Source organism: Ruegeria sp. BHSA163 (genome assembly GCF_059613365.1).
Window position 1 is genome coordinate 1 of the sequence record NZ_JBXWSJ010000007.1, and the last position, 56871, is coordinate 56871.

At 52.5% G+C, this 56871-nt stretch carries 58 protein-coding genes; 33 read left to right on the forward strand and 25 right to left on the reverse strand.

Annotation, left to right across the window (positions count from 1 at the left end; genetic code table 11):
- The 3 genes from der to AC2FNV_RS05155 form a co-directional block, all read left to right on the forward strand.
- Positions 1–1251, forward strand: a 1251-nt coding sequence (gene der / locus AC2FNV_RS05145) for a ribosome biogenesis GTPase Der (protein WP_496772612.1), incomplete at its 5' end; no start/stop codon positions are given.
- Positions 1252–1408: 157 nt separating this feature from the next.
- Complete coding sequence (locus AC2FNV_RS05150) at positions 1409–2395, forward strand: fatty acid desaturase (RefSeq protein WP_170605145.1); 987 nt, start codon at positions 1409–1411, stop codon at positions 2393–2395.
- Positions 2396–2491: 96 nt separating this feature from the next.
- Positions 2492–3046 carry a helix-hairpin-helix domain-containing protein gene (locus AC2FNV_RS05155; protein ID WP_496772617.1) on the forward strand — a complete coding sequence of 185 codons (555 nt, stop codon included), beginning with the start codon at positions 2492–2494 and terminating at the stop codon, positions 3044–3046.
- A gap of 53 nt (positions 3047–3099) precedes the next feature.
- On the opposite strand, the gene serS is transcribed toward AC2FNV_RS05155, so the two are convergent.
- The gene (gene serS, locus AC2FNV_RS05160; protein WP_170605149.1) at positions 3100–4392 is read right to left on the reverse strand and encodes a serine--tRNA ligase; all 1293 of its coding nucleotides are present in this window, start codon (positions 4390–4392) and stop codon (positions 3100–3102) included.
- Positions 4393–4478: 86 nt separating this feature from the next.
- Complete coding sequence (locus AC2FNV_RS05165; protein ID WP_496772619.1) at positions 4479–6140, reverse strand: mechanosensitive ion channel family protein; 1662 nt, start codon at positions 6138–6140, stop codon at positions 4479–4481.
- A 202-nt stretch (positions 6141–6342) separates the two neighbouring features.
- Here AC2FNV_RS05165 and yajC point away from each other — a divergent pair, with 202 nt between their 5' ends.
- The 11 genes from yajC to AC2FNV_RS05220 all read left to right on the forward strand — a co-directional run bounded on the left by yajC (position 6343) and on the right by AC2FNV_RS05220 (position 14514).
- Positions 6343–6627, forward strand: coding sequence for a preprotein translocase subunit YajC (gene yajC, locus AC2FNV_RS05170; protein WP_170472830.1), 285 nt, complete (start codon positions 6343–6345; stop codon positions 6625–6627).
- 33 nt (positions 6628–6660) lie between these two features.
- Positions 6661–8322 (forward strand): protein translocase subunit SecD, encoded by a 1662-nt coding sequence (gene secD / locus AC2FNV_RS05175; RefSeq protein WP_170472827.1) that lies wholly within the window; start codon positions 6661–6663, stop codon positions 8320–8322.
- A gap of 1 nt (position 8323) precedes the next feature.
- The gene (gene secF, locus AC2FNV_RS05180) at positions 8324–9292 is read left to right on the forward strand and encodes a protein translocase subunit SecF (RefSeq protein WP_170472824.1); all 969 of its coding nucleotides are present in this window, start codon (positions 8324–8326) and stop codon (positions 9290–9292) included.
- The gene (locus AC2FNV_RS05185) at positions 9279–10031 is read left to right on the forward strand and encodes a sulfite exporter TauE/SafE family protein (protein WP_170472821.1); all 753 of its coding nucleotides are present in this window, start codon (positions 9279–9281) and stop codon (positions 10029–10031) included. The genes secF and AC2FNV_RS05185 overlap by 14 nt, the downstream gene beginning before the upstream one ends.
- 9 nt (positions 10032–10040) lie before the next feature.
- Positions 10041–10394 (forward strand): Mth938-like domain-containing protein, encoded by a 354-nt coding sequence (locus AC2FNV_RS05190; RefSeq protein ID WP_170605153.1) that lies wholly within the window; start codon positions 10041–10043, stop codon positions 10392–10394.
- Positions 10395–10525: 131 nt separating this feature from the next.
- A complete protein-coding gene (gene ccmA, locus AC2FNV_RS05195) occupies positions 10526–11140 on the forward strand; it encodes a heme ABC exporter ATP-binding protein CcmA (protein ID WP_170605155.1) in 615 nt (204 codons plus the stop codon).
- On the forward strand, positions 11137–11793 hold the full coding sequence (gene ccmB, locus AC2FNV_RS05200; protein ID WP_170605157.1) for a heme exporter protein CcmB: 657 nt from the start codon (positions 11137–11139) through the stop codon (positions 11791–11793). Before ccmA ends, ccmB begins: the two co-directional genes overlap by 4 nt.
- Before the next feature lie 61 nt (positions 11794–11854).
- Positions 11855–12628 carry a heme ABC transporter permease gene (locus AC2FNV_RS05205; protein WP_170605158.1) on the forward strand — a complete coding sequence of 258 codons (774 nt, stop codon included), beginning with the start codon at positions 11855–11857 and terminating at the stop codon, positions 12626–12628.
- Entirely contained in the window at positions 12625–12783 is a 159-nt protein-coding gene (gene ccmD / locus AC2FNV_RS05210; RefSeq protein WP_170472810.1) for a heme exporter protein CcmD, read from the forward strand. Before AC2FNV_RS05205 ends, ccmD begins: the two co-directional genes overlap by 4 nt.
- Positions 12776–13309 carry a DsbE family thiol:disulfide interchange protein gene (locus tag AC2FNV_RS05215; protein ID WP_170605160.1) on the forward strand — a complete coding sequence of 178 codons (534 nt, stop codon included), beginning with the start codon at positions 12776–12778 and terminating at the stop codon, positions 13307–13309. The genes ccmD and AC2FNV_RS05215 overlap by 8 nt, the downstream gene beginning before the upstream one ends.
- A gap of 290 nt (positions 13310–13599) precedes the next feature.
- On the forward strand, positions 13600–14514 hold the full coding sequence (locus tag AC2FNV_RS05220) for a glycosyltransferase family 32 protein (RefSeq protein ID WP_170605162.1): 915 nt from the start codon (positions 13600–13602) through the stop codon (positions 14512–14514).
- Between the two features lie 427 nt (positions 14515–14941).
- Here AC2FNV_RS05220 and AC2FNV_RS05225 read toward each other — a convergent pair whose 3' ends face one another.
- The 4 genes from AC2FNV_RS05225 to acnA all read right to left on the reverse strand — a co-directional run bounded on the left by AC2FNV_RS05225 (position 14942) and on the right by acnA (position 20984).
- Positions 14942–15742 carry a methyltransferase domain-containing protein gene (locus AC2FNV_RS05225; protein WP_170605164.1) on the reverse strand — a complete coding sequence of 267 codons (801 nt, stop codon included), beginning with the start codon at positions 15740–15742 and terminating at the stop codon, positions 14942–14944.
- Between the two features lie 67 nt (positions 15743–15809).
- Positions 15810–16511: an SDR family NAD(P)-dependent oxidoreductase gene (locus tag AC2FNV_RS05230; protein ID WP_170605166.1), complete on the reverse strand. Its 702-nt coding sequence runs from the start codon at positions 16509–16511 to the stop codon at positions 15810–15812.
- Positions 16512–16669: 158 nt separating this feature from the next.
- Entirely contained in the window at positions 16670–18172 is a 1503-nt protein-coding gene (locus tag AC2FNV_RS05235; RefSeq protein WP_170605168.1) for a BCCT family transporter, read from the reverse strand.
- A gap of 121 nt (positions 18173–18293) precedes the next feature.
- A complete protein-coding gene (gene acnA / locus AC2FNV_RS05240) occupies positions 18294–20984 on the reverse strand; it encodes an aconitate hydratase AcnA (RefSeq protein ID WP_170605170.1) in 2691 nt (896 codons plus the stop codon).
- Between the two features lie 226 nt (positions 20985–21210).
- Between acnA and AC2FNV_RS05245 the strand changes: the two genes are divergently transcribed.
- Complete coding sequence (locus AC2FNV_RS05245) at positions 21211–21912, forward strand: DUF1223 domain-containing protein (protein ID WP_170605172.1); 702 nt, start codon at positions 21211–21213, stop codon at positions 21910–21912.
- 24 nt (positions 21913–21936) lie between these two features.
- Here the strand turns inward: AC2FNV_RS05245 and AC2FNV_RS05250 are convergent, their stop codons facing one another.
- From AC2FNV_RS05250 to purB, 4 genes are all read right to left on the reverse strand, one after another.
- The gene (locus AC2FNV_RS05250) at positions 21937–22860 is read right to left on the reverse strand and encodes a lysophospholipid acyltransferase family protein (RefSeq protein ID WP_170605174.1); all 924 of its coding nucleotides are present in this window, start codon (positions 22858–22860) and stop codon (positions 21937–21939) included.
- A gap of 111 nt (positions 22861–22971) precedes the next feature.
- Positions 22972–24069, reverse strand: a complete 1098-nt coding sequence (locus tag AC2FNV_RS05255; protein WP_254442493.1) for a flagellar motor switch protein FliG — start codon at positions 24067–24069, stop codon at positions 22972–22974.
- Between the two features lie 68 nt (positions 24070–24137).
- Entirely contained in the window at positions 24138–24677 is a 540-nt protein-coding gene (locus tag AC2FNV_RS05260; RefSeq protein WP_170472793.1) for a tetratricopeptide repeat protein, read from the reverse strand.
- 377 nt (positions 24678–25054) lie between these two features.
- The gene (purB, locus tag AC2FNV_RS05265) at positions 25055–26359 is read right to left on the reverse strand and encodes an adenylosuccinate lyase (protein WP_170605323.1); all 1305 of its coding nucleotides are present in this window, start codon (positions 26357–26359) and stop codon (positions 25055–25057) included.
- 89 nt (positions 26360–26448) lie between these two features.
- Here purB and AC2FNV_RS05270 point away from each other — a divergent pair, with 89 nt between their 5' ends.
- The 5 genes from AC2FNV_RS05270 to AC2FNV_RS05290 all read left to right on the forward strand — a co-directional run bounded on the left by AC2FNV_RS05270 (position 26449) and on the right by AC2FNV_RS05290 (position 28915).
- Positions 26449–26778, forward strand: coding sequence for a hypothetical protein (locus AC2FNV_RS05270; protein ID WP_170605175.1), 330 nt, complete (start codon positions 26449–26451; stop codon positions 26776–26778).
- Entirely contained in the window at positions 26778–27200 is a 423-nt protein-coding gene (locus AC2FNV_RS05275) for a DUF6314 family protein (protein ID WP_170605177.1), read from the forward strand. Before AC2FNV_RS05270 ends, AC2FNV_RS05275 begins: the two co-directional genes overlap by 1 nt.
- A gap of 77 nt (positions 27201–27277) precedes the next feature.
- Positions 27278–27865 (forward strand): biotin transporter BioY, encoded by a 588-nt coding sequence (locus AC2FNV_RS05280; protein ID WP_170605179.1) that lies wholly within the window; start codon positions 27278–27280, stop codon positions 27863–27865.
- 11 nt (positions 27866–27876) lie between these two features.
- Positions 27877–28566, forward strand: a complete 690-nt coding sequence (locus AC2FNV_RS05285; RefSeq protein ID WP_254442494.1) for a hypothetical protein — start codon at positions 27877–27879, stop codon at positions 28564–28566.
- Positions 28567–28576: 10 nt separating this feature from the next.
- Positions 28577–28915: a hypothetical protein gene (locus AC2FNV_RS05290; protein ID WP_170472782.1), complete on the forward strand. Its 339-nt coding sequence runs from the start codon at positions 28577–28579 to the stop codon at positions 28913–28915.
- A 12-nt stretch (positions 28916–28927) separates the two neighbouring features.
- Here the strand turns inward: AC2FNV_RS05290 and AC2FNV_RS05295 are convergent, their stop codons facing one another.
- Positions 28928–30148, reverse strand: coding sequence for a bifunctional alpha/beta hydrolase/OsmC family protein (locus AC2FNV_RS05295; RefSeq protein WP_170605181.1), 1221 nt, complete (start codon positions 30146–30148; stop codon positions 28928–28930).
- A 309-nt stretch (positions 30149–30457) separates the two neighbouring features.
- Positions 30458–31801 (reverse strand): dimethylsulfonioproprionate lyase DddP, encoded by a 1344-nt coding sequence (dddP, locus tag AC2FNV_RS05300; RefSeq protein WP_170605185.1) that lies wholly within the window; start codon positions 31799–31801, stop codon positions 30458–30460.
- 123 nt (positions 31802–31924) lie between these two features.
- Here dddP and AC2FNV_RS05305 point away from each other — a divergent pair, with 123 nt between their 5' ends.
- A complete protein-coding gene (locus tag AC2FNV_RS05305) occupies positions 31925–32671 on the forward strand; it encodes a heme-dependent oxidative N-demethylase family protein (protein ID WP_170605326.1) in 747 nt (248 codons plus the stop codon).
- A 33-nt stretch (positions 32672–32704) separates the two neighbouring features.
- On the opposite strand, the gene AC2FNV_RS05310 is transcribed toward AC2FNV_RS05305, so the two are convergent.
- The 5 genes from AC2FNV_RS05310 to AC2FNV_RS05330 form a co-directional block, all read right to left on the reverse strand.
- Positions 32705–33604, reverse strand: coding sequence for a hypothetical protein (locus AC2FNV_RS05310; protein ID WP_170605187.1), 900 nt, complete (start codon positions 33602–33604; stop codon positions 32705–32707).
- A gap of 198 nt (positions 33605–33802) precedes the next feature.
- Positions 33803–34597 carry a lytic murein transglycosylase gene (locus AC2FNV_RS05315; RefSeq protein ID WP_170605328.1) on the reverse strand — a complete coding sequence of 265 codons (795 nt, stop codon included), beginning with the start codon at positions 34595–34597 and terminating at the stop codon, positions 33803–33805.
- Between the two features lie 75 nt (positions 34598–34672).
- Positions 34673–35320: an MSMEG_1061 family FMN-dependent PPOX-type flavoprotein gene (locus AC2FNV_RS05320; protein WP_170605189.1), complete on the reverse strand. Its 648-nt coding sequence runs from the start codon at positions 35318–35320 to the stop codon at positions 34673–34675.
- Positions 35321–35449: 129 nt separating this feature from the next.
- Complete coding sequence (glnA, locus tag AC2FNV_RS05325) at positions 35450–36856, reverse strand: type I glutamate--ammonia ligase (RefSeq protein ID WP_170472762.1); 1407 nt, start codon at positions 36854–36856, stop codon at positions 35450–35452.
- Positions 36857–36888: 32 nt separating this feature from the next.
- Positions 36889–37227 carry a P-II family nitrogen regulator gene (locus tag AC2FNV_RS05330; protein WP_170472761.1) on the reverse strand — a complete coding sequence of 113 codons (339 nt, stop codon included), beginning with the start codon at positions 37225–37227 and terminating at the stop codon, positions 36889–36891.
- 167 nt (positions 37228–37394) lie between these two features.
- Between AC2FNV_RS05330 and AC2FNV_RS05335 the strand changes: the two genes are divergently transcribed.
- The 3 genes from AC2FNV_RS05335 (at position 37395) to tig (ending at position 41936) form a co-directional block, all read left to right on the forward strand.
- Positions 37395–38984 carry an NAD(P)H-hydrate dehydratase gene (locus AC2FNV_RS05335; RefSeq protein ID WP_170605191.1) on the forward strand — a complete coding sequence of 530 codons (1590 nt, stop codon included), beginning with the start codon at positions 37395–37397 and terminating at the stop codon, positions 38982–38984.
- 312 nt (positions 38985–39296) lie between these two features.
- Positions 39297–40421 (forward strand): porin, encoded by a 1125-nt coding sequence (locus tag AC2FNV_RS05340; protein ID WP_496772623.1) that lies wholly within the window; start codon positions 39297–39299, stop codon positions 40419–40421.
- Between the two features lie 183 nt (positions 40422–40604).
- Positions 40605–41936 (forward strand): trigger factor, encoded by a 1332-nt coding sequence (gene tig, locus AC2FNV_RS05345; RefSeq protein ID WP_170475298.1) that lies wholly within the window; start codon positions 40605–40607, stop codon positions 41934–41936.
- Positions 41937–42031: 95 nt separating this feature from the next.
- Here tig and AC2FNV_RS05350 read toward each other — a convergent pair whose 3' ends face one another.
- The 6 genes from AC2FNV_RS05350 to rpsF form a co-directional block, all read right to left on the reverse strand.
- A complete protein-coding gene (locus tag AC2FNV_RS05350) occupies positions 42032–42886 on the reverse strand; it encodes an acyl-homoserine-lactone synthase (RefSeq protein ID WP_170605194.1) in 855 nt (284 codons plus the stop codon).
- A 98-nt stretch (positions 42887–42984) separates the two neighbouring features.
- Complete coding sequence (locus AC2FNV_RS05355; RefSeq protein ID WP_170605196.1) at positions 42985–43686, reverse strand: autoinducer binding domain-containing protein; 702 nt, start codon at positions 43684–43686, stop codon at positions 42985–42987.
- 265 nt (positions 43687–43951) lie between these two features.
- On the reverse strand, positions 43952–44440 hold the full coding sequence (locus AC2FNV_RS05360; RefSeq protein ID WP_170605198.1) for a lytic transglycosylase domain-containing protein: 489 nt from the start codon (positions 44438–44440) through the stop codon (positions 43952–43954).
- Between the two features lie 153 nt (positions 44441–44593).
- Positions 44594–45214, reverse strand: coding sequence for a 50S ribosomal protein L9 (gene rplI / locus AC2FNV_RS05365; RefSeq protein ID WP_170605200.1), 621 nt, complete (start codon positions 45212–45214; stop codon positions 44594–44596).
- 12 nt (positions 45215–45226) lie between these two features.
- Positions 45227–45454, reverse strand: coding sequence for a 30S ribosomal protein S18 (rpsR, locus tag AC2FNV_RS05370; protein WP_005608650.1), 228 nt, complete (start codon positions 45452–45454; stop codon positions 45227–45229).
- A gap of 28 nt (positions 45455–45482) precedes the next feature.
- Positions 45483–45836 (reverse strand): 30S ribosomal protein S6, encoded by a 354-nt coding sequence (gene rpsF / locus AC2FNV_RS05375; RefSeq protein WP_170382745.1) that lies wholly within the window; start codon positions 45834–45836, stop codon positions 45483–45485.
- 268 nt (positions 45837–46104) lie between these two features.
- On the opposite strand from rpsF, the gene AC2FNV_RS05380 reads away from it, so the two are divergent.
- On the forward strand, positions 46105–46623 hold the full coding sequence (locus AC2FNV_RS05380; RefSeq protein ID WP_170472754.1) for a hypothetical protein: 519 nt from the start codon (positions 46105–46107) through the stop codon (positions 46621–46623).
- A 127-nt stretch (positions 46624–46750) separates the two neighbouring features.
- Positions 46751–47323, forward strand: coding sequence for a YceI family protein (locus AC2FNV_RS05385; protein WP_170605202.1), 573 nt, complete (start codon positions 46751–46753; stop codon positions 47321–47323).
- 60 nt (positions 47324–47383) lie between these two features.
- Here AC2FNV_RS05385 and AC2FNV_RS05390 read toward each other — a convergent pair whose 3' ends face one another.
- Positions 47384–48613: a cytochrome b/b6 domain-containing protein gene (locus AC2FNV_RS05390; protein WP_170605204.1), complete on the reverse strand. Its 1230-nt coding sequence runs from the start codon at positions 48611–48613 to the stop codon at positions 47384–47386.
- Between the two features lie 174 nt (positions 48614–48787).
- On the opposite strand from AC2FNV_RS05390, the gene fabD reads away from it, so the two are divergent.
- The 7 genes from fabD to mltG all read left to right on the forward strand — a co-directional run bounded on the left by fabD (position 48788) and on the right by mltG (position 55125).
- Positions 48788–49726: an ACP S-malonyltransferase gene (fabD, locus tag AC2FNV_RS05395; RefSeq protein WP_170605205.1), complete on the forward strand. Its 939-nt coding sequence runs from the start codon at positions 48788–48790 to the stop codon at positions 49724–49726.
- Positions 49727–49771: 45 nt separating this feature from the next.
- Positions 49772–50509, forward strand: a complete 738-nt coding sequence (gene fabG / locus AC2FNV_RS05400; RefSeq protein WP_496772625.1) for a 3-oxoacyl-[acyl-carrier-protein] reductase — start codon at positions 49772–49774, stop codon at positions 50507–50509.
- Positions 50510–50720: 211 nt separating this feature from the next.
- On the forward strand, positions 50721–50954 hold the full coding sequence (locus AC2FNV_RS05405) for an acyl carrier protein (RefSeq protein ID WP_039529899.1): 234 nt from the start codon (positions 50721–50723) through the stop codon (positions 50952–50954).
- Positions 50955–51091: 137 nt separating this feature from the next.
- On the forward strand, positions 51092–51631 hold the full coding sequence (locus tag AC2FNV_RS05410; protein WP_170472742.1) for a GNAT family N-acetyltransferase: 540 nt from the start codon (positions 51092–51094) through the stop codon (positions 51629–51631).
- Between the two features lie 123 nt (positions 51632–51754).
- Positions 51755–52498, forward strand: a complete 744-nt coding sequence (locus AC2FNV_RS05415) for a 1-(5-phosphoribosyl)-5-[(5-phosphoribosylamino)methylideneamino]imidazole-4-carboxamide isomerase (RefSeq protein WP_170605207.1) — start codon at positions 51755–51757, stop codon at positions 52496–52498.
- Positions 52499–52698: 200 nt separating this feature from the next.
- On the forward strand, positions 52699–53964 hold the full coding sequence (gene fabF / locus AC2FNV_RS05420; RefSeq protein WP_170472736.1) for a beta-ketoacyl-ACP synthase II: 1266 nt from the start codon (positions 52699–52701) through the stop codon (positions 53962–53964).
- A complete protein-coding gene (gene mltG / locus AC2FNV_RS05425; protein ID WP_496772630.1) occupies positions 53965–55125 on the forward strand; it encodes an endolytic transglycosylase MltG in 1161 nt (386 codons plus the stop codon).
- A 91-nt stretch (positions 55126–55216) separates the two neighbouring features.
- Here mltG and AC2FNV_RS05430 read toward each other — a convergent pair whose 3' ends face one another.
- A complete protein-coding gene (locus AC2FNV_RS05430; protein WP_170605330.1) occupies positions 55217–56479 on the reverse strand; it encodes a DEAD/DEAH box helicase in 1263 nt (420 codons plus the stop codon).
- Positions 56480–56871: the final 392 nt, after the last annotated feature.

Below are 56871 nucleotides of genomic sequence, written 5' to 3' on the forward strand. Positions count from 1 at the left end.
ATGCGTCGCCTGACTGAACGCGCAGTTGATATGGCAGACGTTTGCCTGTTCATGATCGATGCGCGAACCGGCCTTACTCCAACTGATGAGATGTTTGCTGAAATCCTGCGAAAACGGGCAAAACATGTGATCTTAGCAGCCAATAAGGCTGAGGGTTCCGCGGCGGACGCTGGTGTGCTTGAAGCTTATAATTTGGGCCTCGGCGAGCCTGTACGGATGTCGGGCGAACATGGCGAAGGGATGACGGACCTGTATGCGCAGCTAATGCCATTGGCCGACGCAGCAGAAGCGCAACAAACAAACGATGCGCCAGCGACCGACATAGAATTGAATGAAGAGGGCGAGGGCGAAAAGCCCATAATATCTGATGCGAAACCGCTTCAGGTGGCGGTTGTAGGGCGTCCCAATGCTGGAAAATCCACTCTGATCAACAAGATAATTGGCGAAGATCGTCTGTTGACCGGTCCCGAGGCCGGCATTACCCGAGATGCAATTAGCCTGAGGGTGGATTGGGCCGGGCCTGACGGTGACAGCACTCCAATGCGGATATTTGATACCGCTGGCATGCGCAAAAAGGCCAAGGTTCAGGAAAAACTTGAAAAGTTATCAGTCTCTGACGGCCTGAGAGCAGTGAAATTTGCCGAAGTCGTCGTAGTGTTGTTGGATGCAGCCATTCCATTTGAACAGCAGGATCTGCGGATCGCTGATCTTGCCGAGCGGGAAGGCCGCGCCGTGGTTGTCGCTGTCAACAAATGGGATATTGAAGACGAAAAGCAGCAAAAACTGCGCGACTTGAAAGAATCGTTTGAACGACTGCTTCCCCAGTTGCGAGGCGCACCGCTGATTACGGTTTCAGCCAAAACAGGACGGGGGTTAGAGCGTCTTCGCGAAGCTATCTTAAAGGCACACGAAGTTTGGAACCGCCGAGTGCCAACCGCCGCCTTGAACCGTTGGTTGACGGCTATGTTGGAACAACACCCGCCTCCTGCGCCTCAAGGTCGCAGAATCAAACTGCGCTATATGACCCAGGCCAAGACGCGCCCGCCTGGATTTGTCGTTATGTGCTCGCACCCAGACAAAATGCCGGACAGCTATTCGCGTTATCTGATTAACGGCCTGCGCGAGGACTTTGACATGCCGGGGACCCCAATTCGCCTGACGTTACGCGGGCAAGGTGACAAGAACCCCTACAAAGGGCGCCGAAAAAAGAACGCTGGTGCATTGGCTAAACATCTTAAGGGCAGGGCATAACCCTGCCCAATTCTTACATTTTCAAGTTGAAGGCGTGACAGCCCAGCTGCGGCGCATTAGCATTTGATTGCGAGAATTTGTTCTCGTACCATGATTTGCGGGAATTCCGCCTTAGCTTTGAATTAGATTTCGGCCGGGCATCGTGGGAGCGGTCTTGATGGATTTGAGGGAATACACGCGGCAATACGCGGTGCAGGACAACCGGTTGGCCGCGCTAAGCTATTTCGGGACTTTTGCGGTTTATTTCGCGTCGCTGGCTTTGGCGATTGTTTATGTCGAAAAATGGTATGTCATGGTCCCGGCCGGAGTCGTTTTTGGGTTTTCTGCCGTTCGACTTTATGTACTGCAGCACGACTGCGGCCACCATTCTTTGTTTGAAACGAGACAGCAGAATGAATGGGCGGGCCATGGCCTTTCACCTTTCACCTTCGCACCGTTTGAGGTGATGAAACAGAACCATAACCTGCATCATGCTGGCATTGGCAATCTCGATCACCGGGAGACTGGTGAAATCCACACAATGACCCTGCGGGAATGGAACGCGGCCGACTGGAAAACACGTTTGTTTTATCGTCTGTATAGAAACCCGTTCATTCTGGTTCCTGCTGGCGCGTTGTTTACTTATTTTATCCGCTATCGTTGGCCCAAGAATACAATGCGTTTTGGAGCTAAAGGCGTGCTTTTGCACAACGTTTCTATCGTTGTCTTCCTTGGGCTTTTATACCTTGTTTCAGGTACCACGGGGATCTTAGTCTGGCTGGTATTTTCGTTTCTGGGCGGTATGTTGGGCGTCTTTCTTGTTTATCTTCAGCATAATTTTGAAGACACTTATTGGGATCGGCGACCGGATTTGGATCCGCAATTGGCTGCCTTGCAAGGGTCATCAGCGTTGGATTTTGGCTGGTGGTTCGACAATGCCGTCGCGTGTATCACCCTACACGACATTCACCATTTCAATGCGCGCATTCCATCTTATCGGTTACGAGCTTGCCACTACAACCTACCGCCAGAATTTACGCCCCGCCGGATCAAGTTCCCCGAGGCCGTTGCTGCCTTGAACCTAAAACTATGGGATGAAGAAACGAACAGGTTGGTCCCATTCCCGGGGAAAATATCGGGTTCGCAAGTTATACAAAATGGTTGAGAATACGTTGGGCTTTGCTCAGGTAGTGCGCTCTTGTTAAAATGTATATTTAAAGTATATACATAAATCTGCAGGGAGAGAAAGAAAGGACCTCAAATGACCGCTGTTACCGAAGTGCGAGGCGTAGGACCCGCTCTGGCGCAAGCTCTGAGCGCGAATGGCTTCAAAACTGCCGAAGACTTGGCAAAGGCCAAGCCTGAAGACTTGCTGAAAGTCTCACGCATCGGTGCTTCGCGCGCTCCGATACTGATAGCTGCCGCAAAACAGGCCGCTGCGTCAAAACCCGCAGCTAAGGCTCCTGCCCGCCGTGCGCCGGCTCGCAAAACGACGACCCGGAAACCGTCGACGCGACCAACAGCTGCACGCTCTACTGCCGCCGCTAAAAAGGCGGAAGCTGAGCGCAAAGCGGCCGAGGAACGCGCGGCTGCAGAGTTGGCGGCAGCAGAGGCTAAGGCCAAGAAAAAGGCCAAAGCAAAAGCCAAGGCAGAAAAAGCCGCAAAAAAGAAGTCTGAGATGGAAGCCGCCTTTAAAAAGGCCAAGGAAAAGGTCAAGAAAAAGTCCAAAAAGGACAAGAAATCAAAGAAGGATGAAAAGAAAAAGTCTGACAAAAAATCAGACAAAAAGTCCGGCAAGAAAAAAGCGAAGAAGTAGTTCTTCTCCGCGTTTTTACTCCAAAACCAGTGCGTCGCAAATGCGCTGGTTTTCTATGACAGCGAACCGTTATTCAAAAGCGTCAGCTTACCGCCGAGATAGGGCGCAAGGACGTCGGGAAGGGTGACGGTGCCGTCTGAGTTTTGACCGTTTTCCAAAACGGCAATCAAGCAACGACCGACCGCGAGGCCCGATCCATTTAGTGTATGGACGTATTCTGGCTTACCGCCTCCCTCGGGACGGAAGCGAGCATTCATGCGACGTGCTTGAAAATCTCCGGTGGTCGAAACCGAACTGATCTCGCGATAGGTACCCTGGCCGGGCAGCCAAGCTTCGATATCAAAGGTGCGGCGTGCACCAAATCCCATATCCCCAGTGCACAAAACGACCGTACGGTACGGAATACCCAATTGTTCCAGAATGCCTTCGGCACAGCGCAACATGCGCTTTTGTTCGTCATCCGATTTCTCGGGATGTGTGATAGAGACCATTTCGACCTTTTCGAACTGGTGCTGTCGCAACATTCCCGCGGTGTCCTTTCCAGCGCTGCCCGCCTCGGAACGAAAACAGACCGTATGAGCCGTCATGCGAATGGGCAAGTCGCGTTCCTCAAGAATGTCGCCTGAAACAGAGTATGTCAGGGTGACCTCTGACGTAGGGATCAACCACCAGCCGTTGATCGTCTGATAGCTGTCTTCACCAAATTTCGGTAATTTGTCAGTGCCGTACATGGCCTCATCGCGAACCAGCACCGGCGTTTGCATTTCGGTAAGGCCGTTTTTGTCAATGTGCGTGTCCAGCATGAATTGGGCCAACGCGCGATGGACGCGTGCCACGCCTTTGGACAGGTTTACAAACCGGCTGCCGCTGGTTTTGGCAGCTGTTTCAAAGTCCATTGCCGCTGCAACTGAAGGGATTTCATAGTGCTCTTTGGGTGTGAAATCGAATGTACGCGGGGTGCCCCAGCGGTTGACCTCGACATTGTCATCTTCGTCCGCACCTTCCGGAACGTCATCAGCAGGCAGGTTGGCGATGCGCGCCAGTTGATCGACCAGCAATGCGTCGAGATCCTTGGCCTCGGTTTGCATCCGGGCAACTTCGGCCTTTTTCTCTGCGACCAACGTGCGCAGACGTTCGAATTCGGCTTCATCACCTCGGCCTTTGGCAGCGCCAACCTCTTTACTGGCTTTGTTCTGATCGGCCTGAGCAGTTTCTGCTGCCAGTATCTTAGCCCGCCGACTTTCATCGAGCCGCAGTAGGTCTGACGACATAGGCGCATCCCCGCGGCGCGCTAAAGCGGCGTCGAATGCGGCTGGGTTTTCGCGAATTGCCCGGATGTCGTGCATTGGTTAGATCCTTGATGCGTGAATCACTGCTGCTGCTTATGCACCAAATGGTGGGCAGGGTGTAGCACCGTCACGGCAATTCTTGCTTACTTCTCAGCTTCCTCGTGGCTCTCGTGGGACAGGTGACCGTCCCACTCGTCTGTTGGAATCTTCGGTTCTTGCGGATCCGCCATATAGGACGGTGTCATGATCTGAACATTATTTTCATTGAAAACGGCTACGATATTGCGATGCAGGTCCGATTTGATTTTCGGAATAATACTGCCACGAGTGGTGTACCCGTTTATCTGATAGTTGATCGCGTAGTCGGCCAAAGCTGTCCATAACACAAACGGTTCCGGTTTGGCCTTGATCCCCTTGGTACGGTTTGCGGCTTCGACCAACATGGCTTCGACTTTTTCAGGCTGCTCTTCATAACCTATCCCGACAGTTGTGTGGAGCAAAAGGCCGTTACCGTCCGTCTTTTTCGAGAAATTGACGACATCTGAATTCATTAGCTGCGCATTGGGAATCGAAATCAGTTCATTCTTGATCGATTTCAGATGGGTTTCCATCAACTTGATCTGCACAACGTCGCCAATGTGATCTCCTATTTGAATTCGGTCTCCTATCGATGTTGAGCGGCGATAAATAACGAATAACCCGGCAAGCATATTTGAAACGACCGAGTTTGCGCCCAACGAAAGCATCGCGCCAACCAAGATCGTCAATCCCTGAAAAGCGGCAGAGTCCGAGCCGGGAATATAGGGAACAGCAAAAACTAACGCGATTAAAATCACCACAACTCGGGTGATGTTAAAAGTCGGATTTATCCAATGTTTTTCAAAGTCACCTAGGTCAAAAGTCCCGGCTTCGACTGTGTCAAAGAACACGCGCAAGCCTCTGATAATATAAAATGTTACCCAAGTGATAAGTGCCAACATGATCAGGTTGGGAACATAGCTGATGATACCTTTTACGATTTGCAGAACCGGTTCTGTCAGATAGGTCAGCAAAAGCTGTGCAAAGTACCTGGTTTCAGCGAAGGCCAGCAGAATGAACGACAGGTAGTAATAGAATCCGAAAAAGAAAATCGCCAGTAAAACGAAGTTCAGACCATATCGGATCAGTGCGGCCATTGCTTCGGCCTGTACCGTTTCGGCTGTCGCTGTTTCGACGTCTTTTAAATAGCGTCGAACAAAACGTAGGGTGCGTCGTTTAATCCGACGGTGGAGCCATAGGATTGCCACTACGAATAAGGCAAAACCGATCGTCCATCCAATAGCTTCGATAGCGCCAGATACGCGCGCCTTTTCAGTTCTGTTGGCGCGATACGCCTCAATAGATTCTTTGATAGCATTGCCGTGTAATATGCTGAGAACACTGAGTTCCATCTGGTCCAGGTCTGAGTCGGCGTCGGTCACGATCGAAACATTGACGCCATCCACTAGGATCCAGATGCCGAGCTCGGTTTCGTCGTAAGTAATATTTACCGTTGCTGCATCAGAGGCTTCGGCTACTTCTATGATTTTTTGCTGAACGCCCTCTGCGCGTTCGGACGCTGGTAGGGCGCTTGATCCGCGTAGTTGAAAAAGGATTTCCCCATCAATAATGACCGGAGCCATAAAATCGTTCAGCTCGGTCGCTTCGGCTTCGTCGGTTTCCACGGGTGTTTCTTGCGCCGAAACCGGTGCGCACAGCCATAAAACCAAAGCGATCAAAGTCAGGAAATTTGATAGTAAAACGAAAGGTTTGATCGAATTTGGCATTGGTCCCCCCATGCAAAGACTATACCTAAGTTCGCGGACGTGCCTAGGACATCTCTGCAACGGTTTGCGGTATCCTGTGGTATTGTGGGGTGGTCTTGTTAAACCGCTATGCCGCCTTTGCTTGCAAACAGCCCATTCAAAGCATAGGTTCCCGCCAAATTTGCGGAGAGGGTTCCGCATCGTCTGAACAAAGGAATATCCCATGGAAGGTGGCGCAATCGCCCAGTTTCTCCCGCTGATCCTGATTTTCGGCATAATGTACTTTCTGCTGATCCGACCGCAGCAGAAGAAAATCAAGGAGCACAAGGCGATGGTTGATGCCTTGCGTCGTGGAGATCAGATCGTGACCCAAGGCGGTTTGATCGGCAAGGTCGCCAAGGTCAAAGATGATGGTGAGCTTGAGGTCGAGATTGCCGAGGGTGTAAAGGTGCGCGTGGTTCAATCAACCGTAGCGCAGGTGCTGAACAAGACAGAACCGGCAAAGTAACTTCGCGCGATAAATCCTTAAAAAGGCAGGGTAATGCTGCAAATTGATACCTGGAAGCGGGTTCTGATCTGGCTGGTTTGTGTAATCGGCTTGATATTGGCCTTGCCAAATGCGTTTTACACCCGCGTCGAACAATCAAACGACGCAAAGACAGCGATCGACCTTGGCGTCGATACGCCTGAGATGCAGGCCGAAGCTGCGCTATGGCCGAATTGGATGCCTTCATCGCTGGTCAATCTGGGCTTGGATTTGCGCGGCGGTGCGCATTTGCTTGCCGAAGTCCAGGTGGGTGATGTTTACGAATCCCGAATGGATTCAATGTGGCCCGACATTAGGGACGCTCTGCGCGAGGAGCGCGCAACCGTGGGAACGATCCGCAAACAACCATCTGCCCCGGACGAGATTCGCGTACGTATCAGCCAGCCCGATGGAATGCCACGCGCTCTGGAAGTCGTGCGCGGACTTGCTCGGCAAGTTCAGACGCTTACGGGGGTTGGCGCGACCGATATTGAAGCCCGCGCCGAGGGCGACATTGTCGTCGTGCAGCTGTCCGAAGCTGAACGACTTGCTTCGGATGATCGAACCGTGCGTCAATCGCTTGAGATTGTGCGCCGCCGGATCGATGAGGTCGGAACACGTGAACCGACCATCCAACGCCAAGGGGCTGATCGAATTCTTATCCAAGTGCCGGGCATTGGCAGCGCGGGTGAGCTAAAAGAGATCATCGGAACCACCGCGCAGTTGACGTTCAACCCGGTGGTGGGACCCGCAAACAGTCTGGAAGATACTGTAAGTCCCGGGGAAAAGGTCGTTCCATCGTTGGACGAGGAGGGACGTTTTTACGTAATCGATGCTGCACCTGTCGTTACCGGCGAAGAACTTGTGGACGCGCAACCGTCATTCGACCAAAACGGCCGACCCGCGGTAAGCTTCCGCTTCAATACGTCGGGAGCACGCAAGTTCGGCGATTATACTCTAGAAAACATCGGTGCCCCCTTTGCAATCGTACTGGATGAAGAGGTGATTTCAGCCCCGGTGATCCAAAGCCATATTCCGGGCGGCTCGGGTATCATCACCGGAAACTTTACGGTCGAGGAAAGCACAAACTTGGCAGTTCTGTTACGGGCAGGCGCTTTGCCAGCCGGATTAGAGTTTCTTGAAGAGCGCACAATTGGCCCCGAACTGGGGCAGGACAGCATAGATGCGGGCAAGGTGGCCACCGTTGTGGCATTTGTTGCCGTTCTGGTTTTCATGGCGCTTAGCTATGGCTTATTCGGTATCTTTGCCAACATAGCGCTGATCATCAACGTCGGCTTGCTCTTTGGTTTATTGTCTCTGATAGGGGCGACACTGACCCTTCCCGGTATTGCAGGTATCGTTTTGACGGTTGGTATGGCGGTGGATGCAAATGTCCTCATCTTTGAACGCATCCGAGAAGAGTTGAAGTCCGCCAAAGGTCCGGCACGTGCCATCGAGTTGGGTTATGAAAAGGCTTTGTCTGCAATTCTGGACGCGAACGTAACGACTTTTATCACGGCTGTGATCCTGTTTGCGATGGGCAGTGGTCCGGTGCGTGGGTTCTCAATAACTCTTGGATTGGGCATTCTGACTTCGGTCTTTACGGCGATTTTTGTAACCCGCCTGATGATCGTAATGTGGTTCGAACGGCGCCGTCCGAAAATGATCGAGGTTTGACATGAGACTGAAACTCGTACCCCAAAATACCTCGTTCGATTTCTTTAGCCGCTGGAAAATCTGGCTGGGCATATCGGGCCTGATGATGGTCATTGCGTTTACATCTTTCCTTCTGCAGGGGCTGAATTTTGGTATCGATTTCCGGGGCGGCACAACCATCCGGACGCAAAGCGCCGAGGAAGTTAATGTCGGCGTATACCGCGAGGCAATTGCTCCGTTGGAACTTGGCGACGTAACGATTACTGAAATTTTCGACCCGACTTTTGGTCCAGATGAAAATGTGGCCATGATCCGGATTCAGGCGCAAGCGGATGCGGAGGCGGTTTCAGCAGCCATTGTAACTGCGGTTGAAGAGGCGCTGAGGGGGGCAGTGCCGGACGTACAATTCGTATCTGTTGAATCCGTCGGCCCCAAGGTATCAGGCGAATTGATCCAAACAGCCGTCATTGCCGTGGCATTGGCCATCGCGGCGGTGCTTGTTTACATCTGGCTACGCTTTGAATGGCAATTTGCGCTGGGCGCGGTTGCAGCCTTGGTGCATGACGTGATCTTGACCATCGGTATCTTTTCCGAACTGCAGATACGTTTCGACCTCGCAATTATCGCCGCGCTGCTGACCATTGTTGGATACTCGCTCAACGATACCGTGGTCGTGTTCGACCGTGTTCGTGAAAACCTGCGAAAATACAAAAAGAAGGACCTCAAAGAGGTTCTGAACATCTCGATAAACGAAACGCTGAGTCGGACGGTTATGACGTCGGTAACTACGCTGCTGGCTTTGATTTCGCTGTACGTATTGGGCGGTGATGTGATCCGTGGGTTTGTTTTTGCGATGATCTGGGGCGTGATTGTGGGCACCTATTCGTCGGTATTCGTCGCTTCGACCATCTTGTTGTGGCTGGGCGTTAAGCGCGACTGGTCCAAACCGTCGAACACGGCAGGCAACCAGTTCGCGAATGTCGACGCCTGACTTTCTCGGCCAGTCCCCCGGTGGGCTGGCTATTCTACTAATTGCAGCATTTATGGCCGGCATTGTGCGGGGGTTTTCTGGCTTTGGCACGGCGCTTGTCTTTTTACCCCTCGCGGCCCCGCTTCTCGGTCCGTTTGGCGCGTTGCTTGCCTTAACGATTATGGACGTCTTTGGCCCTTTACCCAATCTTCGCCGCGCGTGGAAAGTTGTCGATAAGGGTGATTTGGCGCGGCTGCTGCTCGGCTGCGCAGCGGTGCTGCCGTTAGGGCTTTGGCTGCTGACTAGGGTCGAACCCGAAGTATTTCGCTATGCCGTATGTTTTCTGTCGCTATCTATGTTGGTGATCCTGACGCTTGGTCTGCGGTTCACAGGTCGGGTTGGGCGTACAATGGTGGCGGCTATTGGTGGCGCTGCAGGTTTGTTGGGCGGTGTGGCTGGATTGCCGGGTCCGGCCGTGATTTTGTTCTATATGTCCCGTCCTTTACCAGTTGAAGTAATACGCGCGACCATCCTGCTATTTCTATTCGGGTTCGATTTCCTTCTTTTCGGATATTTGTCCGGTATGGGCCGCGTCTCCTCGCATGTCTTTTTGTTGGGGTTGGTTTTGGCAGTCCCGAACCTGTTGGGGAATTGGTTAGGCGGCAGGATGTTCAATCCGGAAAAAGAAAAGCTTTATAGAATGGCAGCGTACGTAGTCATTGCGTTTACCGCCTTGTTCGGTCTGCCGCTTTGGGGCTAGAAGACTTGCATGCGTCTCAATGAAATCACCTATAACAACGCAACCCCGGTTGACGGTTACGGACATGGCTTCTTCCGAATAGGCGGCCAAGTCCACGAGGGATCAATTTTGACCAGCGCTGAGGGCACTATAGGTTGGGGTGGTTATTCTGACATGGACCCGCTGCTGGCCCTTTCCGAAATTGTAGACGTTTTACTGATAGGAACAGGGGCAGAGTTGACGCATATTCCTGCTGACTTGCGCCATGCGTTGGAAACCGCTGGCATAGGAGTCGAGATCATGAACTCGCCAGCTGCCTGTCGAACATACAACGTGCTGCTATCCGAAGGACGTCGCATCGCGCTGGCCCTGATCCCGACATGACTGAACGTATTTGATCGCCGTTAGAAATTGCAGATTTTGTTTGGGTCAAAAATCATTCATGATGGCTCGTCTAAATTCCCTGCGGCAAATCCCTCCTTTTGCCACTGACCGCAATGGGATAATCGGACGTCATGACTCTGACCGTGACCGACCTTGCCATTGCCCGAGGGGGGCTTGCCCTGTTGGAAGGGCTGAACTTTGTTTTGGAACCCGGTAAAGCGCTGATTCTGCGTGGCCCCAACGGGATTGGCAAGACAACTCTGTTGCGTACGCTTGCGGGTCTTCAAGCGCCGTTGGCTGGCCAAATTCAAGGCGCCGAGGACCGGATTGCTTATGCTGCGCATGCCGATGGGTTAAAGCCGACCCTGACTGTGGCGGAGAACCTTTCGTTCTGGATGTCTGTATTCGGAACGCACAGCATCCAACCTGCGTTGGATGGATATGACCTAAATGAGCTGGCAGATCGCCAAGCTGGCAACTTGTCGGCTGGGCAAAAACGCCGTGCGGGACTTGCACGGCTGTTGGTTACAGGGCGTCCTATCTGGATGCTCGATGAACCCACAGTCTCATTAGACCGCAATGCCGTGACTATGTTCGCTGAAGCTGTTGAAGACCACCTAAAGCATGGAGGTTCGGCGCTAATTGCCACACACATCGACCTGGGCTTGGAAGCCGAAGTTTTGGACATAAGCTCGAACAAAGTCAAACCGAGACCAATCGAAGACTTTGACGGGGCCTTTCTATGATTGCCTTGTTGCTCCGAGATTTGAAACTGGCGTTTCGCGCTGGCGGTGGATTTGGCCTTGGGTTAGCTTTCTTTCTTATAGTCACGGTACTTGTTCCATTTTCGGTCGGTCCGCAGTCGTCCTTGTTGTCCATTATCGCTCCCGGCGTATTGTGGCTAGGGGCGTTACTTGCGTGCCTGTTGTCGCTTGATCGACTGCTGGCGCTAGACTGGGAAGATGGCTCGTTAGATCTATTGGCTACTGCGCCTCTTCCCTTGGAGGCAGTTGTGGCAGTCAAATCATTGGCGCATTGGATGACGACCGGTTTACCCTTAGTCTTGGTGGCGCCATTGCTTGGTGTAATGCTCAATTTGCCGGAAACTGGTTTTACTTGGTTAGTTGTATCATTGCTGATTGGTACTCCGGCCTTGAGTGTGATCGGGACATTTGGTGCAGCCATCACAGTTGGACTGAAACGAGGCGGACTGCTTTTGTCTCTTTTGGTTTTGCCACTATACGTCCCAACGCTTATTTTCGGTGCCGAGGTTGCCCGACGAGGAGCGACTGGGACGGAATTAGAGACGCCGCTATTAATGCTGGCAGGAATTACGACGGCCACAATTGCGTTACTGCCCTTTGCCAGCGCAGCAGTATTAAGGATCAACCTGCGATGAAGCGCCACAACTTTGACTGAGGTCAATTGAGAACGACTCTGATACGGACTAAATAAGCCCCATGACGATCACAGCCAAAGCCAATTCACTGTGGGAATACGCTAACCCGCGCAAGTTTCTTGCAACAAGCGAGCGATTGCTGCCTTTTTTTTGGTTGGCTTCAACAACGTGTTTGGTCGTGGGGTTGGTCTGGGGGTTCTTTTTCACACCGGATGACTACAAACAAGGCTCAACCGTAAAGATCATCTATTTGCATGTGCCTTCGGCGTTGATGGCAATCAACTGCTGGCTAATGATGTTGGCGGCCTCGCTCATTTGGCTTGTACGGCGCCATCACGTAAGTGCTTTGGCGGCTCGTGCTGCGGCTCCGGTAGGAATAGTTTTTACGCTTATGGCCTTGGTAACCGGCGCAATCTGGGGGCAACCCATGTGGGGTAGCTGGTGGGCTTGGGATCCGCGTCTGACGTCGTTTCTAATCCTGTTTTTATTTTACCTTGGATATGTGGCCTTATGGGAGGCGATAGAAGATCCGGACACAGCAGCCGACCTGACTTCGGTTTTGTGTCTGGTGGGATCTGTTTTCGCTATCCTAAGCCGTTATGCGGTGAATTTTTGGAACCAAGGCCTGCATCAGGGCGCGTCAGTTATGCGGGTCGCTGCCGTTACAGGATCGGACACTGAAGAGAAAGTCAGCAACATCTACTTTTTCCCTTTGATGGTGTGTATTGTCGGGTTCGTTTTGCTATTCATCGCGTTGGTCTTATATCGCACGTGTACTGAAATTCGCGCGCGCCGGATCAAGGCGTTGTTGGCGCGGGAAAGGGCAAATGCATGATCCCTGATTTAGGCAAGTACACTGAAACCGTTCTTTCGGCTTATGGGATTTCTATCGTCCTTTTGGTCGCGTTGGTTGTGTTGAGTGTGATGCGCGGTCGAAGGGTGCGGACTGAATTGAAGAGTGTCGAGCAAAGGATGTCGCGCGATGGCTAAAATCTCTCCTTTGATGATTGCGCCGCCTCTAATTTTTGCTGCCTTTGCTGTATTAGCTGGAATTGGAATGTTCCGCGATGACCCTGATGCTTTGCCATCTGCGCGCGAAGGCCAGCCTGCTCCGCCCGTTGCTCTGGTCGAATTTCCCGGAAAGCCGCTGTTCGACGATGCGACTTTGCGTGACGGAGAGGTAAAGCTGGTCAACTATTGGGCCAGCTGGTGCGCGCCATGTCGCGCTGAGCACCCAAACCTCGAAGCACTGTCTGAGGAAGGCGTTCCAGTCTATGGGATCAACTACAAGGATAATTTAACCAATGCCGAGGCTTTCCTGACCGAGCTGGGCGACCCATACGAAGCCATAGGACGGGACGAGCAGGGTCGCATGGCGTTGGACTGGGGCCTTTATGGCGTCCCGGAAACCTATGTAGTTGACGGTGAAGGCACAATTGTTTTGCGCTTTGCAGGGCCAATCACTCAGCGTGTGATCGAAAGCACTATCCGGCCTGCGTTGGAACAGGCCAACTGACTTGGTTGCGTGGGCTTCTTGGACGAGAAGGCGCGACTGATCATTATCCCTGACCAACGCAAGTGCGCTAGGCCGATTGCACGCTATCAGAACGATTGATAACGAGACCTTTGTTAGATTGCGGATGGCTTGAAACACGACAAGTTGCACCAACCCCGAATAATTTGTTCTGAAACATCTCCCTCAAGGCGGGTTACAATCGTGTCGCGGGCAAAAAAACCTTGCATGAGAAAAAATCTTGAATGCTAAACTAATCAAGCATCGTTCGTTTTTTGTTCAAAGGGTAAAGTATGAAGTTTCTTATCGATGCTGCAATTGAGTTACGAAACTCACTAAACAACCAGACGGATCAAGTCTTTGTGAGGGATCGAAAACTAGGCGAGACCATCCCAAAGATAATTCATCAGACATACTTTAAGCGGCCGGATGCTCCTGATTTCCCGGAGGAGCTGAAAGCCAACGTACAAAATTTAGAAGAACAAAACCCGGACTGGGAATACCGATTCTACGATGACACTGAAATTGAAAAGTACATTCAAAAGTATTTTCCCGAGCTTCTCGAGTATTATCAAAAAATTGACCACCGATATGGAGCCGCACGCGCCGACTTTTTTCGATACTTGGTGATGTACAGGGAAGGAGGGGCATATTTAGATATAAAATCAAGCGCTTCAGAACCTTTGAGTGATCTGGTTCAACCATCTGATCGCTTCATCTTATCACACTGGCCGCGCTCATGGCCGAAAATTATGCTTGGGCAGCACCCGGGTATCTCAAATCCAATCGGTGAACTTCAACAGTGGTATATTATTTGTGCTCCGGGTCACCCTTTCCTGAAGGCAGTCATCAACAACGTTTGCAACAACATTGAGTGCTATAATCCAGTTGTTCACGACTATGGTTCTTGGGGTGTCTTCAATTTGACTGGTCCGATTGCTTACACTGAAGCGATCTATCCCATTCTGGAGGATCATCCCCACAGATTAGAAGCGGATCACTTGGCTGTCGGGTTGATCTATTGCGCAATCGGCCCGGAAAACAGCACGGGTGGACATCAACAATTATTTACTCGACGCCACTATTCAAAATTAAATTCGCCAATTGTTTCGGTTCCTTTGCATACGCGAGCTATGTTTTTTCTAAGTCAACCGATAGTCAAACTGCTGAAGACACTCCACAGATATAGACAGAGAATAGAGGGTTGACTGAGGCTCGTCGCGGCGGCGTTTCGCGGCTGCTCCTCTATACGAAAAAACTTCAATACCGAAATGAATGGTTCACCACCAAAGTCAGAAATGTGATTTTTATGTCCAATATCTTTGTTTGTCACTTTAGATTAATCATGTGACCTTCTGAAAAGAATTTAATTTCTTTTGTCGTGAATTGCGCTTGAACCAATTTGCGTTACACAGCAAGGAGCCACCGGTTCTACCTTCCGGTTTCTAGTATAGTCGAAGAGTAGTCCTCCTGCTTTCATTGACAGGGCTTTTGCGATTCACTCTTTTAGCTGCGGATGAGGGAACTTGGCTGGTCAGCAGTCTTCCGAAGGTATTCGGACAAAAGTGAAGTTGTTGCTGTTATCGTAAATTTCGGAACTTCCCTACGGCGTATTTTGAAACAGCTTGGGCACACTTAGGCGCGCGCGGTGAATAAGAAATAACCAACAGTTCCAAAAACACATTGCTCGCGGGCGAGGGCTTCTAATCCTTCTGACCAGCGGGTCAATTCGGAGCCTGTCACGGCTCCTGCGGCGAGAGCCTTTTTTCCGGCACTGTCGAAATACCCGTACGCCAATTCTTGCGGCATGATCACAACGCGGGTTGCAATGGAATAATTCGGCAGGTCCCGTAGTGAAGCATCAATTGTTCCGGGTAAGGCATTGTGTTCAACGGCGGTCTCGACCTCATATGTTAAAATCTTTCGGGCCAATTTGCGGTCGGGATGGTTGATGTTTGTAGAGGAAAAATCGGGCTCGATTACCGCGAGACAGGCACCGTCGGAGGCGACTCGTTGAATTTCATGCAACGCCAATTCGGGATCTTTAAGGTAAATCAGGACGCGCTCCGCTCGCACATAATCAAAGGAGTTGTCAGCAAACGGCAACCGCTGCGCATCACCCTTTTCAAAAGCGATTTTTAAGCCGGCCTCATTGGATCGCCGCTTAGCTTCCGCCAAGAAATTGGCGCTGACATCAAGCCCGCAAACTTTAGCTGAGGATGCAAGGCGTCGTGCAATTCTGAGTGTTTCCAACCCAAATCCACAGCCGACATCCAGAACTTTTGGGGCCTGCGGCAGCGCGAGGCTTTTTTGTTCGAGTTGTTTTAGTTCCTGAATTTGGACAGCACTATCAAAGGCCTCAAGCGCCGCTATATATGCGCGGGTGTCAGCGTCGACCGAGTGGCCCTTGAATTTGCTTAACGAAAAACGGTCCACAACGCCTTCCTGTTCGACCCTTTTTGATATTTAGGGCCCCAATGCGCTCTCGTCCAAAAAAAGACTTTCATAGTCTATAACCACCTGTCACGCTCAAAACTTCCCCAGTAATAAATCCCGCGTCATCAGAGACCAAGAATCGCACCACTTTGGCTATTTCTTCGGGAGTGCCTATGCGGCCCAGGGCAGTGTCTTTGACGAAAATCTCCGTCAGGTCGTCGGAACGCGGTGCTTCCGGGATGTTTATCGCGCCGGGTGCGACAGCGTTGACCCTTATGCCCGCAGGGCCCAATTCTTTGGCCATTGCGCGGGTCCACAGATTGAGCGCGGCTTTGCTGGCGCCGTACGTAGCAGCGTCCCGAGGGGGCAACGTTGCATTCATGGAAGAGATGCTGACAATTGATGCCCCAGTGTTCAGATGGGGCAGGGCCGCCGCCAGCAGTGCTGCTGGTGCCAAAAGGTTGAGATTCAATATTGCTGTGTGATCCTCCGCAACGAATGTGTCTTTGGGTGTCGAGCGTACAAGGCCAGCATTATTCACAATCGCGTCCAGACGCCCAAAACGGGAAATGACTTTTTGAATGACGCGTGCCGGTTCGCCGTTTTCTCTTAGGTCAGATTGAACCGATAGGGTGCTGCATTGCTTCAACTCTGCTGACGGTTCGGTTGCCAGCCAAGTAAACGCAATTTGGTGATCTCGACTCAGGTTCTCTACAATCGCGCGCCCGATCCCACGCGCGCCGCCAGTTATCAATGCTACTTTATCCATGGCGCTCACAAGATCGGCAATTTCAGCGTTGTTCAATGCTGATTTTGTTGAAAGGCAGCACTGTGTAGGCGCTTGCTGTTCGTTATCTGCGCACCAAAATCCAAATCATTGCTGCGATGAAAGCAAAAGTGACCAGATTCATCAAAGTGTCGGTAAGATCACCGATTAGCATTGCTTTTTCCTTCCTCCCTTAATGCTCGGAAAAGGCAAACCATCAGCAGTACCGAGATGAACACAAAGGGCAAAGCCCCAAGCGAGATTAAAATTTTTACCGAGTCGACTGAGCCTGAAAGGATCATTGCAACACTCAATAGTCCTAGCAGTGCCCCCCATATCAGGCGAACCCTTGGAGGCGGGTTTTCGTCCCCTCCCGAAGAGAAAGTCCCCAGAACGAAGGCTGCGCTTACAACGCTTGTCACTATGAAAAGAAACGCGGCAAGTACCGTCGCCAACGTGGTGATCAGGGAAAGTGGCAACCGTTCGAGAAGCGCGAACGTGACACGTTCGATATTTGATTGGGTCAGTAACAAAAGCTCACCCGCGCCGTTAAGGGCCTCGAACAGTCCAATGCCGCCGAATGCTCCAAACCATAGAATAGAAAATAAAGTAGGGGCGAACAGCACCCCAATAACGAACTCACGGATGGTCCTGCCCCGAGAGATGCGGGCGACGAATACGCCAACAAATGGACCCCACGCTATCCACCAGACCATATACGTTAGGGTCCAATCGCTGAACCACTTGGCAACATCGTCGCCAAAGAAGGTGAAGGTTTGAAAGCCCCTTGGAATGACATTTGTAACGTAATCACCAAACCCCTGGACCACCGTGTTCAATAAATATTCTGTCGGGCCAAGGACCACCGTGTATGCCACAAGGCTGATGGCAATTAACATTGCAGCGTTTGAAAGGCGTGCCATACCCTGACCCAGATCGATGAGAAGCGCCGGTATGTAGGCTGCGACCATGGCTGCGAAAACCAAGCCAATCAGTACGGCCCCGACCGTGTCGCTTCCACCTAGTACAGCGATACCGTCTGCTACCTGGAAAACGCCCATGGCCATCGAACCACCGACACCGATCGCAATTGCCACGATGGCCATGAAGTCGGACAGCCATCCGACACGCTCGGCCCATCGCTCACCGGGAAACAAGCTTTTAATGGGTGCGCTGACCATCATTCCGGTGCCGCGACGAAAGCTGAAGTAAGCGATCGTCAATGCGGTAGAGCCGTATATAGCCCAAGCATGCAACCCCCAGTGAAAATTCGTTGCAAGCATTGCCTGCTGAGCGGCCAGAAAGTCCGGCGCCATGCCCGAAATGAAATTGAAGTGGGTCAAAGGCTCTGCCACGGCCCAAAACAACAATCCGACACCCATGCCAGCAGAAAACAGCATCGAAATCCAAGTGACGGTTGAGAACTCTGGTTCTTCATCATCCCGACCAAGGCGAATGTTGCCATAGGGAGAAAAGGCCAGAACAAGGCAGCCAATCAGCATACCCGAGGCTGCGAGCATCACAAACCAACCTCTGCTGTGGAAGGTTTGCTGAACTATGCCACTTGCCCAGATCACCAAACTCTGAATATCAACAACGCCCCAAATCCCGATTACCGCGATCACACTCAACGAACAAACAAGCAGGGCGTTGGGTTGTTTCATGACTTTGTTCTTTCGCACTGAGCCTGAACCAAACAGTTTCAGAATTTCGAATGAATGGCCAGAAAACAAAAAACCCCCGGCCGTTTGGCCGGGGGTTCTATCAGCTTGTTTTGCGTTCGATTTACGATGCTTTTGCCAAGTTCCGCAGAACGTATTGAAGAACGCCGCCATTCTCGATGTACTCGATCTCGGGCGCTGTATCGATGCGGCATTTCAATGTGATGGTCTTTTCAGTTCCGTCACCGTAGACGATTGTGCAGGGTACTTCCTGAAGCGGTTCAACCGAGTCCAGACCGTCGATCGATACGGTTTCGTCCCCTTTCAAACCCAATGTCTTACGGGTATCGCCTCCGGTGAACTCGAAGGGGATAACGCCCATGCCAACCAGATTCGAACGGTGGATACGTTCAAAACTTTCGGCGATAACGGCTTTTACACCTAGCAAAGCGGTACCTTTGGCGGCCCAGTCACGCGAGGAGCCTGCGCCGTACTGCTCACCACCAAACACGACCAGCGGGGTGCCTTGTTCCTGATAGGCCATCGACGCTTCGTACACCGATGTTTGTTGTCCATCTGGGCCTTTTGTATAGCCACCTTCAACGCCGTCCAGCATCTCGTTCTTTACGCGGATATTTGCGAAGGTGCCGCGCATCATGATCTCGTGATTACCTCTGCGAGAGCCATACGAGTTGAACTCACGCTGCTGAACTTGTCGATCAGTCAGATACTTACCCGCGGGGGTTGTTGTCGCAAACGACCCAGCAGGCGAGATGTGGTCGGTTGTGATCATATCACCAAGGATAAGCAGAACCTTCGCGCCTTCGATGTTTGAGATTGTACCGGGTTCCGCACCCATACCTTGGAAGTAAGGCGGGTTCTGAATGTAAGTCGATGTTGGAGGCCAATCATAGGTCTCCTGCTGAGGGACCTCGACGTCTTGCCACTTTTCGTCGCCTTTAAATACGTCGGCATATTTCGATTGGAACGCTTCGCGTGTCACAGTCTGTTCGACCAGCTCGGCGACTTCCTGGCTCGAGGGCCAAATGTCTTTCATGTAAACATCGTTGCCGTCTTTGTCCTGACCGATCGGTTCTGAAGTCAAGTCAATATCGAGGGTTCCGGCCAGAGCGTAAACCACGACCAGAGGCGGCGAGGCGAGATAGTTTGCCCGAACATCCGGTGAAATACGGCCTTCGAAGTTTCGGTTGCCCGACAGAACCGAGGTGGCGACCAAATCGCCTTCGGCAATTGCCTCCGAGATTTCCTGCTGTATCGGGCCCGAGTTACCAATGCATGTTGTGCATCCATAGCCCACCAGGTTGAAGCCAATTTTGTCCAGATCTTCTTGCAGGCCGGCGGCCTCAAGATAAGCTGACACAACCTGCGAACCCGGCGCCAGCGAGGTCTTAACCCAAGGCTTGCGGTTCAGACCCAGTTCGGCGGCCTTACGCGCCACTAGGCCCGCGCCGATCATTACGTAAGGGTTCGATGTGTTTGTGCATGATGTGATCGAGGCGATCACGACCTTGCCCGATTCCATGGTGTAATCTTCGCCTTTGACGGCGACTTCTTTGCCCATCGGACGTTTGAAGGTCTGCTCCATCTCACGCGTAAATGCAGCTTTGGCATCTGTCAGGGCAACATAGTCCTGAGGACGTTTCGGACCAGAGATCGCGGGAACAATTGAACCCATGTCCAGCGACAGTGTGTCGGTGTAGACAGGTGCATAGTCAGCGCCGCGCCAGAAACCGTTTTCTTTCGCATACGCCTCGACCAGCGCAATGCGGTCTTCGTCACGACCAGTATTGCGCAGATAGCGCAGCGTTTCATTATCGATCGGGAAAAAGCCGCAGGTTGCGCCGTATTCAGGTGCCATGTTGGCGATGGTTGCGCGATCTGCCAATGGGAGGCGATCGAGGCCTTCGCCATAGAATTCGACGAATTTGCCCACGACGCCTTTTTCTCGCAACATCTCGACAACTTTGAGAACCAAGTCGGTGCCTGTTGTGCCTTCGACCAGTTCGCCAGTCAGTTCAAAGCCGATAACTTCCGGGATCAGCATCGAGATCGGTTGACCCAACATCGCGGCTTCGGCCTCGATGCCGCCGACACCCCAACCCAGAACGGCCATACCGTTGACCATAGTGGTATGGCTGTCGGTGCCGACAAGCGTATCAGGGTAGGCGACTTCTTCTCCATCCTGGTCAGTATCAGTCCAGACAGTCTGCGCCAAATATTCCAGGTTCACCTGGTGGCAAATTCCGGTTCCGGGGGGCACAACGCGGAAATTATTGAATGCGTTTTGGCCCCATTTGAGGAACTGATAGCGCTCCATATTACGTTCGTACTCACGGTCGACGTTCATCTGAAAAGCGCGCGGGTTACCAAACTCATCGATCATGACTGAATGGTCGATGACAAGATCAACCGGGTTCAGCGGGTTGATCTTTTGCGCATCGCCGCCTAGCCCCTTGATGCCGTCACGCATGGCTGCCAAATCGACCACAGCAGGCACACCTGTAAAATCCTGCATAAGAACACGGGCAGGGCGATACGCAATCTCGCGTGGGTTCTTGCCACCGTTCGCTCCCCATTCACCAAAGGCTTTTATGTCATCAACCGAGACTGAAAAGCCGTTGTCTTCGAACCGAAGCATGTTTTCCAGCACCACTTTAAGCGCTGCTGGCAACTTCGAGAAATCGCCCAGACCGGCCTCTTGCGCGGCGGGGATCGAGTAATAGGAAATGGACTTACCATTCACGCTCAGGCTGCGGCGTGTCTTGGCGGTATCCTGTCCGACTTTGATGGGCATCTGTGGCCTCCCTCTCAAATGACGTGGATTTTGGGATTCGCTGAGGGCTATCTGCATTACCAGCGGCTTTGGTTCAAGGTCCAAGAGGCAGGGTGCGGCAATTTTTGTATACCATTGCACACATTTTTGCCGATTTGAACGAATAAGGTCTCAAGAAACCTTGATTGGTGATTTGAATATTTCCGGACTAAACACTCAGGACACTCTGTCAGTTAGAGATGATTCAATGTTCAAATCTTCCTTATTAGGAACTGCTCTTTCTGTGTCCATCGCCGCTTTGGCCATTGCTGACGATGATCCGGTCGTGGTCGAATTGTTTACGTCGCAGGGATGTTCGTCCTGTCCTCCGGCTGATCGCATCATGCACGAATTAGCCAAGCGTGAAGATGTAATTGGTCTGGCCTTGCACGTGGACTACTGGGACTACATTGGGTGGAAGGACGAATACGCTAATCCAGACCACGCACTGCGCCAGAGAGCCTACGCGCGCCAAGGCGGGCGATCAATGATCTACACTCCTCAGATGGTGATTAATGGGCAGCATGATGTTGTCGGCGCTAAATCGAGGGATTTGGATCGGATCATTGACTTGCATTTGACCTCTGATCCCGAAGCCCAGGTCAAAGCCAATCGTTCTGGCAACGAAATAGATGTGGAAGTAAACCCGATCGAATTGCCCGAAGGCGAAGCGTACGACATACTTGTTGTTCAATATTCCCCTCTACGACACGCGTCTATCCGCCGCGGAGAATTGGCGGGTCACGAACTGGATTACGCAAATGTAGTCGAAAACTGGCAATTTGCCGGTCAATGGAACGGCAGTACACCTGAAAATTTCCGAGTATCATTGCCACTTGACCTACCGGCCGTTGTGCTGGTGCAGAAGGCTGGTCATGGCCCGATAGTCGCGGCAACTCGTGTCAAATAAACTATTGCGATCGCAAGCCTTCGATCAGGGCATATCCTCTGGTTGAACGCCAAGACCTTTCCAGGCTTTCCAGCGACGGTGTATCCAAAACCATTGTCCCATATGTTTGCGAACCATGACCTCAAGATCGTCGTTGGTATATTGTGTCATTGTCTTGGGATCAGAATGTGGGACCGGCTCGTGTAGTACGATTTCGAAATCGATTCCGTTGGGTTGACGCACTGCATAGCAAGGGATCATTACGGCTTTGTACTTTAAAGCCAGTTCCGCGTTCAGAACGGATGTCACCGCCGGTTTGCCGAAAAAAGTCAGCTCTTCACCGCCTATTGCGTGCAGATCGGACACAATGGCGATAATTCCGCCGCTCTTCAAGGTGCGGACCATTTCGACCATACCTCTGCGTCCCTGTTCAAACATGGGCGAACCGGTTTCATAGAAAGCTTCGACGTACATGTCGTTGAAATACGGATTGGCCATACGGCGATACAGACAACCAATTGGCTGACCGCTTCTGTGTTGCAGGGCAATGCGAGCCGCAAGGTAATGTCCAAAATGAGCCGTTATCATCATTACCGGCTTTCCCTCAGCGACGGCGGTATCAAATGACCCGACCCCTTCGCCTGAAACCTTAGCCGTGCTCTGCCGAGCAATGAAATCCTCTGGTGAAAAATGCTCCATAATTGCGCGCCCAGCGTTGTCTGGAACCGCATGGCAAATACGGTTGATCTCGTCCTCGGGAAGATCAGGGCGCGTGAGTTTTAGATTACGACGCACGCGGGCGCGGAATCCGACAATCGGAGCGAGCCCGCGCACGATCGCGCCCATCGTGGCGATCCGTCGCTCGTAAGGTAGCAGACGCATTCCACCAATGACGCCCCTAAGAAAAAGATTAGCAAGATAGTATTTCCCAAGCTCGAAACGACTTAGCTTGGACTTTTTGGCTGGCATGGACGTCTAACCGGAATCTGTGAGATGCCGGATCACTCATACTACTGCGACCTTTCGATCTCAAGTACCCGCCCAAGCCAGATGAATGCACAGAAATTTCAACCTTATACGTTACGGTTCGTCGCTATCTTCCTGTTCGACCAGAGTTAATGCGCCTGCGTCCTGCAAAGTCCGGATCGCTCCGACAATCTGGGACATTGCTTCTTCCGCTTCAGGTTGTTTAACGCGTCCGCGCTCTTCCATTTCGTCGCGCAAGCTGTCAGCCATTCGCGAGGAAATACTTTTCAAAATGAAATCTGCGGCTGCTCGATCTTCACCACTTGTCGCACCGGCAAGGGCGTTCACAAGAACGGGTTGTTCCACTTCACGCAAAATGGCCTGAACGTCGCGGGACATAATACGCTCTGGGATATGAGCAAATGTAAAGATCGACTGGCGGACAACCGTTGCGAAGTCTGCGTCTTCTTCGTCAAGTGCCGTCAATAGTCCGTCTCTGGTCGTGGCTGCCGATCGATTCAGAATCGCCCCAATACGTTCGCCGGGTTCGTCCTGAAATGCTGGGATCGGAAGTTGATCCAGTTGGGCCGCCAGTGACCATCCGATGCGTTCGACGGCTTCGGGGGTGACATTCGCCGTTTTTGATACTGCGTAAGTAATCCTGCGCGCGACTGGGCCAGGTAAATTGCCCAACAGTTGAGCAGCCTTCGCAGTCTCCAATTTAGAAAGCATTACGGCAGCCACCTCGGTACTTTCGGCTTGAGCCATTTTTGCTAGGTCTTGGGCCGGAACTTCGCGCAAACGCTCCCAAGGGTCGCCGACCTGCCTGACACCGGCCACCTTGCGTAAACGGGCCGCTGTTGAGGGCGCTATTTTACCGTTCACGGCATCCAGAGCACCGGCCAATCCATGTGGAAAAGACAACCCAACGCTGTCAAGTGCGTCTGCAAATTCGCCGGCTACAGCCGCCAAAGTCACACGGTCAACAAGCCCCATTCGGCCCAATTGATGCGTGAGTTTTTCTTGTAATGCATCCGGCAGTTCTTCGAGCGGGATGTCTGCCCCTTCGTTCAGTAGAAGCCGAACGATAACTGCGGCCTTTTCTTTATTGGACAATGCGCGCGGGACAACCCGTGCCGGTTCATCAATTGTGTCTACGACTGGCGCTTGCGCGCCAGGCGTCATCTGTATCAGTGCCTGAGGGTCCTGCATATGCCTGCCATGCCAATATCTTAAGTCCCAGGCAGAATAAGGAGAGTCGGGTAAAGAAACCCTGAAGCCTAGTAATTGTAAGTCAAGCCGGTGCTAATCGCTTCGCGTAGTGAAACCTCAGCCCAGGTTCCTTCACCACCACGAGCCTTGATTTCGCGCCACTGTTCAATGGCCTGATCTGTCTTTCCTTCGGTAACAAACCCCTGGCCCATGTAGCTGCGCGCCAGAATGTTATTGGGGTTGGTTGAGATTGCGTTTTCGTAAAAGACGTTCGCAAGCTCAAGTTCACCTAATTTTCGGTAGGTAAAGCCCCAATAGGTTAGAACGCGGTCGTCATCCTGATCCATTATGCGAAGAATTTCCTGAGCGTGCTCGAACTGACCGTCGTAGGCCAATTCCCGAACCGCGTCGTATAGTTGATCATCTGTAAAGTTTGTTCTGTTTGGCTTTACGCACCGTCCCGCGGCTTCGTCGTAGACTCGACCAAATAGGCATTTCTTTGTCGTATTGGTGGGCTTTGGAGGATTACTGTCGCCACCCGCGGCATGCACGATTGGGGCAAAGGCAAACGCTTGGAATGCGATTGCAGAAGCTAGTACGAGACGCATTTTCCTACTCCGTTTTCTAGGCTGCTCGACATAACAATAGCGCGGTCTACGAAAAATCTAACGTCGATCCGCCCCATATTATTCACGAGTAGGAAACTTTTCGTCAGCTGTTGACCAGTTTCACGCAAGTTTGAGCTTCGCTGTCCCAAATTGTACCGGGTGCGCAGGACTGATTTTGACTTGCATGGCCAGTGCATGCCAATCCGGCTGATGCTGTGACAAGCAGCGCGAAGCTGCAGAGTAGGGCGCGGATCATTGCGTTTCTCCCATTAGGAAATCCATGAGCACCATAGCTGAAAACAGCGATTCAGGCAAAGAAACTCAACCCGGGTCCGAAACACGGGTAGAGCCTTTCCAGAACAAATTGAATTCAGATGTTATTCTCCGAAAACGCGTTCGAATATCGTATCGACGTGTTTGGTGTGGTAACCCAAATCGAACTTTTCTTCGATCTCTTCTTTGGTGAGCGCAGCAGTGACTTCGGCATCGCCCAGCAATTCGGTTTTGAAGTCCTTGCCTTCTTCCCAAACCTTCATGGCGTTACGCTGGACAAGGCGATAAGCATCTTCTCTGCTGACGCCGGCTTGGGTAAGGGCCAATAGAACACGCTGGCTCATGACCAAACCACGAAACTTGTTCATGTTGGCCATCATGTTCTCAGGATAGATAACCAGCTTGTCTACGACGCTAGTCAGCCGCGACAGTGCGAAATCCAGCGTGATGGTGGCATCGGGGCCGATGTTTCGCTCGACCGAGCTATGGCTGATATCGCGTTCATGCCACAACGCCACGTTTTCCATGGCGGGAACCACAGCCATACGTACCAGTCGCGCCAGACCGGTCAGGTTTTCGGTCAGAACCGGGTTGCGTTTGTGCGGCATCGCGGACGAACCTTTTTGACCCTTTGAGAAGAACTCTTCGGCCTCGAGTACCTCGGTTCGCTGCATATGGCGGATTTCGATGGCGATGTTCTCGATGCTGCTGGCGATGACGCCTAGTGTGGCAAAGAAGGCAGCGTGGCGGTCGCGCGGGATTATCTGAGTACTGATTGGCTCGGGCACCAGACCTAGCTGGTCGCAGACATGTTCTTCGACACGCGGGTCGATATTGGCAAAGGTCCCAACCGCGCCGCTGATTGCGCCGGTGGCGATCTCGGCACGAGCATCGCGCATGCGGGACAAGTTGCGATCCATCTCGGCGTAAAACCGAGCGAAGGTCAGACCCATTGTTGTGGGTTCGGCGTGAATACCGTGGCTGCGGCCAATGCGTACAGTTTCCTTGTGTTCGTAAGCACGACATTTCAGCGCGGTCAATAATCCTTCAAGATCGGCAATGAGTATGTCTGCGGCACGGGTCAATTGCACGTTGAAGCATGTGTCCAAAACATCGGAACTGGTCATACCCTGATGCACGAAACGGGCTTCTTCGCTGCCGATGTGTTCGGCTAAGTGGGTAAGAAAAGCGATGACGTCGTGTTTGGTCACAGCCTCGATCTCGTCAATGCGGGCGACGTCGAAATCAACATCCTTTGCCTTCCACACTGCTTCGGCGTTTTCGCGCGGAATAACACCCAAATCTGCCATGGCGTCACATGCGTGAGCCTCGATTTCGTACCAAATCCGGAACTTGGTTTCCGGCGACCAAATGGCAACCATATCGGGGCGGGAATAACGTGGAATCATTGGCAGCGGCACCTTATTGTGTTTTGGCATGAGGCGATGCGGCGGGGTTTAAACCCGCTCAGCCAAAGGAACAAGGCGTGAGTGCAAAGATGAGACGGTTTGCCCTGATTTTGGGTCTTGTGCCCAGTTGGTTGGGGGCAGAAGAATTTAAAACTCTAACAGGTGACGAGATTCTGTCAGTGCTTTCCGGACAAAAGCTAAATTACGGTGAGGGAGCCTGGCAGATTTTTGATGAAACGATGTTGACCCAATATTTTTTTGGGCAGCCGTCCTCTGGTCGTTGGACAGTGCGCGAGGATCAATATTGTTCATTGTGGCCACCATCGGATTTGTGGGTTTGTTACGATGTGCTCCAAGCCGGCCAGACCATACGATTTGTTGATGACCGGGGTGGCGCCACCGACGGAGTCTTCGAATAGTGATTTTGCCAGGTAAAATTTCCGATTTTGCTGGTGAATGGATACTGTTCCGCACCATACGCGACGCAAAGGCTGGGCAGGTCGTCGAGGCAGATGGAACCGCACACCTGCGCCCTGATGGTAACGGGCTAATCTATGATGAAGAGGTTATCCTGCGAATCCCCGGTCAGAAGGAAATGAAAGGAACCCGGCGATATCTTTGGCGAGCAATCGGGGATAACATCGAAATCCAATTTGACGACGGTCGGTATTTTCATTCGCTGAACTTAGGTCTGCCAAATGCCTCTGACCATCACGATTGTCCACCTGACAGCTATGATGCGGCTTATGATTTTTCGGCTTGGCCAGTATGGTCAGTTAGATGGATTGTTTCCGGACCACGAAAATCCTATGAGATGGACACCAAATATAGGTTACGATAGCGTAATCATCTTGCAGCCGAGGCCCGAAACGGGCATTTCTGCAGCCGCAAAAAGTCCGAACACGGAGAAAAATGAAAATGAGTGCGAATGTTCTGGTCGAAGCAATCGGCCCGCGTGAGGGAACTGCGCTGCGTCTCAAACAAGTTGCCTTGGTTGCCCTGGGTATTTTGGCGCTTGCCATTGCCGCAAAAATCAAGGTTCCCATGTGGCCGGTTCCGATAACAATGGGCACTTTTGCCGTTCTGACCATTGGTACCGCGTATGGCGCCCGTTTGGGTCTGATCACAATGGTAGGTTATCTGCTGATTGGTGCGCTTGGCTTTGATGTTTTTGCCGGTTCTTCGGCTGAAAAATTTGGCCTGACCTATATGATGGGTGGCACTGGCGGTTATCTGGTTGGGTACCTTCTTGCGACAATCCTGCTGGGCGCGTTGGCCGCACGTGGTTGGGACCGCTCGGTTGGGAAGCTGGCATTAGCACTGTTTTTGGCAAATGTGGTCATTTATGTACCGGGCCTCTTGTGGCTTGGCCAGCTTTACGGCTGGGACAAACCGATTCTGGAATGGGGTTTGACACCTTTCCTTATTGGGGATGCGATCAAACTGGCTATGGCGGCGTTGTTGGTGCCCGCCCTCTGGAAACTTGTGGGTAGCGCCCGCACTTAACCAGCCAAGTTTTGCCAAACTTTAACCCGCGTCAGGAGGAACCCCGGCGCGGGTTTGTCGTTTTTGGCCAAAGCGAAGCTGGACAAACCCAGTTCGTACAGGCCAACCTGATATGGTGGAAATCATCAGGTTATTTTGATATGCGCGTTTTGTTTTCAAAGATATTTTTCATCTGTCTCGCGGTTTGGTTTGGCTGTGCGCTTCCCGCGGCTTCAGATACCCCCGTCACGTATACTGATCGTGGTCAAAAGTTGTTCCGATTTGTTGTTCCCGATTTCTGGGCTCTTCGTGTCGGCGGACCTCGGAGTATTGAGGATACGAATGTTGGCGATCCTCGAGCGGTTGCGCGTGTGATGGGTATGCGCCCAGTTACGGATGATGCGGTCTGGATGGGCTTCGTCTCACCCGACGGGGTAGAGACAATTGAGGACGGTGTTCAATACTTGCAGGACATTGACAAATTTCTGGTCAAGGACGCGAAGCTAACTGAAAGCGTCAGGCAATCGATTGGAGGATTGCCGGCGCAGGTGTTTCGCGGAACCGGTCGTAGGGATGGGCGCGGGGTGAACTTTACAGCAACTGTAATTGACCTTCCACGAGGCCGTGTAGCCGTAGCGGTAGCGGTTTTGCAGGATGGCGCTGATCCTGCCTACGTCGAAGACCTGAACGCGGTATTCGACTCTTTCCGAGCGATGCAGTGAGGATAAGTTTATGACATTTAAGATTGTTAAGCGGACTTTGCTGGCATTTGGCCTTGGGGCAACGGCACTTACCCTGTCGGCATGCGACGGTGTAACGGTTGGAGTGGGGTACGGGTACGATCCGTATTATGACTCAATGCTTTGGAATGACTACTATCGGCGCGATGTCGATGTCGACATTGATGTCGACCGACCGGACCGTCCGGATAGACCCGACCGGCCTGATAGGCCGACCAGACCAGACCGCCCTAAACCTCCGGCTGGTAAACCGCCATCGCGTCCGCGCCCACCTGCTGCAAGACCGCCGACAGCCAGACCACCGATACACCGTCCCGCACCGCGACGTTGAATACTCGGGTGCTTACCCAGAAGGCAAAAGCTCGGTCGTGATGTGAGCGGAACCTTCCAGTGTGCGGTGGACAGGGCATTTGTCGGCGATTTCCAGCAATTTGGCTTGTTGGTCCTTGGATAATGGCCCGGAAAGCCTGATTTTGCGGCGGAAGTGATCCACTTTGCCTTCGCTGGCCAGCCCTGCGTCCTGAGCGTGAACTTTGTTGTGGCAGACATCGACGGTTATTCCGTTCAGAGGCCAACCCTTGCGACGCGCATACATTCGGATCGTCATCGACGTGCATGCCCCCAACCCCGAAGATACAAAGCCATAAGGCGACATTCCTCGGTCTGTTCCGCCGTAAGAGATCGGTTCATCGGCCACCGCATGATGTCGCGGACCGGATTGAATATCTTGCAGGAATCCTTCTGGGTCTGCCTCAGTCACGCGTACTACTCCTTCGGGTGCGCCAGGAGGCGGGGCCGGAGGGTTCAGTTCAACGTATCGTGAGACCCATGCAGCGATGACATCAGCAGCGTATTCCGCGTCCGCCGCGCGAGTGATCAGGTGATCGGCGTCATCTAGCGTTACAAAACTCTTCGGATGTTTGGCCGCCAGATAAATCGTGCTGGCGTTGTTGATACTGACGGTTTCGTCCCGTGGTGCGTGGAGGATCAGCAACGCGGCACGAAGGTCGGCGATTGCGGGGTTTAGGGCTGTTTCTGAAATATCGTCAACAAATGCTTTGCCGATACGAAACGGACGACCGCCAAGTGTCACCTCTGCTGCCCCTTGTCGTTGAATATCGGGCAGCGCATCTTCGAAATGGTGCGAGACATGACTGGGATCAGCCGGAGCGCCCAATGTAACGACCGCCTTGACTGACGGGATGTCCGCGCGAGCCCTAAGAACGGCAGCACCGCCGAGCGAGTGGCCGATCAGCAAGGCAGGTGCCATTTTCCTCCCGGTTAAGTATTTAGCTGCTGCGATCAAATCCTCGACGTTCGAGGTAAAGGTTGTATTGGCGAATTCTCCACCCGAATGGCCAAGGCCGGTGAAGTCAAAGCGCAAAACCGCAATTCCCATTGCCGCAAGCCGCGCAGAAATTCGCCTTGCGGCCGGAATGTCTTTGGAACAGGTAAAGCAATGAGCGAATAGAGCGGTTGCCAGTACGGGCCCATCAGGCAAATCAAGTCGCGCTGCAAGTTGGCTGCCGTCATGTCCGGCAAAGGTGATGCGTTCCGTGGGCATGGCGGCTCCTTCAGCTACTTAGGGTCCTCCAATACTGTGTGCATCAACGTTTTGTCTCAACCCATGTGTCAGAAGCGTCACGGTAAGGTGAGCATGTGAGTGAAAGTGGAACATGCTTCAAATCGCTCAAGCGAAAACAATGTAATCGCGGATGTTCCAATTATTTTCTTTATTTTCGGTTTCTCAGAAGTGCATTTTGATCAACATAGGCCAAAGAGTGAAGTCACCGGCGTCGAACATGCCGAATCCGCGATTGAGGGCTGGCACGGCAATGTGATGCAGTCCGGGTCGTCGCGCTGAGCTGATAATTCAAGCTAATCCCATCAGGGCACTATCAAACGGGTATTTGGTCAGGTTTTCATAGCCGTACTCGGTAATCAAAACCTGATCTTCCAACTTGATCGAAAAATCCCCGCCTACTTCACCAACAGCTGCCTCGACGCACAATACCATCCCGGGTTCCAATGGGTAATCATAAGCACCTTCGACCGCTTTGTCTGGGTAAGCCACCAGCGGCCACTCGTCACACAATCCGACGCCGTGCATCAGGCAGCCATATTTTTGGGCCTGATATTTGTCGTCAAGCTTGTGCGCGTTGGCCGTCAACTCGGGGATTGTTACTCCGGGTTTGAGCATTTCCATGTTGGTCATGATGTGTTCATGCGCATGCTGCATGGCATAAATCATATCTGGGCGTGGCTTCTGATCTCCAATCCACCAAGTCCTAGAAATATCTACACAAATACCATAACAGCCGATCAAATCGGTATCGAACGCTACAATCTCGTTCCGCTGCGTGATGCGTGGGCCGCATTCTTGAAACCAAGGGTTTGTGCGCTGTCCCGATGCCAACAACCGGGTCTCGATCCATTCACCGCCGCGGCGTATATTTTCGGCATGCAGGACGGCCCAGATGTCATCCTCAGACGTTTTGCCGTCACCCACATTTGCTCGGGCAAAATTTTCCATCGCTGCAACTGCCGACTCGCAAGCGTGGCTCGCACAGCGCATTGCGAGTATTTCGTCTGCGCCCTTTATGGCGCGGGTCTTTTCGGTGACCTCCTCGCCATCCATAATTTCAAATTCTTGGGCCTCAAGAGCGCGAAGGCCGTGCAACATTATCTTGTCCACACCCAACCTTTTATTACCGCCGGCATGTTCTTCAATAAGAACGCGCACTTCGTTTGAGAACACGTCTGCAGCCACATCAATTTTGTCACCACGGTCGAAATAAAACAGGTCCGCACCTGAACGCTGTTCGCGCACCAGCGGGTTGAAGGTCGTCAGGAACGGAGAGTTTTTGTAGTCCCAAATCACCATGTGACCGTCTGCACACAACAGAACAGCCCGGAATGGGTTATGGGTGTTCCAAAGCTGCATATTGGTGCTGTCGGTGGCATACCGGATGTTCAGCGGATCAAACAGTAAAAGCCCACCATAGCCGCGATCCACAATCGCTTTGGTCAGACGCGTCCAGCGAAATTGGCGCATTCTTTCTAGGTTAGGCAAACTCAGTCCTGCCCCCGCCCATTCGTCAAACGCAAGTTGGGTTGGGCCGATCTCTATCCGGTCATTGTCATTGGGGGAGCCGTCGCCCAGTGTGGCTCCGCGCGTCGGGTCAATCTTACGGCTTTCACGATAAGGTATATTCACGTTTTGCCTCCCTGCTTTAAATTTCAGATTGATGCGCCCAAGACGTTGCGTCGCAATGATTTGCGACTGTCGTCACGTCGCTTTTGGACCGACATATCCTGACCCGGGTGATACATGGAGCCAATGAACATTATTTTGCAGGAAAACATACCCTACGATCCACTGGCCCCTAACCCCCTGCCTGGGATCAAACCTGCCAGCATGGAAGACTGGCTGCAACGAGATGACGCTTTTGACGCGCAAATGGCATATCGAAGCAACTTGTTGGCGGAAAGACCTGACGAAGTATTGGCAATGGATCAAATGGCACTAGCCCCTGCACAAGAGCTTTTGGAGCTAGTGTTGGAGCACGCTTACAAAGGCCAGCGAGATAATGTCGTGAGGCCTGATGGCCAGGGTATAAATGTCGAGCGCGAGAGACCGCTGGAAACGCCTTGCAACCTTGTTCAAGAGGATCTGTGCATATTGCAGAAAATTGGAAATGAGCACGTTTTGACCGGAGCCATTTTGTGTTTCCCTGCGAGTTGGAGGTTATCCGAGAAATTCATGCGTCCGCTGATCACCATTCATGAACGCATTGACCCCTATGATTCCAATGTCGCACGTCGCGTCCAAAGGTTATTTGATGGCATAAAACCTGACCGCCCTTTGTGGAGATTCAACGCGCTTTGGTATGATGACGCCCAGTTGTTTCAACCGCGCAGTATACAGAACCCACGTGAGGTCCGCAGTCGCGGAAATGCGAAATACCTGCGTAGTGAAAGGCAGACATTGTTGCGGCTGCCCAATTCGCGGGCGGTTGTATTCTCTATCCACACCTATGTTTTGGCCGTGGAACGCCTGCTGGAAATGGAAAACCCCGCCGAATAGCGGGGCCTTCCTAGGAGGGTCTTTGGTGGTCTTTTACATTCCTATGGCGCTTGCTACACCGGCAAATGCATTTGTCGCATTCAGAGCGAATATCGCAACGGTCAGTGACAGAACCTGAGTGCTGAGACGAAAATCTTCACCGCGAATAAGGTTCACGGCCGCCAAAGAAATGGCGACGGGACCCGAAATGCTGGCAATTGCCCCTGTCATGCCCCAACTAGTCAATCTAAGTATGTCGCTTGGGATTTCATCCGTCTCGGGGGTCGCGTTTTCGCTGTATGCCTCCGCTGTCGGTTTTGTATCTTCGCGGAATGCGAGGCTTAGTAACTGCTCATCAGTTAGTTTGATTGGGCGTGCTGTAGATTCAGATTGATCGATATCGCCATCGTCAGATAGGTCAAGACCTGTAAACTGTCCCGAGATAGCATCAAAAGCTTTCTTACGATCCCGCGGCTTGCGCGGCGCGATGGAATCGAAGGCACTCATGAATTGCTCGACGGTAAGCACTGTATTGGGTGACAGCCATTCGATCCGCAAGGTCGAACAAATGTCAACCATACGATATAGTATTACTACCAGCATAAGCTCTGAAATTTCACTGTCATCCATCAGGTCCGAAACCGGACAGATCGTTATTGTCAAACGGTTTGGCGGCAGTGTCGTGCTTTTTCGACTGATCGTTTTCAGGCCTACAGTTCTATCAAGAGTTTCATAACGGTCGCATGCGACTTCCTCTTTGACCTCCAAAGTCAAGCGAACCAAATACTGGCTGGTTACAATGCTCGCTTCTTGCGGGCTTAGTAACTTCTTGCGCTCAATAAGGTGCCCGTAATCCTGCAACGTAGTTGCCGCGATATGACCGAACCGCTCCAGCGCGCCATCCGGCTTGCCGTTGAATTGAAGACCACCATGGTAACTGCGCTTTGCCGTCACAGCGTGTTCCTTTTAAGTACAGGTTCCGAAATCAATTTTACGCATTGATCTGGGATGAATTTTGACGGAACGGAAAAAAACCAAGAATTCCGGAGTATTGATTACGCTTTGGAAACCAAGCAGCTATGAGGTCGATTAAATCTGTGTGGCGAGAATGTGGCCAAAATTCGGTTGTTTAGTCGCGCCGTTCCTCTGAGGTCAGTTGTCGATTCGCCAACCCATTATCGCGATGGATTGTTGATAAACCGAAGCTGCGTTCCACTGTTGTATAACGGCGAAATTCGGCTCTCCTGGTTGGTAGCCGCGGCCTGGTTTCCAGCCTTTCTTGCGCAAGAAGTTGGCTGTCGAGGCCAGAGAGTCAGTCATATTGTAAAAGTCCACCCTACCATCGCCGGTTGCGTCCACACCGTAGGTTAACGCATTGCCAGGCAAGAACTGGGTGTGCCCCAACTCGCCATGTTTTGCCCCTTTTGTCGCCACCGTGATGCTGCCATTGTCGACCAACTTTAAGGCACCGATAGCGTGCGGAATGAAAAACTCGGATCGTCGGCAGTCATAGGCCAAAGTGGTTATGGCGGAAACGACTTGACTGTCTCCCATGAAATTTCCAAACCCGGTTTCCATGCCGTGTATTGCGATAAGTACACCAGCCGGGACGCCATATTGCCGTTCCAACGCAGCGTAGAACTGTGGATTGCGTGCTTTGCGCTGACGTCCTTGGGCGACAATTGTGCTCGCGCCACGCACTTGCATGAATTTGTCCAAAGAATACTTGAAGCTCTTTTGGTTTCGGTCTGCAGCAATTGTGCGATTGGCGTATTGAGTTTGAGCCAGAGCTTGCAGCCCTTTTTTCTTAACTCCAGCGCGTTTCGCGGTTTTGGCAAAATCGGCTTTCCACGCCTCGAAACCGGCGCTTGTGTTTCCGCAAGGTGCAGTATGACCTATCGCGGGCAGTGATAATGCAATGGCTGTTATAAGAACAGTGCGCAGCATGAAGTTAAACCTGTCCAACAATTGACGAGCTCAGAGTAGGCCGCAAAATCAAAACCGCAATTCCTTTAACTCTTATCAATAAAGATCCAACTCACCTGTTTCTTTTAAGTGTTCGAACCATTCATCCGGAGTAGCTTTGATTTTGGCGTGTTTGACCATCATCGCGTTCATGTTGGGTAGATGCGAAGAGTCCGGCCATTCGCCTGGTTCCCACAGGTGAGAACGGATCACACATTTGGGACAATGTGCAAACACTGTCTGCACGTGTACGAGCATGGCAAGTTTGGGAATGTGTCCATCAACTGACATATCGTTCAATAACTTTTTGTCAGTGCACAGTTTGGCGGTTCCACGTATGCGCAGTGTTTCCATCTTGCCGGGAACTATGAATATCAAGCTGACTCGTGGATCATTTAGAATATTGTGAAATGTGTCCACTCTCTTGTTGCCCGGACGGTCAGGCAAGGCGATAAGATTGTCCGTTAGGACGTGTACAAATCCTGCCGGATCGCCACGTGGTGAGATGTCCAGATAACCGGATGGGTTGGCTGAAGCGATCAGGCAAAAGGGCGATGCGGTAATGAAGTCCCGGCACATCTGATCCAGCGAAGTCAATTCTTTGGCGATAATTTGAGGCAAAGGTTTGCCACAAATGCTCTCCAACTGGTCTGCGGAAGTCACTAAATTTGAGTATCCGGAAAAAGGTGAAGTGCTAGTTGGCATGCTGTTTCTCCGACCGGTTACCATTGTGAAAGTCTGAAAGATTAGGCGCGATGGGTCAAACCCAGCTTGCTCAACAAAAAAAAGGGCGCCAACACGGGCGCCCTTTCGATTATAACATTACCGCTCTGATCAGCAGCTATAGTACATTCCGTATTCAACCGGATGCGGGGTGTGCTCGTAGGTCTCAACTTCTTCCATCTTCAGAGCGATGTAACCATCGATCTGGTCTTTTGTGAACACGTCGCCCTGAAGCAGGAAGTCGTGATCTGATGCAAGAGCTTCCAGAGCTTCGCGAAGCGAACCGCAAACTGTTGGGATGTCGGCCAGTTCTTCTGCCGGAAGATCGTACAGGTTTTTGTCCATCGCTTCACCCGGGTCGATCTTGTTCTTAATACCGTCCAAGCCAGCCATCAGCAGAGCGGAAAACGCCAGATAAGGGTTGGCCGCCGGATCAGGGAAGCGAGCCTCAACGCGCTTGGCTTTAGGGCTTTCAGTCCATGGAATACGAACACAGCCCGAGCGGTTGCGGGCCGAGTAAGCGCGCAGAACGGGAGCCTCAAAGCCAGGGATTAGACGCTTGTAGCTGTTGGTCGACGGGTTGGTGAAAGCGTTAAGGGTTTTGGCGTGCTTGAGAATGCCGCCAATGAACCACAGCGCCTCGTCCGAAAGATCTGCGTATTTGTCACCGGCGAACAGCGGCTTACCGTCTTTCCAGATTGACATGTTGCAGTGCATGCCGGTTCCGTTGTCACCAGCAATCGGTTTCGGCATGAAAGTGGCTGATTTGCCGTAGGCGTGCGCCACGTTGTGAATGACGTATTTGTACTTCTGAAGTTCGTCTGCCTGACGGGTCAGACTGTCAAAAATCAGGCCGAGTTCGTGCTGACAAGACGCAACCTCGTGGTGGTGCTTGTCAACCTTCATGCCCAGACGCTTCATGGTGCTGAGCATTTCTGAGCGAAGATCCTGGCTCTCGTCGACGGGGTTGACAGGGAAGTAACCACCCTTAACGCCCGGACGGTGACCCATGTTGCCCATTTCGTATTCGGTGTCGGTGTTCCATGACGCGTCAGTTGCATCAACTTCGTATGATACTTTATTGATACTGTTGGAGAAACGAACATCGTCAAACAAGAAAAACTCGGCCTCAGGCCCAAAGTATGCGACGTCACCAACACCCGAAGATTTCAGGTAGGCTTCGGCTTTTTCCGCTGTGCCACGTGGGTCACGCTCATAAGCCTCGCCGGTGTCAGGTTCCACGACCGAGCAATGAAGGCAGATTGTTTTTTCAGCATAGAACGGATCGACATATACGCTTTCAGTGTCCGGCATCAATTTCATGTCGGATGCCTCGATCGACTTCCAGCCCGCGATGGACGAGCCGTCAAACATAAAGCCTTCTTCCAGAAAGTCTTCGTCGACCTGATCGGCCATGACGGTCACGTGCTGAAGCTTGCCGCGCGGATCGGTAAAGCGGATGTCGACATATTCGGCATCCTCATCCCTGATCAGCTGAAGAACTGCGTCCTTGCTCATTCTAATATTCCTCTGATTTGCAGATTTGACTTTTAAAGCGCGTCCGAGCCGGTTTCCCCGGTTCTGATGCGAATGGCTTGTTCAACCGGCGAGACAAAAATTTTGCCGTCGCCAATTTTGTCGGTTTTTGCTGCCGAAACGATAGCGTCGATCGCAGCGTCAACTTGATCATCGTCCAGAACGACCTCGACCTTTACTTTGGGGAGGAAGTCGACGACGTATTCGGCGCCTCTGTAAAGCTCGGTATGACCCTTCTGACGACCGAAACCCTTGACTTCGATCACGCTTAGGCCTTGCACGCCCACGTCCTGCAATGCCTCTTTAACTTCGTCCAGTTTGAACGGCTTGATGATCGCTTCGATCTTTTTCATCCCGGCTTACCTCGCATGGTTGTCAGAAGTGGACTGATCACGTCTAAGATCGGGCGGCAATCCGAATGCAATATTCGGCTAAATCGGAACGGGCAAAAAGGGGTAGTCGGTTAAATTTTGACCGAATTGCACAAAAAGTAATCGAAATTGAATCGCGAGGGTGAAGGATGATTGAATTGCTGACAGCGGGGCAGATGCGGACCATCGAACAGACAGCAATTGCTTCAGGTCAGGTTTCGGGGCTTGAATTAATGGAGCGCGCCGGACAGGGCGTTGTCGACGCAATTTTTGAAAAGTGGCCGGATCTGAAGCAGGTGCCAACTTTGTTAGCCTCTGAAGTAACTGGACCAGATCATCTTAGTTCGTCGCGCGCTGTGGTTCTTTCTGGTCCAGGGAATAATGGCGGCGATGGTTTCGTTGTGGCCCGAATTTTGCGTCAGCTTGGTTGGGATGTTGACGTTTATCTTTTTGGAGATCCAAGAAAGTTACCCCCAGATGCACGAACAAATTATGATCGGTGGACAGAAGATGGTGCGGTCACGAATGTTACTGAATTCTCCGCGACTATTCCGACAGACGCTCCGACTTTAATTTTGGATGCGCTGTTTGGAACTGGGCTGGTTCGGCCAATTGATGGTTTGCTTGCGGATGTCGTTGCCTGCATCGATAACCAACGAAATCAAAGCAAATCCAGAGTTGTCGCAATCGACATCCCTTCCGGCTTGTGTTCGGACAGCGGTAAAGCGCTTGGGGCGTGTGTCACTGCGGATCTGACTATATCGTTTCACCGGGGCAAACGAGGCCATTATCTTGAGCGCGGCCCTTCACGATCAGGGTGCCTTGTTGTCAAAGGGATTGGGCTGGATACGCAAGGGCAGGCGCCTTTCGAAAACACTGCTTCGCTTTTAGTGAGAGCCCCCGCGGGAGATCTTGGAAAAGGTGTTGATTTAAATAAGTATTCCTTTGGTCACGCGCTTGTTCTTTCGGGTGGGCCCGGTAAAACGGGGGCGGCGCGTCTGGCCGCTAGGGGGGCATTGCGTATTGGTGCCGGGCTGGTAACGCTGGCCACTCCTCTGGCGGCACAGACAGAGGTTGCGGCGCAGATCACATCCATAATGCTTAGTTCGGTCGAAGGTGGCAGTGACTTGTCTGATACACTTTTGGACAAGCGACTTAATTCCCTCTGCCTGGGTCCTGGAATGGGGATACAACGCGCGAATGATCTTGTCCCTATTGCGTTGGCTGCCAAACGTGCGACCGTCTTGGACGCCGATGCCATCACAGCTTTTGTCGAAAACCCGTCGAACTTGTTCAAGCAGCTACATGAACGCTGCGTGCTGACCCCCCATGGCGGAGAGTTTGCAAGATTGTTTCCGGACATCGCAGAAAAGCTGGCGGCGAAACCTGTGAGCGGCCCAGCATATTCAAAAGTAGATGCGACATGCGAAGCTGCCAAAAGGGCGGGGTGCGTGGTTCTGTTCAAAGGACCGGACACTGTGATTGCCGCGCCGGATGGGCGGAGTGCAGTTAACTCTGCCCACTACGAACGATCCGTGCCCTGGCTGGCGACAGCGGGTTCGGGCGACGTGTTGGCCGGGTTCATAGCGGGTTTGTTGGCCAGAGGCTTCGAACCGCTTAAAGCCGCAGAAACAGCAGCGTGGATGCACGTCGAGTGCGCGCGCCTTTTCGGACCGGGTTTGATCGCCGAAGACCTTCCCGAGCATTTGCCCAAGGTCTTTCAGCATTTGAGCTCCTGAAGCTTGCGCGGAAAATGGCCGCTTTTGCCCAATTTCGGCGAAATTTAGCCGGTCTTGGTCGCAAAGTCGTAAATATGCATGTCAAACTTTTGATTGCCGCAGGGCTGAGTGGCAGACTTGGATTTGCAGTTCCGATGTTCTGCGGGGCTGTATGAACAAGGTGTTGATATAACTGTTATTTTCTATCTGCTCATTTTTTGGTTGAAAGCAGGACTTCCGGATCTGAACAGGTTGGATCAATTCGCTTAGGCGCTGTCACAAAAAATCAGCACATTGTCAGTATCCAAAACCAAAACGTTAATGGTGGTTAAAATGACAGTGACATTGAGAAAACCCTCGGTTGCCGCGCTTCTAGTCGTTAGTACGGCGATCCCCGCCGCCGCTGAATTGAAGTACGACAACAATAGTGGCGGCTATGTTGAGTTATATGGACAATTCAACCCAGCAATTGTTTCGGTCGAAGATGGCGAGGAAACCGAAACACGTTTGCTGGACAATGACTTGTCGAACAGCCGCGTCGGGCTGTTCTTATTTCAGCCCTACGGCAGCAACGAGTTTACTTTCCGCTTCGAAGCCGGTCTGGGTTTGCCAAGTACTGCGACGGCCAATCAGGACGGTACGAACACCAACGGATGGACACGCGAAGATATTCGGCACATAGATTTCGCTTTGAAGGGCGGATACGGAAAGTTTTCGGCCGGTCAAGGTAGCATGGCCTCTGACGGAGCGGCTGAGGTTGACCTGTCTTATGTCGGCACGGCTTTGTATTCTTTCACGAACGATGAAAACGGTGCTTTCTTCTATCGTGAACCGGCTGGAGTGCTAAGTGACATTACGGTGGGCGACTCGGCAAGTAACTTCGACGGCGGGCGCCGAGGCCGAATTCGTTATGACACTCCCGATTTTAATGGCTTTTCGGCCGCTATTGCCTATGGCCAGAACATCCTGTCCAGCAGCGACGATGATGACTATTACGACATCGCAGTTAGGTACAAAAACACGTTTTCCGGCGGTGTCGAGTTTGCTGCGTCCTTGGCTTATGCCGTGCGGGACTTTGACGATGGTTCGGGCGAGCGAAAGGATACGATCGGGTCGGCATCGGTTCTGTTTCCAAGCGGCTTCAGTTTTACAGCTGCCTTGGGATCACGCGATGATACAGCCGACGGAGCCAGCGACCCGGACTATTGGTACGCTAAGCTAGCTTACGAAGGCGACTGGGTTTCGTGGGGTAAAACCGGCGTTGGTATCGACTATTTCGATGGATCGGATTTCGAGAATGACGGTTCCAGCACCAAGTCGTGGGGTATCGCAGTGGTGCAACGCATCGACAGCATCAACACTGATGCCTACCTGAAATACCGTAACCATGACTTTGACGACACGGTTGATTTTGACAAAAACGAAGCATGGGTTTTGGGCGCGCGTTGGCGTTTTTAGTCCGGTTTGCTTGCGATGCCCCGCATTGAAGGTGAATAGGCACCTTTTTATAGGCTTTTACGTGGGCAAAAATGGGTTGATTTGGGCTTTGCCCCTTGCACGCAGGCTGCATGGCAAATAGAAGGCGTCAAATTTGCCTGGCGCGCCGTTTTGCGCGCCCCGAATCCTATGGGGAATACCATAATGCAGGTTACCGAGACGCTGAACGATGGTCTGAAACGCGGCTACAATATCGTAGTATCCGCAGCCGAGCTGGACGATAAGGTCAACGAAAAACTGACTGAAGCGCAGCCGGAAATCGAGATGAAGGGTTTCCGCAAAGGCAAGGTGCCGATGGCGCTGTTGAAAAAACAGTTTGGTCAGCGCTTGTTGGGCGAAGCAATGCAGGAAACCATTGACGGAGCGATGAACAAACACTTCGAAGACAGTGGCGAGCGCCCCGCGTTGCAGCCCGAGGTCAAAATGACCAACGAGGACTGGAAAGAAGGCGACGATGTCGAGGTCGCAATGTCCTACGAAGCGTTACCGGAAATCCCTGATGTGGACCTGAAGTCGGTTGATCTGGAAAAGTTGGTGGTCAAAGCAGATGACGCGGCAGTTGAAGAGGCGCTGAGCAATCTGGCCGAGACTGCTCAGGATTTCAAAGCGCGACGCAAAGGCTCGAAAGCCAAAGATGGCGATCAAATCGTATTTGATTTTGTTGGCAAGGTTGATGGGGAAGAATTCGAAGGCGGATCAGCCGAAGACTATCCGCTGGTGCTGGGATCCAACAGTTTCATCCCTGGCTTCGAAGAGCAGCTGGTCGGCGTAAAAGCCGAAGAGGAGAAGGAGGTAAATGTCACCTTCCCTGCCGAATACGGAGCCGAGCACTTGGCAGGTAAGGATGCCGTTTTTTCCTGCACGATCAAAGAAGTCAAAGAACCGGTTGCTGCCGAAGTCAATGATGAGTTAGCCAAGAAATTCGGTGCCGAAGACCTGGCTGCGCTGAAAACTCAGATATCCGAGCGTTTGGAGGCCGAATATGCTGGCGCATCGCGTGCGGTGATGAAGCGTGCATTGCTGGATGCGCTGGACACCAAAGTCGCGTTCGACTTGCCGCCGTCATTAGTCGAAGCAGAGGCCAAACAAATCGCGCATCAGCTTTGGCACGAGGAAAATCCCGACGTCGAAGGCCACGATCACGATCCAATCGAGCCAACAGACGAACACACCAAACTGGCCGAGCGCCGTGTGCGTCTGGGGCTGTTGTTGGCTGAACTGGGCCAGAAAGCGGAAGTTGAGGTAACCGACGCTGAAATGACGCAAGCGATCATGAACCAAGCGCGTCAGTACCCGGGTCAAGAACGTCAGTTTTTTGAGTTCGTGCAACAGAACGCTCAGATGCAGCAACAGCTACGCGCGCCACTGTTTGAGGACAAGGTTGTCGACTATGTCTTTGAGCTGGCAAACGTCGAAGATAAAGAAGTCAGCAAAGACGACTTGCAAAAAGCTGTCGAGGCGCTCGAAGAGGAATAGTCCTTTTTGTTACGTTTCCTGACAAATCTCAATTCGGAGCCGCCTTAACAAAGGCGGCTCCGAGAGGGGGCTTTTGTTCAAAGAAAGCAAGTGAGTCAAGCTTCATGAACAAAAGCACGAGGGTTTCGAAGCAAAACAGTTTTTCGCTCGGCTGAAAATCCTGTCGCCAAAGCTGTTACGAGCCTAAAAACATCCTGACGCTCACTATCAGTGTTCGACGCGTTTAATTGTTCCAGAAAGTATCTTTCAAGATCGGTAATTGGTTTACGATCTTGATTTGCCGGTAAATGTTTCGCGGGGATTTTGGCATTTAAAAGCTCCAATGCGGTTTGCTTCGCAATAAAAACATCACCGTGAATACCGGCAAACTCGCGAACTGCCGATATCCTTTCTTCGGTGCAATCCAACAAAGCCGCCAAGGCGGAAACTTTGCCCATCGGAACCGTCCTGCCAACGTAATCGTAGGGCGCGCAATTTGAACGTTTTAGTACGCGGTCCATAACCGGGTCGATCACCGTAATGATGTCGCTGATACCCGCGCTGCGGGCATATTCAAGCGATCCGATCATCAATTCACACGTTGCGTATGAGACCGAGTTCTTACCCTTGCTACGGGTTAATCGATTTGTGTCGACGCAAAAGCGGGTAGATTCCCAAAGTGTCGCGCTGCGAATGGGTGCCTGACCGTCCATGATCGCAGAAAAAACATCTGCCAGCATGTGTGGGCCAGTTGTTTGAAGAGCTCGAACAGCCGCGACGACATTTCCTCCGTCGTCCAGCCCTATTACATATGCCGGATCCAAATGATCAAATTCGTCAATTTCTCGGCCGTTTTCGATTTTGACATCCCAACCAAGGCGCCCTCCAAACACTCGGGCTCGTAGCCTGAACATGTCATCTAGTACATCTCTGAACTGATGTCGGTTTAACCCGTCAACTACCAAGATCATAGTTTCCCCCTAAGAGTGGTGTGTCGGTAACCAATGGTTCACCCTTTCTCACACTGAATCTATTAGGGTTTTCCCGTAGTTTGCCGCATTTCGGGGGCTTATCCTGGGTAGATTAAGCCGATTCCAATGGCACGACCTACCGCTTGCGGGGTGGTTAACGCATTAAGCTTTCGCCGTGCAGAACGCAAGTGAACTTCAACCGTACGATGAGAAATAGATAAGATATCGCCGATGTCCTGTTGGGATTTTCCAGCGGCTGACCATTGAAGAATCTCCAGTTCCCGATTGGACAAAGAAGGCTGGTACAACATCCGGCTTACCGTGTCGGACGACATAACGTTGTCGTGTATATGAACTGCAAGGGATTGCAGATCCGTTATCACGTTGCCAATCAGTTTTTTCCATTCTTCCGGAGAGCAATTACGCGTGGCACTCAGTAGGCCGATGTCGCCGTAAGGACCCCGAACGGGAATTGTAACCCCCTGATCAGGTATTCCAAAGTCATGTGCGTCGCTAAAAACGCGTTGAAAGTCCTTGCCTCTTTCCAAACGACTCCAATCTACGGGTGCGATACTTCGCTGCGCCCTGTGGAGAGTCGGGTCTATCAAGTGCAGGCCGTGCTCTTGATAGTGAACCTTCCATTCGTCGCTGTATGTCACGTGGCCATGGATCGAACCCGCTGCGGGATTGATACCGGCATACGCCGCATGATCCATTTCGTATTTCTCGCACACCTTTTTGAGAAACTCATCGTACTGAGCGTCCTCATCCGGCAGAGTGCTGAGATCGACTATTTCCATGTATCAATGACCCATCGTCCCGCGCGTCAGCGGCCACCTCCTTAGGGTTGAAAGGCCCCCTAACTTACCTAGCGTCATGCAAGACTTCACGCTTCCCAAATTATGACAAGAAGATGGGGCAATTGTGTGTCATTTTGGGCGGAAAACGCGGATGTCGCAGGTTTTACGTGTGGAAGTCGAGTATTTTGAGCGATTTCATGCCGTTTTTGCGAAATTCAGAGGCTAGGATATTGTGCGCCCAAATGGAAACTGAGCTGGAAATGCACTAATTTGCCTCGGGAACGAGGCCTGTTTCAACAAGCATTCCTCTCTTTTTCGCCTCAGGGTAGTATCCCTTGGCGTATAAGAAAATCGCGCGTTGCTGATCCCCATCAGACAAAAGCCAAGCGCCTCGCAGATACTTTCCGGCAAATTCAAGGTTTGTGTCAGCGTCCAACAGCCCTTGGGCGTTGCCTGTGTAGCCCATGGAACGCGCCGTTGCCGGCAGAATTTGCAGTAACCCGTAATAGGGGCGGTTCACTGCCCAAGGCCGGTGGGTGCTTTCACGTATCGCGAGTTTGTGGAGCAGTTCTCTTGGCATCGCGTAATGATCAGCCCATTTGTTGATGGAAGCACGGAGTTCTGGCGTCTCGTTCGGGTAAAGTGGAGGTTCATAAAATTCAGCGTTGCGGGTTGGCGTATCCGGACCACCGCAGGCGGCCAGGGGTGCGGCCGACAACAAGATAAGAACATTACGACGCAGAAGATTTGTCATATGATTGCTCCAAAACTCAGGCGCGAATGATATTGATCGGATTAGGGACTGCAACCTTACGCTGGAAATGCGGCCAAATTTTGCTGGCTGACATCAGTACGGAAAAAGGGCCGCGCAAGTCGCACGACCCTTGGGTGTTAAAAATCAAAAGCTTTAGGCTTTAGCTTCGTCTTCCTCCGCCGGAGCTTCTTCAGTAATAAGCTCTTCGTCCTCTGAGGCGGCTGAGCCGATGTCGTCAAACAGTTCTGCAATTTCGAACTCAGCGGCGGCCTCTTCTTCGGCAGCCAATTCTTGAATCGATTTTCCAGAGGCTTGCAGTTCGGCTTCTTCCTCCGAACGGGCAACGTTCATCTTGATCTCGACTTCGACTTCGGGATGCAATCTGACGGCAACCGAATGAAGGCCCAGTTCTTTGATCGGCGCGACCAAAGCAACTTGTTTCTTGTCGACAGTGAAACCTGCCTCGGTTGCGGCTTCGGCCGCGTCCCGGGGCGTAACGGATCCGTAGAGAGCGCCAGCATCAGAAGCGGAACGAATGACCACAAATTGCTGACCATCCAGCTTTTCGGCCAGAGCTTCAGCTTCTTTCTTGGTTTCTAGGTTATTAGCTTCGAGTTGCGCTTTTCTGGCTTCGAATGAGGCGATGTTTGCCTCAGACGCACTCAGCGCTTTGCCTTGGGGCAACAGAAAGTTGCGGGCAAATCCCGGTTTGACGTCGACGACGTCGCCCATCTGCCCCAGTTTCGCAACGCGTTCCAAAAGGATAACTTGCATGTCAGTCTCTCCTTACTTCACGGCGTATGGCAGCAGGGCGAGAAAGCGTGCGCGCTTGATCGCGCGTGCGAGTTCGCGCTGCTTCTTCGCCGAAACGGCAGTAATGCGCGAAGGAACGATCTTGCCACGCTCAGAGATGTAGCGCTGTAGCAAGCGGGTGTCCTTGTAGTCGATTTTCGGCGCATTTTCACCCGAGAACGGGCAGACCTTGCGGCGGCGGAAAAATGGTTTTGCGGCCATGGTTTTTTGTCCTTTCGTCAGGCGTTGATCAGCGGCGCTCGCGGCGGCCTTCGCGCTCGTCGCGCTTCTGCATCTGGACCGAGGGTCCTTCGGCATGCTCGTCGACCTTGATGGTCAGTACGCGCATAACGTCTTCGTGCAGGCGCATCAGGCGCTCCATTTCCTGAACGGCACCAGCAGGGGCGTCGGTTTTCAGGAAGGCATAGTGGCCCTTGCGGTTCTTGTTGATCTTGTAAGCCATCGTCTTGACGCCCCAGTATTCGCTGTCAACGACGTTGCCGCCATTGTCAGCCAAAACGGTGCCGAAGTGTTCGACAAGGCTTTCTGCCTGCGCGTTGGACAGGTCCTGACGCGCGATCATTACATGCTCATAAAGTGGCATGTGCACTCCTGTTTCTATCAAGGCGCATTTCAAAGGCGGGGTCATTTTGTCCTTCGCGACCCTGCCACGAGAGGCTGCGCGATTCATGTATCTTGCGAAGGATGGCCCCGTATACACGTTTACGCGCGCGGGGCAAGCCCTGCTGCTTGCGCCATTGAGAAGCCGCCCAATTTCCTTTGTGGCGCCCAATTCATGTCGCTTTTCACCCCGAGGTTGTTCATGAAGCCGGGAGAACCCCGGGGGATGGAAAAACTGACAGGGCGAGACAATGGCCGTGATGAACACAAATACTTTCGAACAGGCGGCGCCAGCAGCAGCCTTTGAAAAATCGGTACCAGTACTGATCACCTTTGCGCCGAACTGGAAGGCTCGAATGGTTTTATCGAGGGTAATTGGCGCCTTTTTGGTCTTATCGGCGTTTTCGATGTGGCTGATGCCGGGATCAGTCATGGGCGCAGAAGTTTGGCCGATCAAGTTGGCTGCCTCACTTATGTTCCTTATCGTGGGTGTCAGCCTTCTTACCATAGAAGTCATGGACAGTCGCCCGGACGCTTATTTTGACCCGATCCGCCGCGAAGTCCGGATTTTGCAAAAGAACGAAAATGGCCGCCCCCAAACGGTTCTGCGTCGCGAATATGACTCGTTGGGTGGCGCGCGTTTCGAGGATAATCAGGTCGAACTATTTGATGTAGACGGCAGCCTATTAATGAAACTGCCGCTGGAATCGGCTGACGTCAGCCGTGCTCTCAAAGGGCAGCTGAGCCAAAACGTCACTATTTTCAGCTAAACTTCGATCTGTTCAAAAAAGAACAGAGTTTGTGAATCCTTTGGTCTTGTGTGCTGCCTTCGGGCAGCACATTTTCATTTTCGGGCATCCCCTTCGGGCTGCATCCAAACATTTGCGGAGATTGTTTATGAAATCCATCGTTTTTGCTGCTGCTCTGGCTGTTTCGGCAGGTGCGGCGTTCGCCAGCGCAGAGAGGTACGTTCTGGACCCCAGCCACAGCCAGGTCGTATTCAGCTATAACCACCTGGGTTATTCAACTACAACCGGCATGTTCTCGGGGTTTGAGGGCGAGATTATGTTTAACCAAGAAGACCCGGCCGCGTCGAGCGTCAGCGTTTCGATGCCCGTAGTCGCGATGATCACAGGTTGGCAACCTCGCGAAGACCATTTCATGACCGAGGACTTCTTTGGTGTTGCCGAGGAGGACTTGATCACGTTCAACTCCACCAACATTGAGGTGACAGGCGAGAACACTGCGAATATCACTGGCGATCTTACAATGAACGGAGTGACCAAGTCGGTTGTTTTGGATGCCAAGTTGAACCAGTTTGGCGAACATCCGATGGCCAAAAAACCTTGGGCGGGATTTGATGCGACCACCACTCTGGTGCGCAGCGAGTTCGACCTTGGCCAGTTTGCGCCATTCGTTGGTGATGAGGTTGAGGTCAAAATTTCCGTCGAGGCACAAAAAGCCGACTGAACCAAAACCTCTTACCCTTAGAAACCGCCGGGATTTCTAAGCCCGGCGGTTTTATTTTTGCTATCCCCCTGACTTTGAGGCGGTAAGTTCGACCGAGATTGTGACACCGAAAGCCAGAGAGTCTTCGGCGGGCATGGATTTCCCAATGCCAAAGTCCAGGCGGTTGACTTCCAATACACCCGAAACGGTCGCGATGCCGTCCTGCACCGCCAAGTCAAACGGCAAAGTAATGTCGATAGTTTCACCGCGGATCGTGAGGGGGCCACGTGCCTCATAACCGACGTCCGTTTTATAAATATCAGCGTCGAAATTTGCAGTTGGAAATTGAGCGCTGTCAAAAAAGTCAGAGCCCATGGCCTGATCTGTAACTGTCCCCAGGCTAAGCGAGCCTATCGCGATATTAACATCGACGGATCCAGCAAGACCTGGCTCGGGAGGGTCATCAAAAGTAATGGCAGCGGTCCAGTCCGCGAAGGTGCCAGTTACTGGGCTGCCTAGTTGTGTGATCGTGAATGACAATGTGCCTTCCTGCACATTCCAGTCGGATTGCACCTCGGTCAGTTCAGTGGTCTCAGTTCCGGCTGTTGAATGATGTGTGAATACGCCGGCATACCAACCACCTGTCAAGACCGCGGTCCAGACCGCCAAGGCCGCAAACGCTGGAGTTGCAGAATGATGCTGTGCAGGAGGCTCTGCTACATCTGATCGTCCGGGAAGCATTCGGCGCAGTGTCCCATCCCGATCAATGATGTGGTGCTTTAGCGCCCCCGCGATATGCATCAACAGAGACCCCGCCAAGATCAGAATAAATAACCAGTGCAGCCCTGCAGTGACTTCAGCCAACGTAGCCGATTTTGGAATCAAGGGCAGGTTCTGGCCAAAAGGCCATAATATGGGTGCGAAACCTTCGGCTGCTGCGTGGTGCACCCAGCCCGACAGCGGGACCAGAACCAGCGACCCATACAAAAGCCAGTGCACAGTTTCGGCAGCAAAGGCCTCGGGTTTGTTTTCGGCGTTCAAAAGACCGGGTTTCGTCTGGGTGGCTGCCCAAAGAATGCGGGCCAACGCAACAAAGAAAACGGCGATCCCAACCGTCTTGTGCAATGAAAACATGCCTGCCGCCTGGGCGATGTCCGCCTCGGTAGAGGGGATGGACGGGTCATAGATGGCCTTGGCAAGGTTGTTCGCGAACCAGCCTAATGGCAGGGCAGTGAAAATTAGAAAAGCAGTCAGCCAGTGAAATGTCTTTGTGACACTGCCATAGCTGGCGAAAGTGTTGCTTGAGGCCATAGGTCAAACGCTCCGGAACTGATAGGCTGTGCCCAACCTAGGGACCCCACGCACAGACACAACAGCAGGTTATGCACAATGACGGTGCCCTGATGCAGATCGCAGGCAATGCTTGTGCCGCGTGGCTTGTCGGTTTACACCCCGCCGAAACTTGATGTTACACATGAGGTTGCAATGACACTCGCGTTCGTTTTTCCGGGGCAGGGCGCCCAAACCATTGGAATGGGCAAGGCGTTGGCCGAAGCCTACCCTGCCGCTCAAGCGGTTTTTGACGACGTAGACGAAGCGCTGGGCGAGAAGCTGAGCAATTTGATCTGGACCGGTGAAATAGAAGAACTGACACTGACACAAAACGCGCAGCCCGCCTTAATGGCGACCTCGATTGCCGCGATGCGCGCCCTCGAGACAGAGGGCGTTTCGATTACGAAGGCATCCTTCGTTGCGGGGCATTCGCTGGGGGAGTATTCAGCGCTTGCCGCAGCTGGTGCTTTGTCGGTCGCAGATACGGCTCGTTTATTGCGTACGCGAGGTCTGGCTATGCAAAGTGCAGTTCCTGTCGGCGAAGGTGCGATGGCGGCAATTCTTGGCCTAGATCTTGATGCAGTTCGCGCCGTTGCTGAAGAGGCGGCGCAAGGCGCGATTTGTCAGGCCGCAAATGACAATGACCCGACTCAGGTTGTTGTTTCCGGATCGAAATCTGCTGTGGAGCGTGCAGCCGAAATCGCTAAGGAAAAGGGCGCCAAACGCGCGGTGATGCTTCCTGTTAGTGCCCCATTCCATTGTGCGCTGATGCAACCGGCTGCGGACGCCATGGCCGAAGCGTTAGCTGCAGTTGAGATTCAGGGACCCGTAGTTCCGCTTGTGGCCAATGTGCGCGCTGAAGCTATAACCGACCCTGACCTGATCCGGCGGTTGCTTGTGGAACAAGTCACTGGTTCAGTTCGGTGGCGTGAAAGCGTTCAATACATGGGTAAGCAGGGTGTTACCGAGACATGGGAAATCGGTGCTGGCAAGGCTTTGACGGGTATGATCCGCAAAATTGACAGAACTATCGTTGGCAAGGCCGTCGGAACTCCGGAAGATGTGCAAAAGGTCCTGCAAGCCGAAACTTAAAAAACAAAATCTAACCCATTCCGGGTGCTGGACGAGGAACAAAGAATGTTTGATTTGACTGGTAAGAATGCACTGATCACCGGAGCTTCGGGTGGGATAGGCGGCGACATCGCGCGAGCTTTGCACGGCGCAGGCGCGACGGTCGGCTTGTCCGGAACGCGGGTAGAACCGTTGAAGGCGTTGGCCGAAGAATTGGGCGAGCGCGCTCACATTTTGCCCTGTAATCTAAGCGATCCGGAAGCTGTAGATGCGTTGCCAAAACAGGCGATAGAGGCGATGGGGTCAGTTGACATACTTGTCAATAACGCGGGTATAACGCGTGACAACTTGTTTATGCGCATGTCTGACGAAGATTGGCAGAGTGTGATCGACGTTAACATGACTGCCACAATGAAGCTTTGCAAAGGCGTGATCCGAGGCATGATGAAGGCGCGATGGGGTCGTATAGTGAATATCTCTTCCATTGTCGGTGCAATCGGAAACCCGGGTCAGACCAATTATGCGGCGTCCAAGGCTGGTATGGTTGGATTCTCCAAAGCCCTTGCGCATGAGGTCGCTACACGCGGCATAACGGTAAATACCGTTGCCCCAGGCTTCATTACAACTGCTATGACCGAGAAACTGACAGAAGATCAAAAGGCAGGTTTACTGCAGCAGGTTCCTGCCGGCCGGATGGGTGACCCTAATGAAATCGCCGCCGCTGTACTGTATCTTGCCAGCCCCGAGGCAGGCTATGTCACCGGAAGCACCTTGCATGTGAATGGTGGTATGGCCATGTTATAACTGCAACTCGCGGCCGATGCGAAAGCGTTTGCCTTGTGCGTAGTCTGTGCTATAGGCGGCGCATATGCACAGAGACCGGTCAGGTTGGCCGGTTTTCTTACTTTCCCGGGCATCCGGGACCCAAACCGCCCGGAAAGGGCAAATCAGAGCCACCCCGAGCGGGCATGGGCAGAACCGGGCACACCGCCCTGATAAGGAATGAGGAATAGACATGAGCGACGTCGCAGATCGCGTAAAAAAGATCGTTGTTGAGCACCTGGGCGTAGAAGAAGACAAGGTGGCTGAAAACGCTTCCTTCATCGACGATCTGGGTGCAGACAGCTTGGACACAGTTGAGCTGGTTATGGCCTTCGAAGAAGAGTTCGGCATCGAGATTCCCGATGACGCCGCCGAAACCATCCAAACTTTTGGCGACGCCGTCAAATTCATCACAGAAGCATCCTGATCGCATTGATCCCGATGAAAACGGCGCTTCCGGGCAACGGAGGCGCCGTTTTTTTGCGTTTATGTTCAATTCTAGCTTGCGAGAGGTAAAAGGTGTTCGCACTGTGGTGACGAGGCATAATTCGAGCGGGCAAGGGCATGATAAGATCCACCCCGATGATAAACACGGCGCGATTGACGCTGTGCGCACTGCGACCTGAGGACTTTGAACGGTACGCAGAAATATGGAGCGACCCAAACGTGGTACGCCACATTGGCGGTTCTCCGCGCAGCAGAGGTGAGGCTTGGGACTCTTTTCTGCGAAATGCTGGGCATTGGCAAATGACCGGATTCGGCCAGTGGGCCGTCGTATTGCAATCGAATCGCAAGTTAATAGGCCAGGCCGGGTTCTTTTTCGGGAATCGATCACTTGGGTCAGATTTTGACCAGTATCCCGAATCCGGATGGGTTTTGGCGCCCGAAGGTCAGGGTCAAGGTTACGGTTTCGAAGCAGCACAGGCAGCGCATGATTGGTTTGACCGAGTTATTCCAGGCCCGCTTGTTGCTTTGATCGATGCGGACAATTCAGCATCGCAAAACTTAGCGGTAAGGCTGGGATACTCGATGCTGCGCGAAGCAGAATACCGGGAAACTCCGGTTTATCTGTTTCGCAGAAATGGTCCTCCTTCAAAAGTTTGAAACGCTCGTTCAGCCACGATGACGCAAAATGCGCTTCGTTTGCCGAAACTGGGTGAAACACCGGTTTCAGCGACATGTATGCTATCCTAGGATTTCAGAGCGAATGGGCGGAGGAGCAAGCTCATGAGGATTTACCCTACGATGGAATTGCAGAACGGGCGTTGTGTTACATTAGACAAAGGGCGCCTGGACGAAGCAATGATCTGGCATGTAGACCCGGTTGAAACGGCCCGTAGATGGGCCGCCACGGGCGCTGAATGGATGCACCTGACTGATTTTGATGCGGTTGAAGGTCGCGATACTAACTCAGGTTTGGTGGAAGAAATAATTCGCAGCGCGGAAATCCCCGTTCAACTGGCCGGTGGAATGCGAACCCGCGAGAATGTCGAGTACTGGATCGACAAGGGCGCAGGCCGGGTCGTAATCGGCACAATGGCGGCCAGGGACCCCAATCTCGTCAAGGAACTTGCTAAGCTTCACCCTGATCAGATCGTCTTGGCGGTGGATGTCTGGCGCGGATACGTTATGACCGAAGGGTGGCGCACGCAGAGCGCGTTTACCCCCGAAGCATTCATTGACGCCTTCGCAGACACGCCTTTCGCCAGCATATTGGTCACGGACATCGATAGTGACATGGAAGACGTAGAGGCGCAGCTTGGTTTGATTTCAGGTCTGGCGCAGCACTCCCGAACGCCAGTGGTGGCCAGCGGTGTTGTTCGCAAGGTCGATGACATTTCCAGGTTGGCGTACATCCACAACATTGCCGGAGCTTTGGTAGGGCGCGCATTGTTCCGTAAGGCGGTCGATCTGGAGGAGGCTTTGAATGTGGCAACTGCTGCGCACGAACCCGTCGCACAGTTCCAGTAGGTGAATTCGTTAACCTTTTGCCTGCCCCTTTTCACGAAAACAAAGGGGCGGGTTTTATTTTGGCGATTTCATCCGATAACTTGGATCGTTTATCAAATGGTCAATGTATCTTGGCGCGGAATTTGCCGTTCCTCTTGCCCCCGGGGGGCGGAGCGGGGTATGGACGTTTCGCATAACAGGAAGCAGGCAAGAGGCACTTCATGCGCAGAGTCGTTGTTACCGGGCTAGGATTGGTCACTCCTTTGGCCAGCGGAGTCGAGGAAAGCTGGTCGCGGCTTTTGGACGGAGAATCCGGCGCTGGACCTATTACCTTGTTCGATGCCGAGGCAAGCGGGGTTTCCACGACTTATGCTTGTGAAGTTCCACGTGGAGACGGAACGAACGGAACATTCAACCCTGATGATTGGATGCCACCGAAAGAGCAGCGCAAGATTGAGGATTTTATACTTTATTCAATCGCTGCCGCTGAAATGGCTTGTAAAGATGCCAACTGGACGCCCGAGGATGAAGAGGACCGCTTGCGCACTGGGGTGCTGATCGGGTCAGGTATCGGTGGCTTGGGATCGATTGCCGAAACAGCCAACTTGATCAGGGATAAAGGACCACGCCGAGTATCGCCGTTCTTTATTCCCGGAGCACTGATCAACCTGGCGTCTGGGCAGGTTTCAATCCGCTTCGGTTTCAAGGGCCCGAACCATTCGGTTGTGACGGCATGTTCAACAGGCGCGCACGCAATTGGTGACGCCAGCCGTATTATCCGATCAGGCGATGCCGATGTTATGATTGCTGGCGGTGGCGAAGGCTGTATTTGCGAAATCGGTATCGCTGGTTTCAACGCGTGCAAGGCCCTTTCTACCAAGTACGCCGATAATCCCAAGGCAGCCAGCCGACCATATGACGTCGACCGCGACGGGTTTGTTATGGGGGAAGGTGCAGGTATCGTCGTGCTGGAGGAGTACGACCATGCAATAGCGCGAGGCGCAAAGATTTATGCCGAAGTTCTTGGCTATGGCATGTCTGGAGACGCCTATCACATTACTGCCCCTTCCGAAGATGGTGACGGAGCAGAACGCTCAATGAAAGCCGCATTGCGTAGCGCTGGGCTAGAGCCAAAAGATCTTGATTACATCAATGCTCATGGAACTTCGACCATGGCGGATACAATTGAACTGGGCGCTGTAGAGCGGCTGTTGGGGGACCACGCAAGCAATGCGACTATGACGTCGACCAAGTCCGCGACAGGTCACTTACTGGGCGCTGCTGGCGCTATTGAGGCAATTTTCTCGATTCTTGCTATTCGAGACCAGGTGGCGCCTCCGACGATAAATCTGGATAATCCTGCAGTGGAAACACCCATCGATCTGGCGCCAAATGCCAAGCGGGAACGAGAAATCAACGTGGCTTTATCTAACTCGTTCGGTTTTGGCGGCACCAACGCAAGTGTGATCTTCGGAAAGGTCAGCTAAATGTGGCGAGGTCTTGCGTCAAACATGCTGACCATTCTGGTGGTTGGCATGTTTCTAATTGGTGGCGTGATATTGTGGGGCCAGTCGCAATACAGAGCGGATGGGCCGTTGGAAACGGCAATTTGCCTGCAGGTGAAAAGCGGTTCGAATATGACACGGGTTAGCCGCGAACTTGAAGATCAAGGCGCGATCACCAACGCAACGATCTTTCGCATGGGAGCGGATTATTCTGACAAGTCGCAGCAGTTGAAAGCCGGGAGTTTTCTGGTTCGGGAAGGCTCATCCATGGAACAGATCGTGGAGGACATCACAAAAAGCGGTGCCAGTACATGCGGGACAGAGATCGAATACCGTATAGGTGTGACCAGAACGCAGACGCGAGTCCGTGAACTGGACCCGGCTACGTTGGACTTTGTTGAAATCGCAATGTTCGAGACAGACGTAGATGAAACGCCGGATATTTACGGAGAAAAACGCAACGACGCGGATACTCGGTATCGTATTTCGTTGGCGGAAGGGGTTACCAGTTGGCAAGTCGTTGAGGCGTTGAAGTCGGCCGATTTCCTTGGTGGTGAGGTCGCGGAGATTCCGGCAGAAGGAATGTTGGCGCCTGATAGCTATGAAGTGACGTCAGGAACAGACCGAAATGAAGTATTAAGCGATATGCAGGCCAAGCAGCAATTGAGGATCAACGCCGCTTGGGAGAGACGGCAGGACGGTTTGCCTTTGAGCAATCCAGAAGAAATGCTGATCCTTGCTTCTATCATCGAAAAGGAAACTGGTGTGCCAGAGGAGCGCGGTCAGGTGGCCAGCGTTTTTGTGAACCGATTGAATCAGGGTATGAAGTTGCAAACGGATCCGACGGTTATTTACGGCGTAACTAAGGGTCGCGGCGTTCTGGGCCGTGGTTTGCGCCGCAGCGAACTGAATCGACCAACCCCTTGGAATACTTACCAGATCGATGGATTGCCACCGACTCCGATTGCCAACCCAGGACTCGCTAGTCTTGAGGCGGCTGTAGCGCCGGACGATACGGATTTTGTGTTCTTCGTGGCTGACGGAACAGGCGGCCACGCGTTTGCTGAAACGCTTCAGGAGCACAACCGTAATGTCGCGAAGTGGCGTGAGATAGAAGCGGAGCAAAACAACTCCAACAACTAAACTTTGTTTCGGCAAATGCCGGCGCAAGGATCTTATTGTTTCCTGTCGCTGTCATAGCGACAGGAAACAATATTTTTAATGTCCGGTGACGTCAGGCAGCCTTTCTGCGTCTTGGACGGCGTCTTTTTTGCGCCGCCGGTTTAGCACCGCCTAAGTTCTGATTGCTGCTTGGACCGCGGCGACCTTTGCCTCGGTGTCGCGCCTGTTTTGTTTTTTCTACTGCTTCCGGCATCGAGCCGCTTGCAACTGGTATTTCGGCTTTCATCAACTTTTGAATTTGCCGAAGTTGATCAACTTCGTCCGTGGTGCAGAATGAGATAGCCTCTCCTTCGCGCCCTGCGCGTGCTGTACGGCCGATGCGATGGACGTAATTGTCTGGTACCGTGGGCAGGTCGTAGTTGATTACGTAGGCTACGCCGGGAATATCGATACCACGCGCGGCGACATCGGTTGCAACCAAAACGTTGATTTCGCCTTGTCGGAATGCCTTGATCGCACGATCACGTTGACCCTGAGTTTTGTTGCCGTGAATTGAGGCAGCATTGAACCCGTCTGACACCAGTCCTTTCATCAGTTTTTCGGCGCCGTGTTTTGTGCGTGAAAACACTAGCGTCAGAGCGCCAGCGTCCTGGGACAAAATTTCGCGCAATTTGGCAGGCTTTTCGGAACGAGCCACAAAGTGTACGGACTGCGTGATCTTGTCTGCGGCTTTACCAGGAGGGGAAACTTGCACGCGTTTGGGATTGCTGAGATAGGCCCGGCTCAGTTCTTCCATTTGTTTTGGCATTGTCGCGGAAAACAGCATCGTTTGCCGTGGTGTGCCAAGTTCTGGCGCGATGCGGCGCAAAGCGTGAATAAAGCCCATGTCCAGCATCTGATCAGCTTCGTCCAATACCAGATGTTTGACCGAGCTAAGATCGACTGCGCCACGATCCATAAGGTCAATTAGTCGGCCCGGAGTGGCCACCAGAATGTCTGTGCCGCGCGCAAGAAACATGACTTGTTTGTTGATGGACTGGCCGCCAACCACGGTTGCGACCCGAATTTTTGTCTTATGCGTCAAGGCGCGTAAACTGTCGGCGATCTGATTGACCAATTCGCGCGTGGGGGCAAGGACCAGCGACTTGGTCGTCTTGGGCGCCGGCTTGCCGGGTTGCGCTAGAAGGTGGTCAATCAACGGCAGGCCAAATGCCAGCGTTTTTCCGGTACCGGTCTGTGCCAATCCTAAGATATCTTGGCCATCCAACGCCAATGGAATTGCCTGATTTTGGATCGGTGTGGGCTGGATGAGTTTTGCGCGTTTTAGTGCTTGGTTCAGTTCTGGCGCAAGCCCGAGCATGTCGAAATCGAACAAGTAATATTCCTTCATTTTCTGCGGGATTGTCCCACAGACGAGTTATTGCAGAGCACGCAGTATGCGTGGTCAGCAGGGGTTGTGCGCGACCTCGGGAAGAACGGAAATACCCCGCCACATGTGGCCGTCGCTTCAAGAACCCTGCGTGATGGGGAACTGGAGGTTATAGGGCGCTGCAGGACCAGCTCAATTGGCCCTTTGTTGCTCACGCGTTAGCGCTGTTTTGCGAGGCCAATGCGTGTTGAGGAAGAGAATGTCAAGACCGAGCTCGGTGGAATGGACTTCTTGTCTATGGTCAGTATCATTTTCGGAATAATATTGTATCGCGAGTGTTACACTGACGCGAATTGGCTTTAATGGTTACGCTTGGTCGCAACAATTTTCCTGTGATG

Coding starts and splice junctions, on each gene's coding strand:
- AC2FNV_RS05385 (WP_170605202.1), top strand. CDS start 46,751: ATGAAATCCATCGTTTTTGCTGCTGCTCTGGCTGTTTCGGCAGGTGCG.
- AC2FNV_RS05230 (WP_170605166.1), bottom strand. CDS start 16,511: ATGGATAAAGTAGCATTGATAACTGGCGGCGCGCGTGGGATCGGGCGC.
- AC2FNV_RS05190 (WP_170605153.1), top strand. CDS start 10,041: ATGCGTCTCAATGAAATCACCTATAACAACGCAACCCCGGTTGACGGT.
- acnA (WP_170605170.1), bottom strand. CDS start 20,984: ATGCCCATCAAAGTCGGACAGGATACCGCCAAGACACGCCGCAGCCTG.
- rplI (WP_170605200.1), bottom strand. CDS start 45,214: ATGCAAGTTATCCTTTTGGAACGCGTTGCGAAACTGGGGCAGATGGGC.
- AC2FNV_RS05350 (WP_170605194.1), bottom strand. CDS start 42,886: ATGATCTTGGTAGTTGACGGGTTAAACCGACATCAGTTCAGAGATGTA.
- AC2FNV_RS05355 (WP_170605196.1), bottom strand. CDS start 43,686: ATGGAAATAGTCGATCTCAGCACTCTGCCGGATGAGGACGCTCAGTAC.
- AC2FNV_RS05235 (WP_170605168.1), bottom strand. CDS start 18,172: ATGAAACAACCCAACGCCCTGCTTGTTTGTTCGTTGAGTGTGATCGCG.
- AC2FNV_RS05280 (WP_170605179.1), top strand. CDS start 27,278: ATGAGTGCGAATGTTCTGGTCGAAGCAATCGGCCCGCGTGAGGGAACT.
- AC2FNV_RS05290 (WP_170472782.1), top strand. CDS start 28,577: ATGACATTTAAGATTGTTAAGCGGACTTTGCTGGCATTTGGCCTTGGG.
- AC2FNV_RS05150 (WP_170605145.1), top strand. CDS start 1,409: ATGGATTTGAGGGAATACACGCGGCAATACGCGGTGCAGGACAACCGG.
- ccmB (WP_170605157.1), top strand. CDS start 11,137: ATGATTGCCTTGTTGCTCCGAGATTTGAAACTGGCGTTTCGCGCTGGC.
- AC2FNV_RS05165 (WP_496772619.1), bottom strand. CDS start 6,140: ATGCCAAATTCGATCAAACCTTTCGTTTTACTATCAAATTTCCTGACT.
- AC2FNV_RS05245 (WP_170605172.1), top strand. CDS start 21,211: ATGTTCAAATCTTCCTTATTAGGAACTGCTCTTTCTGTGTCCATCGCC.
- AC2FNV_RS05315 (WP_170605328.1), bottom strand. CDS start 34,597: ATGCTGCGCACTGTTCTTATAACAGCCATTGCATTATCACTGCCCGCG.
- AC2FNV_RS05380 (WP_170472754.1), top strand. CDS start 46,105: ATGGCCGTGATGAACACAAATACTTTCGAACAGGCGGCGCCAGCAGCA.
- AC2FNV_RS05260 (WP_170472793.1), bottom strand. CDS start 24,677: ATGCGTCTCGTACTAGCTTCTGCAATCGCATTCCAAGCGTTTGCCTTT.
- AC2FNV_RS05410 (WP_170472742.1), top strand. CDS start 51,092: ATGATAAGATCCACCCCGATGATAAACACGGCGCGATTGACGCTGTGC.
- AC2FNV_RS05205 (WP_170605158.1), top strand. CDS start 11,855: ATGACGATCACAGCCAAAGCCAATTCACTGTGGGAATACGCTAACCCG.
- AC2FNV_RS05250 (WP_170605174.1), bottom strand. CDS start 22,860: ATGCCAGCCAAAAAGTCCAAGCTAAGTCGTTTCGAGCTTGGGAAATAC.
- fabG (WP_496772625.1), top strand. CDS start 49,772: ATGTTTGATTTGACTGGTAAGAATGCACTGATCACCGGAGCTTCGGGT.
- AC2FNV_RS05215 (WP_170605160.1), top strand. CDS start 12,776: ATGGCTAAAATCTCTCCTTTGATGATTGCGCCGCCTCTAATTTTTGCT.
- fabF (WP_170472736.1), top strand. CDS start 52,699: ATGCGCAGAGTCGTTGTTACCGGGCTAGGATTGGTCACTCCTTTGGCC.
- secF (WP_170472824.1), top strand. CDS start 8,324: ATGAGACTGAAACTCGTACCCCAAAATACCTCGTTCGATTTCTTTAGC.
- AC2FNV_RS05360 (WP_170605198.1), bottom strand. CDS start 44,440: ATGACAAATCTTCTGCGTCGTAATGTTCTTATCTTGTTGTCGGCCGCA.
- AC2FNV_RS05270 (WP_170605175.1), top strand. CDS start 26,449: ATGAGACGGTTTGCCCTGATTTTGGGTCTTGTGCCCAGTTGGTTGGGG.
- AC2FNV_RS05255 (WP_254442493.1), bottom strand. CDS start 24,069: ATGCAGGACCCTCAGGCACTGATACAGATGACGCCTGGCGCGCAAGCG.
- purB (WP_170605323.1), bottom strand. CDS start 26,359: ATGATTCCACGTTATTCCCGCCCCGATATGGTTGCCATTTGGTCGCCG.
- fabD (WP_170605205.1), top strand. CDS start 48,788: ATGACACTCGCGTTCGTTTTTCCGGGGCAGGGCGCCCAAACCATTGGA.
- AC2FNV_RS05320 (WP_170605189.1), bottom strand. CDS start 35,320: ATGCCAACTAGCACTTCACCTTTTTCCGGATACTCAAATTTAGTGACT.
- yajC (WP_170472830.1), top strand. CDS start 6,343: ATGGAAGGTGGCGCAATCGCCCAGTTTCTCCCGCTGATCCTGATTTTC.
- mltG (WP_496772630.1), top strand. CDS start 53,965: ATGTGGCGAGGTCTTGCGTCAAACATGCTGACCATTCTGGTGGTTGGC.
- AC2FNV_RS05185 (WP_170472821.1), top strand. CDS start 9,279: ATGTCGACGCCTGACTTTCTCGGCCAGTCCCCCGGTGGGCTGGCTATT.
- glnA (WP_170472762.1), bottom strand. CDS start 36,856: ATGAGCAAGGACGCAGTTCTTCAGCTGATCAGGGATGAGGATGCCGAA.
- AC2FNV_RS05405 (WP_039529899.1), top strand. CDS start 50,721: ATGAGCGACGTCGCAGATCGCGTAAAAAAGATCGTTGTTGAGCACCTG.
- tig (WP_170475298.1), top strand. CDS start 40,605: ATGCAGGTTACCGAGACGCTGAACGATGGTCTGAAACGCGGCTACAAT.
- AC2FNV_RS05390 (WP_170605204.1), bottom strand. CDS start 48,613: ATGGCCTCAAGCAACACTTTCGCCAGCTATGGCAGTGTCACAAAGACA.
- AC2FNV_RS05295 (WP_170605181.1), bottom strand. CDS start 30,148: ATGCCCACGGAACGCATCACCTTTGCCGGACATGACGGCAGCCAACTT.
- AC2FNV_RS05330 (WP_170472761.1), bottom strand. CDS start 37,227: ATGAAAAAGATCGAAGCGATCATCAAGCCGTTCAAACTGGACGAAGTT.
- rpsF (WP_170382745.1), bottom strand. CDS start 45,836: ATGCCACTTTATGAGCATGTAATGATCGCGCGTCAGGACCTGTCCAAC.
- AC2FNV_RS05335 (WP_170605191.1), top strand. CDS start 37,395: ATGATTGAATTGCTGACAGCGGGGCAGATGCGGACCATCGAACAGACA.
- ccmD (WP_170472810.1), top strand. CDS start 12,625: ATGATCCCTGATTTAGGCAAGTACACTGAAACCGTTCTTTCGGCTTAT.
- secD (WP_170472827.1), top strand. CDS start 6,661: ATGCTGCAAATTGATACCTGGAAGCGGGTTCTGATCTGGCTGGTTTGT.
- AC2FNV_RS05220 (WP_170605162.1), top strand. CDS start 13,600: ATGAAGTTTCTTATCGATGCTGCAATTGAGTTACGAAACTCACTAAAC.
- AC2FNV_RS05155 (WP_496772617.1), top strand. CDS start 2,492: ATGACCGCTGTTACCGAAGTGCGAGGCGTAGGACCCGCTCTGGCGCAA.
- ccmA (WP_170605155.1), top strand. CDS start 10,526: ATGACTCTGACCGTGACCGACCTTGCCATTGCCCGAGGGGGGCTTGCC.
- rpsR (WP_005608650.1), bottom strand. CDS start 45,454: ATGGCCGCAAAACCATTTTTCCGCCGCCGCAAGGTCTGCCCGTTCTCG.
- AC2FNV_RS05305 (WP_170605326.1), top strand. CDS start 31,925: ATGAACATTATTTTGCAGGAAAACATACCCTACGATCCACTGGCCCCT.
- AC2FNV_RS05340 (WP_496772623.1), top strand. CDS start 39,297: ATGACAGTGACATTGAGAAAACCCTCGGTTGCCGCGCTTCTAGTCGTT.
- serS (WP_170605149.1), bottom strand. CDS start 4,392: ATGCACGACATCCGGGCAATTCGCGAAAACCCAGCCGCATTCGACGCC.
- AC2FNV_RS05415 (WP_170605207.1), top strand. CDS start 51,755: ATGAGGATTTACCCTACGATGGAATTGCAGAACGGGCGTTGTGTTACA.